Source organism: Lysinibacillus fusiformis (genome assembly GCF_003049525.1).
Lineage (GTDB): Bacteria > Bacillota > Bacilli > Bacillales_A > Planococcaceae > Lysinibacillus > Lysinibacillus fusiformis.
The window spans coordinates 1-57,671 of record NZ_PYWL01000004.1 but is presented as its reverse complement, the minus strand read 5'-3'; the positions used below and the strand labels follow the sequence as shown (position 1 = coordinate 57,671).

The following is a 57,671-nucleotide window of genomic DNA, read 5'->3' as shown; positions in this document are numbered from 1 at the left end:
GGAACCGTAATGAACAGCACTGTAAGTCCAAACATTGTGGCAATAATGTAAATGATGAAACCTAGCATTATACCTAATAATGATATGAATCCTGCCATCCGTCCTTGTGTAATAGAACGAGAAATGAGATACATCATATTCGGTCCTGGCGAGCAAACCATCCCAAGTGAAACAAGTGCAAAAGCTATCAAAGTACCAAAAGTTACCATACCTATTTTTCTACCTCTCTGATCTAGAAAAAACTTACTGAATGAATTAATTTTAATAACCCAATTTCTTTATCCATAAAATTATTGCCTAAAAGAACTAATGGTATTGTAACCTTTAAATCTACGAAATGAATAAGGAGAAATATCATGGACCGCTAAATTCTTTTCTCGATTGAAATAAGTTAACGAATTATTTTTGCTTTTCCTAAAAGGTACAGATTACTTTTCATTAATCTCTTTTCGCCATATACTTAAATCACTAAAAGGAGGTTAGAAAATGAATCATCGTCCTTTACACCAATGGCAAAAAGAACATCATCATCGAGTAAAAGATTTCCATAAAAATCACGCGTTAGCTTTAGAAAATGGCGAGAATGGAAATGGGCTGTTAGCTAAGTGGGAAAGATTTGTATACAAAAAAGGAAAGCACTTTTTAAATCTGCTAAATAATTTTACTAGTTACTAGCTGTTCTATTATAGGACAACTCATTTTTCATTTTTAATCTTCTCTTTCTTCAATTTCATCAAAAGGCAGAAACGTTCTTAACACCTCGTTTCTGCCTTTTGTTTTAGTCATTTCTGTTTTTCTTCATTGCCTCAGCTACTGCAGAAGCATATGGATCGTCTTCTTGATAAAGCTCTTTAATAATATTGGCGTAATCCGTACTATTCCGATTTTGACTTAATTTATAGGCAGCCTGAACCTCTTCTACTTTTATTTTAAATCCTTTTATTCCTTTTATTTCTTTTTGTAACATTTCAGGAGATAGCTTTTCCCACAGGACAGGGTTTTCTCGGAATTTCTCATATTTTTCTAGTAATTTTGATAAATCCTGTTCTAATTCCGTACCTTCCATAATACTTGCTTTCCCATAAATATGAACGGCTTGATAATTCCAAGTGGGTACATTTTCTTGTTCATACCAAGACGAAGAAATATAAGCATGTGGACCATTAAATATAGTTAATAGTTGATCCGTCTCCTCAAAAGTTTTCCATAACGGATTGCCGTAAGCTAAGTGACCTGTTAGGTAATAGTCATCCTGATCTTGATTAAGCAGTAATGGAATATGGGACGCTATGGGCCTCCCCTTACTTATCGCAACAATTGTCGCAAATGAATTCATTTTAATAAATTCTTGTATTTCTTTCATATCTGTTATTTTATAATACTTTGGAATAAACATATAAACCCCTCCTCTTTACAATCATTGTGAAATAAAAAATAACGATCTTCTTAATTTGTTTACAGTTTCCCTTTCACCATGTAATTTGATTATAAAAGGTTGATTGCACCTATTAAAAGAGCCAAATATGTAATTTTGGAAGGAGCCAGTGAAACGTATGATTGAAATTACCCCCCTATTAAACAATGAAGCGTGTCTAACTTTTAGGGGTCACTTCAAGGATGTTAATTATTCGTATTGCGTTTGAGTTGGTTTTCAATACCAGCTCGATCAATTTGTATCCAGTATTCTACTATTTTTTCATTTTCTATTCTATAAATCGCGCTAGCTATTTCAATAACCGGAAGATTAGTTGGCTGATATCCATCAACCTCTCCAACATGTGTACCAGCTTGTTTCCAACGTACATATACTTTCTGATCTTGTACTATGAATTCTTGTATTTCTAATGAAAAATCGCCATATGCGTCTATCATTTCTTTTACATGTTCAGCATAATCCTTTGGCGTTCTTACAACCGTTATTTCTTCTTCTGAAATAACTTGGTGTGCCAATACTTGGTCTGCCATTAATTCAGTTGCATAATCTGGATTTTTTCCTGAACGTACTTCTTCAAAAAATTTCTTAACAATATGCTCTGGTGTCATTTAAACCCTCCATTGTTATCCATGATGGCGAGGAAACCTACATCCCCCATACATTATCATAATGCAAGAATTACCGAATTGGAATATTATTCTACCAAGCCCACTCATAACCACACCAAACTCTCCACTCTCAATCTGTTGCATGTTGGCTGTTTGATGTCGTTATCAAAGCAAAAGAAAATGCCTCCACCCAAAGGTGAAAGCTTAAAAAATGGAGGTAACTTTATACCTCCTGTTTATTAAAAGATACTAGTAATGGACACAAATACTAAAAATAAAAATACCCCAATATAGAGCCAGCCATTAATTTTTCTCTCTTTTTGAAATTCTTTCAATCCTAAAATTAAAAGCAAAACTCCTAAGAACAATATCATTAAGAACTTTAACCGATAATCACCTGTGATAATTCCGTAAGTTGAAAATGAGACTACTAGGATTGAAAAAACAATTTGTAAGATTGTTAGCAAAATGACCATCACCTTTTAAATAGTGTACTTTTATTATACAATACAAAAGATGATATGGATATAATTACCACTTATAAACCCTTTAATATTAATTAAGACCTTTACCTCTTTGCAAGCTTCATTGAAAGCTTAAACTATCTCAAGTTTCAAGGTATTTCGATCGACTATGATATATTCACCTGTTGTTTTGTTCATCACTTGAGAGACTTCCTTGGTATGCGATATCTCTAACCAATCATTTTGTATATCCACCAATATTTTTATTTCCACATCACTTTTTCCACATTTCAAACCACTATAGGAAATTTTCGTCATCATACTCACCCCATTTCTATACATTTGACCACTGACTGCTGGTCTGCAGTTGTTCGTTATTGTAATATATATTGCTAGAAACTCGCCCATTATAAAATACTGATAAATCAATATTTAAAAGGGAGTTTAATTCGCTTGCGAACTGATCTCTCTTTAATTTTACTTTTTTACATTTCGCAATCAACAACAGAACCCGTTATTATAAAATACAGACAAGACAAGAAGGTTTGTTTGGAGAAAAACTTAATATTAGTAGACATTCTATCTCCAAATGGGAACGTGGAGAAAGGTACCCTAGTATTGAATTGTTAATTAAGTTAAGTGATATTTTTGATATTACGCTTGATGAATTAGTAAAGGAGGATCATTCTTAGAAAGAGAAACTCATCAAAGATAGCCAAAAATTAGTCTATCCAAGATGGAAGTTATTTTTTGATATTCTTTTAATCATTGGATTCTTATTCATACTAGCTAAGATATTCATTGTCATAGGAAATAAGTTATTTGATTTAAATATTGTGTTCCTAAAGGATTCTCTATTCTTTCAAATTGCACCATTTTTTATGACGATCATTGGAGCAATTGTTAGCGAATCTCTAGCTAAAAAATACAAATAACTATTTTAGTAATATCGTCATACACAAATCGTATAGGAGAGTCCCTTCAAACTATCTGAAGGGGCTTTATCCAGTATATATCCTCTTCAAATTTGCTCCAGTAGTTTCTGAAATGCTTTAACTATTATCATGATTAGTTATCACATTTATTAATAGTAAGGTAAAGCTAACCTGATCACACATACCCTAATTAAATCTAATGATCGCTCCTATTCCAAATGGCTTTTTTTATTGTCTCGTCTAACAAAAATATACTTTATGTAGCCCTATAATTGATAGGTTAACACCCCAATCCTTGTCTACCGCTAACATACTATGTATTGTAGAAAGGAGGGATATATTATGGGATACTGTGGAAATGTAGGCGGCATAGAAAATGGTGGCTATTATGGCGGCGGATCTAATAATGGCTCAACATTTGCCCTAATTGTTGTTCTATTTATTCTTTTGATCATTGTCGGCGCAACTTTCTTAAAAAGAGAAAAAGACTGTTAATACAACCAACGAGCTGTAGCGTGTGTACCGCTACAGCTCTTATTTCTAGAACGTCTATCTGAGTTGAACGCTTCTATCACAAAACTTTTGATACATAAATAACACTTAGAACATCCTATTCCCAGATACTAGGCTCTCCTAATTTTTTCTTTCATCTTGACCACTTCCTAAATTAGAAGGTGGTCCTGTAAATTTACAATACAATGGAGACCATATAATTTTTATTTAAAGACAATTAACTAAAAATCACAGAAAAAAAATCATATAAATAATAGTGTTAAGCCATATGGTTTAGCTTCGCGTATCCCATTTTGTACCCTTATTCTAATTGCCCATTATGAAATTTCTTATTATGGAAATGGCTCAATTTTTTAATTTACTTCCCTCCCAAAATCAATTGACCATATCTTGCAATGTGTAGGATGCTTCTATGGAATATTAGAAAATGAAGTTCAGTAGTTGTATCTTTTCACTATTAATATAAGAATAAAATGAAAATCACTCATTATTTTTCAAATGAGTGATTTTGTGTGTATTAATTCTTATCTTCTATCTATTTCATGGCATAAAATAAGAATGTTATCATGTGGGCAGTGGTTTACATGTATACTCAGAATACCCATCCGATTGTATTAGAACTAGTTCAACGTGATTGTAAACTCCGAGTTCGGTGCACCCGCAAATACAACCGTTCCGTTCTTCGGCAGCTTTACTTTGTTATTGCCGCTCACAACAGTAAAATTGACGTATAGTCCTTCCTCATCATACACTGCGAACGAACTTTTTGCTGGTAATGACACTGTCATCGTTTTCCCTGCTGCCGCTTGCGGGATCGTAAACCATTTTGCATGCCCACTTGCTTGTAACTTCACTTTGGATGTTTGATCTGCATCAAGTGATTTTACGTTGGACCCACTTACGTATAACAATCCGCCCATCTCCATATATTCATTACCACCTTCTGTATAGAAACGAGCTTCCGACGTATCACGACCTGCCGATACAGGGATCTGAAGCTGATGCGCAGCCGTGTTTGGACCTGTAATTTTTCTGCCATTCCAATAGCCATCTAGATCTTCATTACGATTAATTTGTGTTGTCAGCATCATTGGTAAGAGATATAGCGCAGAACTATATTTTTCGTTTACGAGATAATACTTAACCCCTTCCCTTTGTGCCCATGCGACAGTCGTTTCCTTCGATAGCATATTGTCTTCTAGTTTCTCGGCTAAATATTGAGTAACCGCTACTTGCCCTAAACCCGGTAACGAAATAAATGAGCTCTCCACTAAATATGTTCGGTCATTCTTTTCTTTAATGAAGTAGAGCTTGGAAGTGCCTGTCTCATGAATGAAGCTTCCATCTGCAGTATAGACATATTTTTCTTCTGAATTACCGGGTAAGAGTAGTTCTCCATTCTTCGTAATTTCTATGTTGAAATGACTGAAACTATTGCCGTAAAAACCCGCTTTCTTTGCTATATCTTCAGGCATCTTGGCCTTGACCGGCTTGCCAAAGGATTTGTTCGGCTTGATATCCTTTATTACGCCTTTTTCTTTAAGCGCAGCGAGCAGTATTTCTGTCGCCATCAGTTGATTTGTAGAGCTACTACCGCCAGATGACAACACAGCCACTGCCATCTTCTGCTCAGGAAGTACGACCAATGAAGCATGTTGTAGTCCTGTATCTCCACCTTTAGCCAAGCCCTTTATCCCGTATTCACTGAATGGATATAGTTTCACACTATCCCAGCCAAGACCATAGTTGATAATATTATCTCCATCTCCTGGCCACATTCCTTTTTTATATTCCTCTTGCTCCATTGCCTTGACTGCCTTATCAGAGAGAATTCCTTTTTCATGTCCCATAAATATTTGTGAAAAACGCACCATATCTTCTGCTGTGGATGAGATTCCTCCCGTTCCAATCACATTCACCGATTCAGCAGGAAGCTGCCCTTCGTATGTTGGAAAATAAAGTCCAGCAAACTTGTCATTTTTCCCTGTGTTCTGCGGTGTTTTCGTATGATTGAGCTTTAAGGGTTCCGTAAACTGCTGATGTATAAATTCGGTAAAGCTCATTCCACTTACTTTTTCCACCATAATCTCAGCCAGTGTAAAGCCGTCGTTGCAGTATACCGAGAATGCACCAGGGTCCGCTTTTAAGCTCTGGTTGGACAATTGTCGCAACAAATTATCATGGGCATACGTATCATTATCATCAAATAAAAAGCTATTACCGTACCCAGTACCTTGCAAGCCGGAGGAGTGGTTCAGCAGCATACGTGGCGTAATGCGTTTGTAACGCTCGTCTTTCATCTGAAAATCAGGAACATAATGAACGACTGGAACATCTAAATCAACTTTTCCTTCGTCGACCAATTTCATCACAGCCGCCGTTGTATAGATTTTACTAACTGAACCAATCCCGTAAAGGGTATTTTTAGTCAGCGGCTGTTTTCCTTCCATATCGTTCTTGCCTGCTTGACCCGACAAAATAACTTTACCATTATCAATTAGCGCATACTGCACACTAGTCGTCTCATAGGACTGCGTGAGTAGATTTGCCTTCTCTGCTGCAATTTTTTTCAGTTTATGGTTAGCAACTTCTTGGCTCACTACAACCGTAGTCTGATTGTCAGAAACTGCCATAGCCCCTGTTGGTAGGCTTATCGTTAACGCTAAAGTAGCAGCTAACACCCCGGATAATTTATTTTTCATGAAAAAAATTTCCTCCTTAGTGAAGTAATAGATTTTAAGAAAATATTTCTTAGAAAAAAGAAATATTTTCTATAAATAGAATATCGTAGTATACTATGTTCGTAAATACAATGATAGACTTATCCCCTTTCAGGCTTAAGACCTATAATTAACGACGTAACTTAAAATGACCAGCATGACTAAATTAGCTTTGCTGGTCATTTCTATTAAGCTATCTACAATATTTATGAGTTGCGCTATTTAAATTATTACTTTGTTTCACCCTCTACTAGCCAAGCTGCTGATTAGGTCGAAACCTTTAAACGTATAAGCTTTAGAAAAAAACGGATATAAATACACCTTCTGTACACACTAATTACAGGAGGTGATTTATAATGGCGAACAACAATCAAAACTTTAACTCAAAAACTCCAAATGCCATGAGCCAGGAATTTGGAAATGAAACTGATGTAAATCAAATTAAACAACAAATCCAACAAGCTGAAGCTAAGAAAATGCAAGCTTCTGGTTCAACGAATTCGATGAGCCAAGAATTCGGAAATGAGACGGATGTTAATGAAATCAGACAGCAAATTCAACAAGCTGAAACTAACAAAAAATTTGCGTCAGGTCGATTTTCAAACGAAAACAATACAAAGTAAATTTACTCATCATCCACAACCGGCAGCCTTTGCCGGTTGTATTTATATTCTTTTTTATAAAGTCCTCCCTCAAAGTTATTGTTCAGTAAGCTTTTTGAAGTATAAAATGAACTCCATATTGTTTTTCTCTACTAAAGAAGCTGAAGAGATTTAAAGTGGCTTTTGTTTTTTATTATGACAAGTTCATTTCTTCTTAATTCCTTTCTTTTAAAACATCTCATCCTAGCTAAAATGATTAAAAGTAATAAGTAACATTCCATTGCATACATTGATATTGGTGCCTCGCACGCACTTTTTATTAGCTGTGGCGTTTATTAAAAGCCGCAGCTTTTTTATCTTTGTAAGACGAAGAACTAGCTAATCCAAATATGCGAAGCAACAAGCAAAACCCGTTAATGGTACATATTAGTAATTATTTTTTATAGAATAAAAATAGGCAAATGTCCCAAGTTAAAGGGTGATCTTGCTCTGTTTGAAACGCTTGTTTTGGATTTACCAGATAAACGGAATTAACTTTTTTGTTTTCAATTTATATACTGTAAATTGTTCTCCATACTTGCTCTGTAAATAATCGTCGGATTTAGGAATATATCCAAATACAAATACTAAAATTAGACCAAGTGGTATAAGTAAACTATAAATATTGTTAGAGATGAGCGCTAAACCTAATACCCAGAGGCAATCCCCTAGATAATTAATATGAATTGCATATTTAAATAATCCTCCAGTATATAGCATTCCTTGATTATCAGGATTGTCTTTAAAAGGCTTTCTTAACAACTCTGAAACGGTGTTTAGCATACTTCCTCCTACAAATAATACCCAACCTAAAATAAGGACAACTACATTTGGATCTTGATTACTAGTAATCATTAAGATTGGGAAGCCTAAATAATAGATCCCAAAAGCCATACTGTTCATAATAGCTTCTTGCCATGCTATGCCTCTAGTCAACCAAATAAACATCATAGCCGTTAATCGTAAAGCTGTAATAATCAAAGCAATAAAAAGCCCTAGTGCAATGCCTGATTTGTCATAAGTAATGAAAAGTAAATAATATGCAATGACCAGATAGATCATTTCAGCAACTACAATCAAGATTTTTTCTTTTATCGTTGGCTGGTTAATGCCATACATTGTATTACACTCCTTCAACTTCTTATTGGATAGGAAAATATACTTCTACAATATTATTTTCCTCCGATGTACTATATGGATTCGTTTGATAAACTTCAAACGGCGCACCATTCAGATTATAGTGATTATCTTTAATCCACATATGTAGCTTTGTATGAATAGACGGTAATTCATCATAAGAGCCAGTAAGCGTTGCCATTGCGCAAAGACCGGGGTTAAACACTTTTGTTTCATGTGTGGCCTCTGCCAAGGGAATTGCTATTTCTACATCATATTTTTCTGGTACATATTCTGCGCTATGAAAAATGGCAAGTGGTTTCGCAATAGGTGCTAAATTTGCAAACAAAGCTCTACTCAATAATTCATTAAAGTGTAATAGAAAATCAGCGGTATTCATTTGTTTTCGTTGAGATAATATATGAAAGGTCAAGTGATTCATAAGTTTAATCTCTATTTTATCTAAGTAACCCATGATATGTTCCGCTTTATTTAAGCGTTGAATATCAAGCTCTAATTTCTTTAATAGCGAACAATAATCAGTTATATGTTTTGTTAATTTTTCTTGCTTGGTTTGCATTTTAGCGTTTAAAAAGTCCGTATCTTCCAAATTTGCTAAAATATCTTTGATTGCTTCAAGCGAAAATAAATAGTTTTTTAATCGCGTAATCAATAGAGCCGTTTTTAATTGGGAAAGATGATAGTAGCGATAGTTATTTTGACTGTCTATGGAAGCAGGCTTTAAAAGCTCAATTTCATCATAGTATCGAAGTGTCTTCAACGTAAGATGTGATATTTTCGAGAATTCACCAATTGAAAGCATAATCATCACCTCCTTTAATCAATTACTTTAAATATAATGTTTCCTGTAAGGGGAAGGTCAATAAAAATAGCTATATTTTATTACTTTCGTAGCTAGCCTTCGATTGTTTTTTTACTGGCTGCTGCGTGAGCTTCAAAAAAATAACCAGGTACTCCATTGAGTGACTGGTTACTTTTGTTTAGAATTTTTGTATAAATAAGCTTCCATCAGATTGAATCTCAGCATAAAATACTTCATCTATCTCTTTTATATGGGCCCTGCTTAATTCATTTTTTAACCAATCTCTACTTTTACCAACTTCTAATAAATTTTTAGGTAATAATTTTCCATCCGTAATTATTTCAATCGGTAAATAAGTGGGTGGCGAAGGATATATGTTTAAGTCACTTTTTTGTGTCCCTTGATATTCAGGCTTTTTGAGAATACTAAGTCTACCATCGGGTTCTAGTATGGCGAAATCAATTTCTGTTATTGAAAAGATTTGATTTTGCCTAATCAGCATCGTTAGGTCATCGATATTCACACCTGTTCTTTTTAATGCTTTTCTGTCTATCTTTCCATGTTTTATAATAATTGTAGGTTGACCATCAAGGATTACTCTAATTTTCCCTGACTTAAGACTTATATAACTAATAATTATAGTAAGTAAACACCAAATTACTAGGCTAAGTAAATCCTTTGTGTAATCTTTTGTACTAAGAATAACCATATTTGCAGCCATGGACCCTATTGTTATTCCTGTTACATAATTAAAAAAAGTTAAATGACTTAATTGTTTTTTTCCTAAAAGACGTGTAAGAGCCAGAAGGACAAAAAAAGTTATAATTGTTTCAATAGCTATTTGTAAGTAGCCTATATCGTTCATTGTTTCACTCCTATCCATAATAGAATGGTCAACTTTTTAAGAAAATACACAAATAGCCCAGGCTCAAAATTAATGCAGTGCCTGGGCTTTAATAATTTTCTACTTGTGCTTGAAGAGCAATATTAACATAGCGTAGTACCACGTCATTTTCTGCTGTAGATAAAAATCTTGATACGCCTTTGTAACACTGCGTCGTCATTAGCCATGTCCATCCTTTTTAGATAGGTGAATTGTTTTATAATGGAACTTATACTCTTTGTAAGCGTATTTAAGTAAATAGATGTAAAATGGAAAATCCCGCTTCCGAAGTTAAAAGAAGGCTTATCTTTCAACCATCGGTGCAGAATAGTTCAACAATCGTATTAATGGTGTGTTTGTTTATGAAGGAGGGCGTCATATGGATAGGTTTTTCATAATACTTATGGTCTTGTTTATCATTATTGCGAATATGATTGCGTTTATAGCGTACAGAAAAAAGAATAATCTTTATGTTTCCGCGTTCATACTATTACTACTAGCAGTCTTCTTTGGTGCAATTGGTGGGACTTTAGCGATAATGGTTATTCGCGATCCTTTTGCGTTGTTTTATGGCATGCAAATAGGGTACTTTTTATTGATCAATAGTGTCATCGTTTTGATGCTCGCCATTTTAGCAACTGTCATTAAAAAATTTAATAGCAATAAAATGTGATTTTACGCTTATTGGACTGTACATTTAAAAAGCCCATTACCAATTGATAACAGGCTTTAGCATCTTTATCGCCATTAGAAACACTCGTGGATGATATCATAACTTCGAATTCAAAGATTGATCTTTATTAAGAATTTAATTAGAGAGTTTGGTTCATTTTCTATCAATGTTGTTCAACAACCTCGCCCGTTTGTTGAAGACTGGGAAGGAGGATTCTTCTGTCGGAAAATGATAAACACAAGTAGCCTCGAATACTTTAAAAGCATTCGAGACTTTAGACTTTACTTTAATTTGATATTTTAAAGGGCAGTAGTAAATCTTCATCTGTATAAGTAGTGAGGTATTCCCCTCCCATGTGCATCTTCGAACAAGTAGCATCCTCACATGTAAAAATAAATGTTTTTTTAGTGGTTTTAACCTCAATCTCCATATTGAATGGAAAATGTCCACCTGTACTTTTGTTTATATAAGGTGCAAGGGCAATGACGTTCGAATATTTCGCTATATGTTGGTAATCCTCGCTCTCAACTGTTAACTGAGCCATTTGATTTAAAAAAATTTGTTCTTCCTCAGTTGGCTCGTACCATAGATCCAAAAAAAGCCATTTCCCGAACATATAAAAATTTACCGATAAACTAACAACAAATATACCTAAAACAATCGTCTTCTTCATCATCCCACTCCATTTATCTTATGTTTTATTGTAAATATACATAAGTTGTATTAAAGTGTAATTTTACACTTTTGATATACTTTGTAAAGTGAGTTTTTAAAAAAGCTCGTTCTTATAGGTAATAGAAGTAATCTATACGAATAGTTTAATGCTGCATTTAATGACTTTAGACTGCGTTCCTCCACAATTTGGCACTAAAAAAACGCGTTCCTAAATAAACGCACCCGATTGTTGAATAAGCTATATATGAACTCGAAATGTATAGTAAATATTTGAATGACACAGTTAAAGATATCTAATTTTAGAAGGAGTATAATTTTAATAGCTCATGGTTTGGAAAACTAGTACTAGCGTCTATTTTAACAAAATATGGTGATTGCCATTTTTCCCTTTGAATTAACGTTTTTAAGGATCTTTTGTTTTAAAAGAACTTCTTTTGGAAAAACAAATTGGCCAAAATCACCACTATTATTAAAAGTGTTTATTACTAGTAAATCAGTGGCATTATCATATGAGAATGCTTGGTTTTTATTAGCTTCATCCTTTTCCCAAAAGGAAACAAATTGGCCTACCTTGGTAGGTGTTATTTTTGCCACTCTAAATCTAACAGATTTAAAATTCAACTGAAATATCCCAGCCCCGTACTCAGAATTTTGAGTTTCCTCTCGGATGTTTTTTTATAATTAATTGATTAGGTTCATAAAGTAATTCATTTACATATGTTAATATTTCATTAAATTCATTCATAGTTTTACTCCTTATCTAATACTACGAATACCAATTTATCACCTGCCTACTTGTTACCGCTATTGCAAAGCTTTATATTAGTCTCTCCATTTTGATTCACTGCACAATTAGTTTCAAGTAAGTAAACCATATCACTACTTATATCTTTCTCTACATTACCAACGCATAAGAGTTATGTCTATTTCTATCAAGATAACGGCTGAGGAAGTCATACTTAAATCCGTTAAAGGAACTGCAGAGATTTCACTTGCTGTGACTTTTTTGATAAAGTAACCGCCTATCATAGTCAGCTTTGGATACATAATATAAATCTAGGTATTGTTGCTCCTAACATTTACTTAATTACTTGATCACTTTCTGTATAGAAGTTGGTCCTTTTTAGTTCATTTTATTACCTCAAACCCTTAAATATTTTATTAAAAATTGAATGGTAATTATTATTTCATCCATACTAACCTTGCTTTTAATGGCGAAAAACAAGAAAAGGAAGTGTTATTATGGGTATTCTTGGTGGAAATCCAAAAGATGAACCATTGCATTATGGTGAAGTATTTAGTGTCTGGTTAAGTTTAATTGCAGACTATGGTATGATTTCGGGCTATCAAACGTTTTATAATCACGCTGGGGATGAAGATCTTAAAAAAATTATTGAAGATATCATCGAAACATGTAGGGATGAAGTAAAACAATTAGAAAAAATTCTAAAAACGAATGGTGTTGCTTTACCACCTGCTTCACCTGAACGACCTGTAGCAAGAATGGAAGATATCCCTCCTGGTGCTAAATTTAATGATCCAGAAATTAGTGCTGCACTGTCAGTAGACCTAGCTGCTGGATTAGTTGCATGTAGTCAGGCAATGGGCACTTCCACTCGAGAGGATATTGCTTTAATGTATGGCCAATTCCATACTGCAAAAGCTCTTATCGGTGCTAAACTACTGCGTCTCAACAAAAATAAAGGTTGGCTTGTACCACCACCATTGCATGTAGATTACCCTGAAAAATAAAGCCAATTTCCCCGAATCGAGGAATTAAAATGTATGATTACAAAGAAGAATTAATTAACATTATTAAACCTGACATACCAGATCCACAAGCAGCACGTGTCATGCAAGAAATACTAGGTGGTCATTATGGGAAATGAGAACCATGATGCAATACTTTTTCCAAAGCTCTAATTTTAGAGGCAAAGAAACGCATTAGCTCCAACTCGTATCGGTGAAATATTCCAAGGACAAACTCCAAGTAGAAATGGTGGAGATCTAAATGTGACTCCTCCACCTGAAGGATTCCCAGTACCAGTTATGCCAGAGATGCCAAATGAACACAGCATAGGCCTTAAAGATATGAATAATTAACATCTATATCTAAGCTGTAACGTGCGAGGACGTTGCAGCTTTTTCTCATTTCCGAACATTACTTTGGATCAAATGCAGTTTTAGATATCCATACATAAACATTATCTAATATTTAAAATGCGAAAAATCTTAACCCTTTTATAAATTAGTTTTATCCTTGCAACCAATCCTTTTAAATAAAACATCAATAATGACGATTAAATTTAGTCGATTGTTAGCCTACTCTGCCCTTCACTCTATTTATCACACGAATAAAATACTGCCAATGAAGGTGAAAAACAAAGGCAGTCACAATGTCTTATTTAAAACCCTCAAGCACAATTTTCCCAATAGTTTTTCCATTCTCAAGAATAGCGTGAGCTTTTCTTAAATTATCTGCATTAATTGGATATAGAATTTCAGATATTGTGGTTTTTAAAATATTACTATCAACTAAAATAGCTATTCTATTTAATAATTTATGTTGTTCATTCATATCTTCAGTCTGATACATAGATCGTGTAAACATAAACTCCCACACAAATGTTACGCTTTTATTTTTAAGTAATGTCAAATTAATTGGCTCATCTGTTTCTACAATAGAACAAATTGTTCCTTGTGGAGCGATAGCCTCGGCCATATTGGCCCAATATTCTTGTGTCGAATTCAAACATAGAATATAATCAACTGCTTCAAAACCTATTATTTTAAGCTGCGGAATAAATTCCTCATAGTGATTTATGATATAGTCTGCACCTAGGTCAGTAGCCCAAACACGTGACTCTTGTCTAGAAGCTGTACCTATAACCGTTAGCCCAGCCCATTTAGCTAGTTGGATTGCAATAGAACCTACCCCACCAGCTGCACCAATAATTAAAATTGTTTTATTTTTATTTTCATTTGATAAACTACTAACTTTCATTCTATCAAATATGGCCTCATACGCAGTAATTGAAGTCAATGGTAATGCGGCAGATTCTGCAAAATTTAATGACTTTGGCTTATGACCTACAATCCTCTCATCGACAAGATGAAATTCACTATTACAACCTTGACGTGTTATATCGCCTGCATAATATACCTCATCACCTGGTTTAAACAATGTACATAATGGACCAGACTCTACAACAATGCCTGCCACATCCCACCCTAAAATTTTAGGAGTGTCCTCAAACTTTTCTTTCGGAGTTCTTACTTTATAATCTACTGGATTCACTGAAACTGCCTTTACTTTAATTAATAAATCTCTATCTTTAACACTTGGCTTTGCAATTTGTAAATCTAATAAACTCTCTGGTTGATCAACAGGTAAGTATTGATGTAAACCTACAGCTTTCATTTTTTCCATAATTAAAATTGCTCCTTTTTCCTTCATTTTTTATTTCCTTATGTCAGCTATAATAATACGATGATATATTTAATGTAAGTACGCACATTTTTGTTGTATAGTATCAATTTTTATACTAATTAATCTGGAGGTATTTTAATGACAGATAGTAATCAAATCAACCCTTATTCAGCTTGTCCTGATGCCTATGGATGTCCTGTTGAAGCAACACTTGCGGTAATTGGTGGTAAATGGAAAGGTGTTATTTTATATCACCTTATGTCAGGAACGAAGCGTTTCAATGAATTTAGACGTTTGATGCCCGATATTACTCAAAGAATGTTAACGTTACAACTCCGTGAATTAGAGAAGGATGGTATAATCCATAGAGAAATCTTTAAAGAAGTACCACCCAAAGTAGAATATTCGCTAACTGAATTCGGTCGTACACTTGAACCAATAATAAAACTTATGAGAGATTGGGGAGAGCAGTATAATTTGAAAAAATAATATTTTCTTTGAGTAAAATAAATATGTAAATATATAAAACAACCAGGTCACATCAGACCTGGTTGTTTTATATATTATTATTTAACGTATTGTGTTTTTTTAATAACCGAAATTAGTGCTACCCCTACTACACATATAAATCCAATAAATAACAATAAAAATCCTATTGGAATAAGAAAGAATGGTTCTTCTAATGTACCATCAGGTGCTACATTACTCCCTTTCATCATAAAGATTAAAAAACTAAGTACTCCTAATATAATTGGTGTTGATGCAAAAATATATTTTTTCATAACTTATTTCCTCCATTCTAAATATTTTAATGTAAAAAGTTTTGATTCTTCCACTGCTTCTTCCTACAACTTGCTGTAACAATTATAAACCCGAAATATATTCTAAATCAATCTTTTTTTATTGATAAACAATAAATTTTTATTTCTATTCAACTTATTTTAAATTGACATTTTAATATTCTACCTATAAAATGACCATAACCTCATTGTTAATTTGGAAGGGTGATTATTATGTACTATGAAGATTTAATGCAATGGAAAGGTTATTTGTTTTTAGATAATATAGTAGAGCCAGGGACAAACTCTTTAAGAATTTCTATTCATAGAGCTTCCATTAGTTCAAAAGGCGAGGATGTAAGTTTTGATGAAAATACATTTAATGATGTCCATCCTATTGAAATTGATAAGACCTTGCCGGTCATACATTTAGAATTCGATACATATGTAGCCTACTCTGTTTTTGACGAATCTTTTCATTTTGTAAATCAAGAAGATGATTTCTTGGGTAACTCAGTACGTCTTTTTACAAAATCAACTTATTTAGATTTCATAAGTAAAGGGACTATAGCTCTCGATATATATTCCTACAAGGAGCTATTCCATTATCAGATTGTGTGTTTAGACCATATAATTGATATTGTTTCATTTGATAAACCTACTATTTTAAGCAGCTAAAGTTTTTAAAACAGTCAACGAGTTTTGTTGACTGCTTTTTTATTTCTATCAAAAAATAAATACATAATTCTATTAAACTCTTCCTCTCTTCATTAAATCTAGTATAAACTCACTATCTATTGCATATTCTATTAAATAGAAAACTAAAGGAGGACATTGTAGTGAGCAATTCAGAAATCGATAATCTCTTAAAAAATAAAACCATTACGTCACTTTCTACATCTCTCCCGAAAAATATCAAAACTATTAAAAACTCAATCGGTAACAGCAATGATATTATTATCCGTGAATTTTTGATTGGTAAACCTATAGAAGTACCAATAGCTATTATTTATACAGATGGTCTTGCTGATAATACCTCGATTACTGACTTTATATTAGAATCTATTATCTCTGATTTTGAGGTAACATCAGATACTCCTTTACAAGAAATTGTAGATCGATTAAAAACTTATTGCTTAACTGTAGGGAGTATAAAAAATGTTTCAGATTTCCCTTCATTGTTTAACGCTATTTTAAGTGGAGAAACTGTTTTATTATTAGAGGGACTTGCTATAGGCATCTCTACAAGTACAAAAAGCTCTAAAGATAGATCTATCACAGAACCGGTAACAGAAGCTGTTATTAGAGGGCCCAGAGAGTCATTTACCGAGACATTACGAACCAATACAGCTTTAATTAGACGCAAAATAAAAAGTCCTAATCTTTGGATAAAAACAAGAGTTATTGGTGAAGTTACCCAAACGGAAATAGCCATTATGTATATAAATGGTATTGCAAATGAAAAAATAGTGAAGGAAGTGCTCAAAAGATTAGATAGAATTGACATAGATGGCATTCTGGAGAGTGGTTATATTGAACAATTAATTCAAGATTCAAAGTTTACTATATTTCCTACTGTTTATAATTCCGAGCGTCCAGATGTTATAGCTGGAGAATTGCTTGAAGGTAAAATTGCTATTTTAGTAGATGGTACACCTTTTGTTTTAATCGTACCTGCTTTATTCACTTCTTTTTTACAATCAGCAGAAGATTATTATCAAAGCGCTTTTGTCAGTTCATTTATTCGACTTATTCGGTTTTTAGGTATCAGCCTTGCCTTGGTTGCCCCTTCTCTCTATATTTCTCTAACGACTTTTCATCAAGAAATGATTCCAACACGCCTACTTATCAGTATATATGCACAGCGAGAAGGTGTTCCTTTCCCTGCATTTGTAGAGGCTTTAATTATGGAAATTGCATTTGAAGTGTTAAGGGAAGCAGGATTAAGGATGCCTAGAATGATTGGATCCGCAATCTCTATAGTCGGAACACTAATCATTGGCCAAGCAGCCGTTGAGGCAGGTATTGTATCAGCAGCAATGGTTATTATTGTTGCTTTGACAGCCATTTGTAGTTTTCTTTTCCCAGCCTATGGTCTATCCAATTCTATCCGTATTTTACGTTTCCCATTAATGGTGTTAGCAGCTATGTTTGGACTGTTTGGAGTTTTTGTAGGAATTATGCTTTTGATTATCCATCTATGTAGTTTGCGTTCTTTTGGTGTTCCATACATGAGCCCATTTGCACCTTTAATACCAAAAGATCAAAAAGATGCGCTCATTATTTTTCCACGACGTTCCTTACTCACACGTCCACGATTGATCAGTCAAATTAATAATGTTAGAGGGCGTAAAAATTAGTAATAATTAACTGTTAAATGAGGTTACATTATGAAGAAAAACTTAATCGTTCTTTCATTGATTTTTCTAATTTTAATTCTTAGTGGTTGTTGGAGTAAACGTGAATTAAATGATTTAGCTCTTGTCGCTGCGCTAGGTATAGACTTTATTGATGGTGAATATGCCATTTCGGTACAAGTAATTGATCCTAGTCAAGTCTCTTTAAAATCGGCTAATGGACAAGCACCAGTAGTTACTTATCATGCCGAAGGAAAAACTGTATTTGAAGCAGTTAGAAAAATATTAGCTTTATCTCCAAGAAAATTATATTTTGCCCATTTACAGCTAGTTGTTGTTGGAGAAGAATTAGCAGACAAAGGTATACGAGATTCTGTTGATTTTCTAGCAAGAGATCAGGAGATTCGAAATGACTTTACTATAATTGTCTCTCAGCAAGCAACTGCAAAGGATGTCTTAAATGTATTAACTCCCATAGAAAAAATACCTGCAAGTAGGATGTTAAATTCTCTTAAAATCACGCAAGATGCATGGGGCTCTACTTTAGAAGTCGATGTTGAAGATTTAGTGACAGATTTAGGAGTAAATGATCAGTATTTTGTTTTATCAGCAATTGAAGTTCTAGGGGATAAAACTTTAGGAATTGACCAAACAAATGTTGAAAGAATTGAAACGCCAGTAAAACTTAAGTTTACGGGCCTCGCCATTTTTAAAGAGGATAAATTATTAGGCTACATCGATGAATATAACAGTAAAAGTTTTAGTTATTTAAACGACAATATTAAATCAACAATTGAAATTATCTCCTGTCCTTCAGATGGAGAGCTAACAACCGAAATTACTCAATCTAAAACGAAAACAAAAGGAATTTTTAAGGACGGCAAACCGACTATAAACATTAACATTGATATTGTTCAAAATGTTGCTGAGGTGAAATGTGATATTGATTTAACAGACATAAAAACGATCGATTGGATTAATAATCAAACTGAAAAACACATTAAAAAAAATATTAATCAAGTGCTGAATATATTTCAAGAAAATTATCAGGCAGATGTACTTGGCTTTGGAGAAGCGATTCATCGTGCTAATCCTACAGAATGGAGAAAAATTAAAGACGACTGGCAAACCATTTATCCTGAGGTAGAAGTAAATGTTAAGGTTAATGTCTATACACGGGGGTTAGGAACTTTGCAAAACTCAAAATTAAAGGAGTAAAATTGACTATGTTTATCACCTTAGGCATATTAATAATTTCAATTGTTATTGTTGTTATTGAACTTCCAAAATTAAAAAAAGGTGGCACTAAATTAATTTGGACATTCTCTATTTTGTTATTCATGGGGACATTCTTAAATATTGCTGTAGTTTTTAATGCTCTAATTATCAGCCCATTGGAGCCTATCATGTATATTTTCCAACCAATCAGTAACTTGCTAAAAGAAACATTGTTAAATAAAAATAACTTATAAGAGGCATTTATATGGAAAAACAGTTGATAAGTTCACGTCAATTCACAATACTTGTTATTTTCTTCACAGTTGGGACAGGAATATTAATTATTCCCGCAAGCCTAGCGCTGGAAGTAAAGCAGGATGCTTGGATTGTAGCCACCATAGGTACAATATTAAGCTTACTTTTAATAAAGCTTTATATCACTTTATCCAATAAAATGATGAATCTTTCTCTTACAGAAGTAACTGAAAAATTTTTGGGGAGCTTTATAGGAAAAATTATATCTTTAGCATTCGTGCTGTTAACACTTCTGTCATCAGGTGAGCTACTATACTTTATTGGTAATTTTTTACAAACAGAAGTGATGCCGGAAACGCCGCCGGTTGTATTTTCTATACTTTTTAGTTTTATTATTCTATTTGCAGCATATCAAGGTATAGAAGTTTTTGCGCGTACTTTAGAAATACTGTTTCCGATTTTCTTGTTTGTTTTTATTATTTTCCTGTTCTTTGTTTCTCCCCAAATAGATATTAAAAATGTACAACCAGTTTTTGAAGTATCCATTCCGCCATTAATATATAGTGTGTTACATTTCATGGGCTTGTTTTCATTTCCATTAATTGTTCTATTAATGATTTTTCCTTCTGCTATTAATAATCTTGAATCTGGGAAAAAGGGCTTTTACATTGGAATAATAGTTGGAGGATTTATTATAACTGCTTTTATAGCTTTATCTATATTAGTATTAGGTGTAACTAATACTACTTTAAGAACATTTCCGAGTTATACATTAGCGCAAAGAGTTTCTGTAGGAAACTTTTTACAACGCGTTGAAATTATTATGGCTTTTATCTGGATGGTTACAATATTTGTAAGAGCTTTTATGTATTTTTATGCTTCTTTAATTGGATTAAGTCACATACTTAAACTAAAGGAGCATAGACCGTTAATTCTTCCACTTGGAATGATTTCCATAGCTCTTTCTCAAATTGTTCATGCGAATATCATTCATTCTGATCGATACAACCAGCAGACTTGGCCACTAGCTATAGCCGTTTTTGCTATTTTATTACCATTATTACTGCTATTCGTAGCTAAGTTCAGAAGATTAAAAAACAAAGACGTAGATAGCGATATTAAAAACGTTTAATAACATGATATAGACGATAAGGTAAAATGCATAAAAAAAACCTCTATACAATTGGAGGCTTTTAATAATGATTTTATTTATAGTAATTAATATATCATACTTAAAATGAATCATAATAATGTCCCATCCACTGTCTTTTCTTATAGGAAAATCAGTGGATGGTCAATATCATAAGAGGTTAGCCCCTTCTTGTTATTAAACTACTCATAATTTCATTTATTTTTTAACATAAGTTTTAAAATATTTTTTGCAAACTCTTCAAATGAAGTATTCTTTCCACGCTGGTTATACCACTTTCGAATCGTTTCTACTAACCAAAACGGCACAGAATTTCCATCTATTAAATGATAGTATTGCTCATATCCTTTTTTTAAATGCTCCCATCGATGATCATTACCTTGTAGTGTGTATTCAGAGACATCAATTATTTTTGCCCTTCCATTTTGTAGTAAAATATTTTTCAAATGAATATCACGAGGGTTAAGTCCCTTCTTCCGAACATATTCTCTTGCTTCCTCCACTTCATTTATAACCTGTTTTGGAATGTGAATACCCTGAAGAATGCAGTCAAAGAGCGTTTTTCCTTCTTCGTAGCTTAAAACCAGGTATTCGTTGTATGCAGCAAAACATGTTGAAAAGTAAGGTGATTCTTCTAATACTTGATAAACCGTTGCTTCAACTTTTACTTTGTGTACTTTGTCTTTGGCATATATTTTAAATGCATAAGCCGGCACAGAAAGAGACTGAAAAACAGCTGCATCTGTACCAACACCTATACACTTCAAATCATTAGCTTCACCACATATGGTTACTGGCTCGTTATTCGGATTTGAAAAAACTTTTATTTTAGAAAGAGAACCTATAGCTTTGTCCCAGTCGTTTTCCATATCATTTCTCCCATCATTTGCATTGAAGAAAACTACGCTATCTAATTACTCAATACCGCTTTTAACAATATTCAGTCTACACATTGATCTTTAACTAACACCAGTTAAAGATTAGGTGGTACTATCTTCCTACTTTTTCACCACATTCTAAATATCACACTTAAAACCCAAGTTTCCTACACTTTCTCTTTAATTTTAAAACGTTGGGAACTAATATAAGTTCCCATATACATTTCTCCTCATGGAAGTATACTGCTTCGTTAGCTGCAGAAGAACCAGTTCTACCCTCTTAGCCCTCCATCAGTAACATTTACCCTAAACCACCTTGATTAAAAACTTTCAAAGTGATTTGATGTGGCTCTATTGTTAGCCTTATTTATTAATATTATCATCAATGTCGGTCTGTCTTTTCCTAATATTTAGGTTTTTATAAATACCAAGAGAGGAAAACCTTATCGCACCATCTTGCCTCCCATTTTACAAGATAAATTTTTGAGTACCTAATCTATAACGAATGTAACATCTATTACTTTTGTAAGAATTATATTGTAGTTATTAATACTATAATGTTTGTGCATCAGCAAACTGATATTAAAAATACTAAATGAATTTTCAAAAACCCCCATTTATTAACTATAAAGGTTATAATAAAGTATAAAAAATGCTAAATTAAACCTATTTCAAATTTAACTAAAGTGTTTGACTTAAAATATTTTGTAATTAAGGAGAATTATTAATGCAAATTCAAGCCAGTAATACATTAAATTATTTGAAAACAGAGGTAAATAAAAATATAAAAAATGAAAGTCTCTTAGATTTATTTGGAATTAAAAATATACATAAAGACAAAGACGAAAACGAGAAAAATATCAAACCTAAATTTGAAACCAGATATGAAGATGGTTATATACGGACATATCTTGTGAAATCGAATGGACAAAAATTAGTTAGATTACTTGTTAAGGAGGTTAAACAAACCTCAGAAAACATGAAAGAGTCCATAGATTTAGAGGATATGTTGATACAAGAGCTTGAAAAGTTATCTAATCCCAAAAAATATGAACATAATACTTCTATTTTTGAAAAAGAAAAAAATATTTATAAATATAAAACAGGTATTTGAGGACGAACAGTAAAAACCCTGATTAGAATTGATTATTAATTTGCGAGGTTTAAAAATCCTTATTTATTGCTTATTGCCACAATCCAAAGATTGTGGCAATAAATTCATATAAGGCACGAAGCCTCTGCATCACTCCATCATCTGTTTTACAATGTTATCCTTAATACGCTTATTGCTAGTTGCTGATAAAGCGTAAGCCTGAAATACAAAAATTAGCGCACCTTCTTGGTACGCACGACGTATAGCCAGCTATCTGAGTTTTTTTCAGATAGCTGGGCTATTTTAAACATGTGGGTTAGATATTTTTCCACCAAGGCATGTAATCTTGTAAGGTCTCTGGCTGTTGTTGAATCGATAAATTTGGTAGCTCCGTTAATAGCTTCACAAGGTACCGATAGAAATCAATGCCGTTTGTTTTGGCTGTTTCTGCTTAACTCAAACAGATGGCATTTGCTTTAGCACCGGCTTCACTAACAGAAAAAAGCCAGTTCTTGCGACGAATCGCATTTTCGGCTTGATTATTATTCATCTCAATTCGACCATCGAACAGATGATTTTAGGGTACAATTTGGGGTACGTACTATTCCCTAACACCCCTCTCACCCTTTCATATTACTTATTACTTAACGAACCACAACAAACATTGATATATCAACGTTTCCCTACAAAAAAACACTCGCTATATAAACGAGTGTTTTACGTTTTTTATGACAACCACTTCGGTGGTGTGTTTTTTTCCCAGTAAATTAGTGATGTTGCACACTACGACATTAAAGAAGTGATGAAGATTGATATATCAAAGTTTAATTGGGTTTTATGAATTTTACTAGTCCGCAAAATAATGAATAAAAAGGTATTAACTTGGGGCTGATTGGGGCTAAAAGTGAGGCTGATGAATTTTAAATGGCGTTTCGGTTAAAGTGTACGGCTAGATAATGGCGAGCGTGTGTACAGTAATATGTAAGTGGAAGTGGGGCTGTTGTAGACCTGCTTTTTATGGTCCTGTATTAAATCAGTGCTGATATTTAGAATAAAAAGTTGGTGGGTTAAATTAATTCATTTCATTTATAAACTTGAGAAATATTAAAATTATATAAAAAGCTGTATATGATAATTGAGAAAAGCCTTGTAAAATTAACTATACATCATTTTTAAAGAAGAAAAAATTAGGGCATATTATTGTTTAAACCCTCATAAACGTAGATAAATCAATACTTTTATCATAGGTTTAATGTTACACGGACTAATTTTTTTATTTTGTAATATGTACCCTACAAAGCCCTCAAAAGCCTGTTATATGCAGTCTTTTGGGGTTTTTCAATTTTCTCACAATGCATATTAATGCACACAGTTGGGGCTCGCTTTGGGACTATGTTGGGGCTAATATAATATTAATAATTCTTGGCGGCGTATAAGCAAAATTTCAAATTTAGTAATAAGTATTAACTCAATTTTTAAAAAATTTTCTAATCTAAAATACTATGATGAGAAATATAAAGAATGGAACTTAGCGCTTAGTCCCTACCAGCCTCCAGTAAGGAGGGAAGCAGAGTGAGTAAAAAGATGCCACCCGAATTTTATATCCTACTCTAAGAAATATAAGCCATCGATTTTGTCATTGCTGAATTAAATCTATACTTGGATACTCATCCCAATGATTATGATGCAATTCAGCAATTTAATGAAAATACTGAAAAAATTATGATACTTAAAGTTAATTTTGAGCAAAAATTTTGTCATTAATGAATTTTGGAATAAGTTATTCAAGCTATTCGGACTATCCTTTCAAATGGGTTGATACGCCTTAGCCATGGCTGGTCCAAAATATGAGTTTAGGAGAAATAATTTTTGAGGTACTATGAAAAGAAACTCCAATATCCGGTTAAGGTTAGTACATGTATCAAAAAAGAATTAATTCTATAAGTGAAAAGTTAATATTTTGAATGATTTCTTCTAAAGAAATGAAAGTTTTTTAGGGCACTCTTTAAATTATAATCATATAGTCCAAAACCCATCCACACTATTACATGATATACTGTGAAAACGATGCATAGTATAACAACAGCTAGGATGGAAATCCCATAACATCAACCTTTTACAGGTTTTTTCGTATTTTTGAACTGTGCAAGATATAGCATATTAATGCTTTGTTCTGGGACGATTTGGGGCTGAATTGGGGCTAAAAATATTGTCTATTGCTTGGCAGCGTATAAATGGGAATAGATAATGTAAACTTGAAATAATGTATCTTTGAATTATGCTACTCAATTTAGAGTAGTTTTTTGTTTATAAAAACTGTTCATTCCCCCATACCCCAATTTCCCCTACTTCCCTCTTTCTCTATTATGTTAAAAAAATAATAATTTAATGATCTACCACAACCATTCTTATATCAATGGTTTCGCAAAAAAACACTCGCTAGCTAAACGAGTGTTTCGGCACTTTTATGACAACCACTTACAAAAGGTTCCTTTTAAAGATACTTTAAGGTTAGTTGCAGTTTCCATTCCTATACATTAAAATAAAAAAAACGCCAACCCCTCTACTACCAAGGGTTTTAGACGTTTTATAAACAGGGACTAAGTATAGTTAGATTGTATTATGCGAATATCTAAAAGGAACAACATTCTTCTTGTTCTTGCTAAATTTCAGATGAACATTTGTAGGTTGTACTTGGTTTAAAGCAGCTCCTCTATATCTATAACCATTAATTAGCTTTGTTTACAGTATATAGTCAAACACTTTAGACATGAATGTCCAGACTTATTCTATAGGATTGTATATTTTACGGCTTTTCGAATGTCCGTAAATTCTTACCCACGTATATCTGGACAGTTTTAATTTTGAAATAATTATTTTATTAACTTTAAATATACCAAGTCTTAATCTAATTTATCCATTTTTCTCTTGTAACAACTATTCGCAATATATCCCGAATTAATTGATACATTGATAACGTACCAATTAAGGCTTTTGGGTTACGTATAAAGAAAAAACAGCCATCATACAAATATGTCTTTTTACAAAAATGAAGCATTAACAAAAAGGTAAACTAATTGACTCTTGAGAATTCTGAAATCAAGCCACACATTGTTTTTTTATTATATTTCTACTATCTACGGGTATCTGGATGGTGTTGCACATTTTATGCTTATTTGAATACGGACTTAGCTATTATAAATATAGAAACTTAATTCTAAATAGTGCAACCTACCTCATAATTTCAACACTATATAATTATAGGAATTATTTTATAGACTTGATCAGTATTTGATGAACATCTTCCCCTATTTTGCCCTATCTAAACTTAAACATATTTGTTTTTTCATGTAAGTCTTCCGCCATTTTAGAAAGCTCTGTAGTAGATGCAGTAATTTCCTGCATAGAGGCTAATTGTTCTTCAGTAGCAGCTGAGATATTTTGAGTTCCGCTTGCATTGTTTTGAGAAATTTCATTAATTTGTTCCATAGTTTTGGACATTTGATCTGCACCAACTACCATCTGCTCTACAGAACTAGACACTTCATGAATTTGAACAGATACCTCATTAATAGCATGTTGAATCTTTTCAAATGAGTCACCCGCTGTATTCACATTATGAATGCCTGTTTTCACTTCATTCGTTGTGAACTGCATGGAGTCTACCAATTTGTTAGTTTCACTTTGAATCCTTTTAATTAGCTCAGAAATTCTCAGGGCCGAAGTAGATGATTCTTCTGCCAATTTTCGTACTTCTTCCGAAACGATCGCAAAGCCTTTTCCGTGCTCTCCTGCTCTTGCAGCTTCTATCGCTGCATTTAATGCTAGTAAATTAGTTTGGGTAGCAATACTTGTAATTACTTCAACGATGTCTCCAATCTCAGATGAACGTTCACCTAAACCACTAATAATAACACTTAAACTACCAATAGTTGTCTCAATCGTATTCATTTGTACAACTGCATTTTGAATAATATTATTTCCATCTAAAGATAGTTTTTTTGCTTGTGTAGCAGCCTCTGTCACGTTAGTAGAATTTCTAGCTATTATTCCGACATTTTGCACCATATGATTTACAATATCTGATGTTTCTGTAATAGTTCTGACTTGTTCGTCTGAGCCACTTGCTACCTCTAACGTAACCGTTGCTATGTGCTCACTTGCCTCACTTGTTTGTTCAGCACTTGACGATAGCTCAAGCGAAAATGCTGCCAACTGCTCAGATGAATGTTTCATTTGACCAATAAGATTTCGTAATTGAGCGGTCATTTGGCTAAATGAAGATGTTAGTACTCCTATTTCATCTTTTGAATTATAATCTACATTAAAATCTAATTCTCCAGCTTCGGCTCGTTGGACAGCAAATATTAATTTATTTATAGGAGCAATTAAATATTTCCTTACAATTATTAAGCCAATTACCACATATAGAATACCTAATACAATTGAAATAATTAGAGAAAACGTTATACCTTTACTTGCAGCAACTTCACTTTCAATATGCAATTTATTTGCATATTTCTTATTCAAATCTATCAACTCTACCCCTTTTGATAAAATAGTGTCGTAAATAGGCTTGGCATTTGAATTAAAGAAGCTAATAGCTTCCTCATTCTTGTTGGCAAGACTTAGTTGGAATACTTTTTCCATATTTTCTTTGAAGCTTGGAAGTTGCTCAATTAATTCGCTTAATATTTTATCCTCATCCGGGTACAAATAAGTATCCTTTAGTATTTGAAGGTTCTTTTCATTATCTTCAAATGCATTCTGCACTTCATCATTAATTTGCTTAATTGTTGCTTCATCTGTAAATAGGAAAGAACGATACATATCTGAAACAATAATTTGATTGTTAAGACTATAATCACCTAGAATTATACTTGGTTCTAGCCGATCTTTAAAAATACTTTCTGTAATATTCTCCAGAGATTTCATTGTGTTATATCCAATCATTAGAATAATACCAACAGTTATAATTGCTATAGACATTAATAGAACTAACTTTTTAAATATGGATAGATTACGAACCAAGGTTAATACCCTCCGTTTTGATTTAAATTAGTTGTGCACTAAATAAAAAGAATATTCAAAATTTTTTTAAATTTCTAACATTATTAAACAGAGTTCACCCACCTCCTATAAATATGTGAACAACATCTACAAAATATAGTGTAGCTATTGAAATTGCTACATCTATATATGCAGAGAAACTAGAGAATTATACTTGCCTGAAGAGTCTTAAAAATGTTGCAATAGAATATCAGGTAAAAAAATATGTGAAATTCAGAATTACACTTAAATAAGTTTTTTCATAATTAGACTATGAAGTATTAATTTAATTTTCAATAGCTAAACATTGTAATTCTATAGCATATATTGTTCCCATAGATGTACTAGCAACTTTAGCTAAAGTTTTTTTGTACTAATTTTCTTCTTTTTCTATACATATATTCTCCTTTTGAGTTTATTTTTTATATAAAAAAGAATAGTTCTTCTCACACGTTTTAGCAAATATAGTATAAATGTAGCCAAATTCATACTAAAATACATATATATTAATGTATAATTTTATATATACTTTAATAAGTACGTAATATTAATGGCATTATACTATTTTGTTTGCTTTTAAGAGCTTAATAAACTTATAATATGGCAAAAAAATTAATATAAAAAATACCGAAAATATCTAAATAGCACAAGGACTTTTGTTTGTCACTTTTATCAGACTGAACGTTTGCATTAAGTGATTCAATTTTATAAATCGTATATTTCACTAACACTAACAGTTCTTTTTAACTCACGTCTTCTTTTGAAATGCTGGATAAGAGATTTTTGCAGCTTCAGGGAAAGCGATCATTTAACAGAATCTTTCGTGATTCTCTTTTAAAATCTTTCCTAGTTATCGTTTTTGAATGGTCTAATGTTTCATCTAGATATTGCACGCATATGAATCAGGTTTAGTATGGGGTCCTTGAGATCGTATCTAAAAATTTTAAGGTCGTAGTTCCTTTTCATGTAGATTTTAATTGGAACTAGTTTTAATATTTTCCCATTGATTGCTTATACACCAATCTAAATTGTTCCATACAATATTGGAACAAGGAGGTGGGAGAATCCCTCCTTGCGGAGTTCCTTTGGTTGGGATACCAATACTAGCTTACACTGAACACCCTTCTATCACAGATTCCTATATTGTACTTTTGTTTTAGCAGTTTTGACTGATTGAAATTATCAAAGTAACCTTGAATATCTATGTCTACTACATGGTGATATGGTGATTTATTGAAATATTATCAAGAAATTAACATCTTCCCATTGCATGATAAGTTGACCTATTTGGTCTAAACCGTGGGCTTATTTGGCACGGAAATACAAGGAGCCACAACAAAATTCGCCTTCAATCTGAAACGAATATTGAAACTTCTAAGTGGAAAAACAAAAAACAAGGTACATTCTGTTCGATTCGAACAAAGTGTCCATTGCTTTTTTGTATTGGTAGTGCTATATGATCTATATTCTTCTAAGCTTTCAGCTTCTTTATAGTCTCTTTCATCTTTAAAATGACCAAATAATTACTCTATTGGTAAATTATCTAGGCAGTTTTCTCGGCTAGACATTGACTGAAGTAATCCCATTTCTTTAACCTATTTTTGAAATGCTGGGTTTGTATAATGGAAAAATGATCTGAATGAATCATAGCTTCTGGATGTACATTGTCATTAAAATGCTCTTCTAATTCTTTATCATACAATTAACAAACTATATGCGTAAACTTGTCGATACTTCGTGTTGCAACATCCTTAATACACAATAGATACGCTGTTTAAACACTTAGCCTGGCTCTATTTGATGAAAATTAGGGTTTAGATGATTAGGATTTGACGATGTATTTCTGTATCTTTAAAGAGATTTTCGATAAGAATTTGCATGTCTTACTTTCGAATATAAATTGAATTTACGCATTAATTGTAGAATTTTTTATGATTCATCGGGAGCTCAAGTAGTTATTCTAGTGCCATGTAAAGTCCTCTATACCCCACTTTCCCTTTTCATAAATCGCTTTTAATAGTACGTATTCGCTTCTTCACGTATCGCTTGTTCTTTACTATTTTGGAGCCATTTATAATAACCACTGGGACTTACATTTGTAAATAACATAAATAACGTGTCATATTTTTCAACTGATACAACCGAAAAGTATCTTTAATAGTTTGATACTTTTAACTTGTTAATTAGTTGTTTCTTCGCCTTCCTTTTCATCTCGTATAGCCTTTAAAAATGGAAATTGTAAATTCAGCTTCTAGTAAATAAGTACGTGCCTCCTTTTCTGTGACAATTAAAAAATCTTATGACCTCTTTGAAGTGAATAAATTAGTATATTGTCAAAAATTCGAAGGTGTAATGGGTAGTAAACTAGAAGTAGATATTTTAGATGTTACAAATCCAGCAAACCCCATGTTAGTGGAAACAAGAAGTTATTAACTGAATCAATTTCATAAATTATATTTTTCAAAAAGCTAGACTACTCCTATTAAGCAAACTTATGTTTATAAAATTATGTTGCAAAACCTAATTGGTGACCTAATGTACATGGCATAAATTGGTCCTTAATAGGCGTTGTGGAATTTTAAGTATTTCAAATGTTGAATGATAAAATGTATTGGCTGCTTACTGAATCTGAACTGCACCCTGTCAAGTAGACAGTGGAAATAATAAAAAATGTATTAAGCGGCTTGAGTCCTGAATTCTAACAGACTCAAGCCGCTTAATCATTTCTGATAACGATAGTAATTGTGAAAATGAATATAATCATCAATCGCTAGTTTTAACTCTTCATATGAATTGTATTTATGTAAATAATACTTCTCACACTTCAATGTTCCCCAAAATGATTCAATTGGTCCGTTATCAATACATAGACAAACACGGGACATACTTTGTGTCATATTGGCTTTTTCTACAATTCGCTTAAATTCCTTCGATGTATATTGAATACCTCGGTCACTATGTATTAATGGCTGATTGTAATGATTAAATAGCTGATTTGGTTGTTTTGAAAACAAGGGAATTATTATTCGAATGACCGAACACATAACTCACAATTGAACCATCATATAAATCGATAATTGCTCTTAAATAAGCTTTTTTCCCGTGTCCATAATTAAGTTTTATGACGTCTGTACACCATTTTTCATTAGGTTTTTCCGATGTAAATGCTCGATTCAATACGTTCTCCGCCACATGACGTGCTGGGGATTTTCGATAAAGCTTGCGCTTTCTACGAATAACAGACTTCAATTCACTAATTTGCATTAAATGATATATACGCTTTTCGTTAACCTTCGCTTGATTATTTTCTTTTCGCCGACGATTGATGGTCTACGTTGTACGATGATAGCCGTAAATACCATCTACTTGTTGGTAAAGGAGATGAATGTCCTTTAACAAATTGCTTCATTTTCACCTTCTCTGTTAGACTTACAACTTAGCCACTTATAGTAAGCTTCAAGCATAACACCAGCTATTTCACATAGTAAAAGAATCAAAAGTTTTTCCTCTCGATGTAATTCATGAATCGCTGAATAGCGTTTTTAAAATAAATTTTCTTCACGTAAACGTTCATTTTCACATTCAATATGTTGAAATTCTAATTTCAATTACTCCTCAACGGCTAATTCGACTTCATCTTTTTTTGTGCGACCACGGCGATCCCATAATCCCTCTTCACCGTTAGTTTCAAATTTCTTCTTCCATTGAAACACCTGTTGATACGAAACACCGTAGGTGTGCGCTGACAACTGATAATTTTTCTGGTTCTTCATACAGTACTTAACAATCTCAATACGATCACGTTCAATTGCCTCATATTTCATTTTTCTAGCTATGTAAAGTTTGGGGATATATTTAAATAATCACCATAAGGATATGTAATTTTAACTAGATTGGATGTTTACTTCGCCTCAAAAAAAGCTCCCAATTAGATAAACAGATTTTTTAATCTGTCTACCTAATTGGGAGCATATCATTCTAGTTAGCAGCTTTTTTGTTGTTTATATAAAAAAACAAACAACTGTAATATACAATCCTCAAAGGCTGCTATAATTTCTTCTAGGGATATCCTGCTTCAAGTAATTTGAGTTGTTTGTTCTAATTTATTTTGTTTTCTCATTTATATTTTGTATCCTTTTTATGCTTGGATTACCTTGGGTGTAACTGCTAGAAACCTCACAATTTACACATTAGTCAAACAGAGGCACAGATAAGTGCCTTGGTATGTTTAATCCCTATATCCCTTTAGCATAACAGTTATTTTTATAGTAATATGCATTCCTCATACTTTTAAGGTTAGACTTTCATCCAGCACGCATTTTTCCCTTTTGAAACAAGTTTAATTTCACCTACTAATTGTAAATCATTTAAAGCTTTACTAATTGTACTTTCGCCTATATCAGGATACATACTTCGAATGTATTCTTTTGTAAAAGGTTGTTCGTGATTAAGAACAAAATTCTGAATTCTCTCTGTCTTAGTCTGTCTACTTATAGAATCCTTTACTCTATTATGTAGATTTTTATAAGTATCTAAAATAATAGTCAGGAATATTTTTAACCAAAAGCTAATATTGTGCTCATTACAGTACCAATTTGCCGATGATTTATAGATTGCTTCATAGTATTCTGTCTCTCTTTTCTTTATATGTTCATCTAAACAAACATATTTTACAAATGTATGGCCGCTTTTTATTAGTAATAATTGCATTAACATTATAGTTACCCTTCCATTACCTTGACTAAATGGAATTATGCAATAAAGATTGAATATAAAATGAGCTATCAGTAGAATAGTAGGCAATTCTTTTTTACAGTTTATTAAATTATACTGGTTGCATAAATGTTCTACAGCCATTTGAATTTTTTCAGGTGGAAGAGGACGATAAACTTTCGTGTACATCCCTTTCTCCAGTATTCCGGGGATAGAGAATGGTTTTTGGCGCCATTTTGCACCATCAGAGGTAATAAAATGTATTAATTGAAAATGTAATTCTTGTATAGTATCTGGGCTAATATCTAAAACATTAGATTTTTTATGCACAAGCGTTAGAGTTTCATAATAACAGAATATCGCATCTTCTGAGATCGATTGGGGTATTATATCTTCTAAAATAAGTTCTTTTAATCGTTTATTGGAAACTTTTATATCCTCATAAATTGAAACATAGTTTTTTATGTATTGTATTGGCATAGCATTTTCTAGGTTAGTAAACATATCAGATCTTTGCTCTTGATAAGCAGTTAACTTTCCTTTATATTCACTAATTTCACTTACTAAGTTTATTATTTGATTCACACCATTATATTTATACTGATCTTCGAAAAAATTTCTCATTTTCCCCTCCTACTTTCCTTTGTTACAAACATACATATTATTATTGTCAAATGAAAATCTTCACAAGGTTACTTAAATACAAGTAATACCCTCCCCTATACTGTCTTTTGATTTAAGAATATTTACTTCTCTAGCACAATTATAGCCTGGTAGAATAAGTAAACAAGCCATTCACTTATTCGCTCTTATATTTTTCAAAAAAAGTATTTGTAACGATACTTCTAAATAAATAGCAAGTTACAATACCCACTTTTATATATCAGGTAGTGAACAAAGAAACATTATCCAATCAGTTGTCGTTATTGAAATCGGCGACTGGTTAATAGTGTAGTAAGAACTGTACAGGCTTTAAAACTTTTTCGGAATGTACAAATATTAAAATTTGACTACAAAAATCTGTGCTAATAGATAGGTTATTCATAAGCGGAAAATCTTATTTCCCTGTTATTTAAATTCCTAATTTTTAATTGTCTAGAAAAGGAGATAATTAAAAATTAGGAGGAAAAAAGATGCTCTTTACCCTGTCAGGTCCATACTAATTGCTACCGGAAAAGAAATAATAAATACGGTGAAGCTATTTAGTCGTATTAATTTAGATTTACTGAAGATGACAGAGCAGGGATGTATTTGATGAGCTCAATACATTTTTAATGTCGACGGACCGTTATAAACGCTTATGACCAAACTTCACAAAGCGAGTATTTTTATTTCTACCAAATACCGCCTTTTTGATATTTCTAGCGAGTTTTAATATTTTTAAAGTCTAGAGATGAAACAAAATATAAATAAGGAAAATAGATAAATAAATTAGAACAAACAACTCAAATTACTTGAAGCAGGATATCACTAGAAGAAATTAAAGCAGCCATTGAAAGTAATTGAGATGACTAAAGATACTAAGACAGATAACTAATCACAGTTGTCTGATTTTTATATAAACACTAAAAGCCTCAAACTAAATTCATCAGCAGCTTCTACACCAAAACACTCAAAATAATCAAAAAATTAACTTAATGAATGTCCAAGTATTTGTCTCTAATATCAATTAATTAGTTTTAGCATCCATTTTCAGACTACGCCTATTGAGGGCCAAATTTATGCAAAAGACTTCGTTGTCGGATTTCGACATACAACTGTTCTCCCTGTCTTTAACCATATACATTAGGTTTACCAATTGGGTTTTGCAACATAATTTTATAAACATAAGTTTACTTAATAGGGGTAGTCTAGGCTCTTGAAAAATATGATTTATAATTGATTCAGATATTAAAAAATAAATTTTAAAAACTTCTTGTTTCCACTAACATGGGGCTTGCTGGATTTGTAACATCTAAAATATCTACTTCTAGTTTACTACCCATTACACCTTCGAATTTAGCAGTCCCTTGTGCTTTTACTCTAACTCCTCCAGTACTTGGATAGTAAATAAATTCGATTCCATTTAAATCATTTTTCTGAGCATTAGTTAGTTCATTCCAAAATTGGGCCGTATATTTTCTCCAAGTGTGATCTTCCCAATAACTACCATTTGGCGCAGTATATATTGCCCTCCCTTTTATTGTAGTCATCGGATTGATTCCTTCACCAGTAAACGAAACATCACCCCAAAAATTTAATTGTTTTAAAACGGCAACTGCTCTATATTTTTTACCCGATGGCACTCTTATATTTTGGGAAGGTGACGTTAATGTTCTTGTCACGCTTTTTGCTGTTGTGCTTGTAGTAGAAGAATTAAATTCTGCATTAATTTTTAAACCTTCTACTAATAGTGGAACTCCAAATAATAGGTCACCGGACCCTCCAACTTTAAAACCATTTTGTGTCGCTGTCGATGTTGTTTCTTGTACACTCTCACTGTAACTCACTGTTGTAAGCGTTTGTTCTAAAGGAGTTTTTGTGTTATCAAGTTCGCCTACTGTTACGTAACTAATTGTTGTAGTATCATAGTTCAGATTATTCAAAGTATTACTCGTTATACTAAAGTTAAGCTCTGTCACAACACTTTCTGGATTGGGTTTAAAAGTTAGTGGAAGCCCTTTTGAAAAGTATTTTGTTCCAGCAATTTCATTAGCATAATAGTGTTTTCCTATTTTATCTAATTCCGATTTAACATCTGTAATACCAACTGCGTTTGCTTGTTCAATAATACTAGTGGGCGTATTTTCTGCTAGAACACCTTGTTCTCCAGAAGTACTAATTTGATTTGCACTAACTAAACTTGGAGATCCTAAAGCAAGTGTTGTTCCCATTGATGCAATTGCAGCTATAGTTAAAGTTTTTTGTACTAAGTATTTTCTCTTTTTCATAGATATCTTCTCCTTTTTGAGTATATTCTGCCACACTAAAAACAATAGTCCGCTTCACAAAAATGAGCAAATACTATGTAATTGCAGCGAAATTCATACACAAAAGCGTATTTTGTTAACGCGTATTTTGAATTCTAATGATATAAGTACGTAATTCCAACTGCATTATACTATTTTTTTACTTTTAATAGACCATAAGACTTTTTAATTGTCACAAAAAAAGTTAATAAAAATATAAAATTAAAAATAACATACTCTAAAAAGACTAAGAGCTCATTGAATACCTAGCACTTGTATCTTGTATCTTGTATCTTGTATCTTGTATCTTGTATCTTGTATCTTGTATCTTGTATCTTGTATCTTGTATCTTGTATCTTGTATCTTGTATCTTGTATCTTTAAGTTTAACGCATGATCTTTGTTTTCCACAATAAATCAGAAAAGCTTTTTCATTTTCTTCCTCATCGAAAACAGAAAACTTGCATTCTTTACATAATAAGAAGATTAAATCTAGTTTCAGTCCGATTTACTTCATCAAACCCTTGCCAATAAATTTATGGAATTGGTGCAAAAAATTAGGCACCGATATTAGTTAGCAAACGACCTTCATCAGATGTGCGTAAACGTGAAGTAGATTTACGTGTTGAAACATCAATTATAAGTACAGGTACATTGAAATAAAACTTAATACTTTCTTCAGTCCGGTATTTTGAATTTAGGGTAATGTATCCTAATATTTATTATTTATGGGAAAGAGAGTGAGATATCAGCAAGAAATAGTTAAAGACAGTTGAGATGAAATTACAAGATATTCCTACAGAGGTGATATTAGAAGAATTAAATATTCGTAATGACACGCAAATTGAGACATGGACACGTTGGTATAATAATGGTGAAATGCATTGTTTCAAAACAACCTACGGGAAGCAATATACTTTTTAGAAAGGTCCAGATGGCCTTTCAGCTATCGAATAGCAATGTCGTGTGAAAGTTAAAAAACGTAAACCAACAGGACAACTACATTACGTGGCTAATAATAGATAATTCATGAATTTGCATCACAAAAGCGCTTAGAGAAACTCGTTACAGATATTACCTACTTACCTTTTGGCGGGAAAACGTTATATCTATCAAGTGTACACGATTTATTTAATGGTGAAATTATTGCTTATACCATTTTTAATACTCAAAATGAAATCCTTGTATTAGAAAAATTACAGCCATTATCCGTTTTACAAGGGTGTTTTACTGAGCGACCGGAGGGTCGGTTTATACTTTGTCGGCATTCCAACAAGCAATCCGAGCAAAAGGCATTATCATGAGCATGTCCCGTAAAGGAATGCCCGCTGATAATGCCACAATTGAATCGTTTCATGCGACACACAAAGCAGAAACGTTTATTTCGACTGATTACCTTATTCTCCGCTTATTAATTCTAGCTTCTCTCAAAAGTTCAGCCAAGAACTACCTTAAAATAATAAATCACCCCCCTTATACTTTAAACATATTTATTTTTTCTTGTAAGTCTTCTGCCATTTTAGAAAGTGCCGAAGTAGATGCAGTAATTTCCTGCATAGAGGCTAATTGTTCTTCAGTAGCCGCTGAAATATTTTGTGTCCCTTCTGCAGAGCTTTGGGCAATTTCATTAATTTGTTCCATGGATTTGGTCATTTGATCAGCTCCTGCTACCATCTGTTGTACAGAAAAAGATACTTCTTGAATTTGAACAGAAACCTCGTTAATGGCATGTTGAATTTTTTCAAAAGATTCACCTGCGATATTCACATTGTCAATACCTGTCTTAACTTCATTTGTAGTGAACTCCATGGAATCTACCGCTTTATTTGTTTCCGCTTGAATCCTTGTAATTAAATTAGAGATTTTCTGTGCTGACGCAGATGATTCTTCTGCTAATTTTCGAACTTCTTCCGAAACGACTGCAAAGCCTTTTCCATGTTCGCCTGCTCTTGCCGCTTCAATCGCTGCATTTAACGCAAGCAGGTTGGTTTGTGCAGCAATACTTGTAATGACTTCAACGATTTGTCCAATCTCATTCGAACGCTCACCTAATCCACTAATAACATCACTTAGACCGCCAATAGATGTTTGAATCGAGTTCATTTGTAGAACTGCAGTTTGAATAATATCATTTCCATCTATAGCAAGTTGGTTTGCTTGTGTAGTAGCCTCTGACACGTTAGTAGAACTTTTAGCTATTGTTTGGACATTCTGTACCATATGATTCACAACATTAGAAGTTTCTATAATCGTACTAACCTGGTCATCTGAACCGCTTGCTACCTCTAACGTAACAGAAGCAATATGTTCACTTGCCTCATTCGTTTGTTCCGCACTTGCCGAAAGCTCAACTGAAAATGCAGCCATCTGTTCGGATGATTGTTGCACATGACCAATAAGTTCCCGTAAGTGAGTAATCATATGGCTAAAAGTGGACATTAAGACACCTAGTTCATCCTTAGAATCATAGTCTACACTAAAATTTAATTCCCCAGCTTCTGCTCGTTGAACAGCATATTTTAATTTCTCAATTGGTGAAATTAGATATTTTCGTACACCGATAAAACCGATTACTATAAACAGAATTCCTAATACAATTGATATTATTAGAGAATTTGTGATTCTTTCAGTCGCTTCAGCTTTACTTTCCATTACCAAAGTACTTGCATTTTTTTTATTCAATTCTGTTAGTTCCAAACCTTTTGACGTAATTTTTTCAAGAACAGGCTCGGCACTTGAATCAAAGAGTTTAATTGCTTCTTCATTCTTATTAGCAAGACTTAGCTGAAAAACTTGCTCCATGCTTTCTTTAAAAATTGGATATAGCTGAACCAATTCACTTATTATTTGTTTCTCATCCGAGTGCATATTGGTTGATTCAAGTAATTTAAGATTCTTTTCATTATCTTTAAACACATAAGTTACTTCATTTTTAATTTGGGTAATAGCTTTTTCATCGTTAAAAAGTAAAGAACGGTAAATATCTGAAACAATCATCTGATTATTAAGTCTATAGTCTGATAAAATAATACTTGGTTCTAGACGATTTTTTAAAATATTCTCTGCATTTTTCTCCAATTTTTTCATAGTAGTATATCCACTTACTTGGATAAGAGCAACCATTAAAATTGCTATAGACATTAATAAGACTAACTTTTTAAATATGGATAAATTACGAACCACGGGTATTCTCTCCTTTTTGAATTCGTTTTTGTGACTTTAATTGAAAGGCTGTAATCTCTACCTAATTAGAGGTACGAAAATCTTTAATTGTAATAACAGCCCCTTCACAATCTCATGTTACTTTTTATGTACAATTCCCTACCATCTCCTACTTTCTTTATGTAAATTTTTTGATTCATTTAATGTTTATCGGCTTCTCTTTAAAAACTTTAAATGATAACAGAACTAAAGTTACTTGAAATTAAATAAAAATCTTTTTTATGCAATTTTTTATCCTTCTTTATAAAATTATTAATATAATCATATAATTTTATATTACATCATAAAACTAGAGGCTAGGCACTTCCAAACTAAATTAATAACCATATAAGGTTGATTATTGTTTTGTTATTAACAATATCATGAGAAAAATCGTAGTTGAGAGTAAGTGAAATAACTTAGGTATATAGTAATTATTATTTTTAGCTAAGTAATTAATGAGAAATTATTATATTAAAACAACGTTAAATATTTTGCTTTAGATTTGTGCAAAATATATGATTTAAATTTATGAACAATGGAATCTATTTGAATAATCTCTTAAAGATGGGTTTATGTACAAATGTAAAATCAATTTAAGGTTATATGACTAATCAACTGCTCCCACTAACCTTTCAATTGTATAATTTCTCCTTGTTCAATGCTTATTTTTGTATTTCTGTTGCGATGGGAAGATTTTTAATCTAACTTTTTTCTAATGGCTTAAAACCATCGCAACTTTATTTCAAACCTACAATTATGCCCATCTTGATCTAGTTAAATAAACTTATGTTTCCCTTTTTTATTATGTTGGTAATCAGACCATAATCGTATAATATGTCGTTTGTATTGTAAAAAGTTACTTTTATTCTCAAAGAATTGTTTTGAAATGAAATAAACGCATTACCTCCCCTATCTACCACTCGAATAAAAATTGTTCTTTTATCTCTAACAATGGATATTTCTATATAGTTCGTTATCAAAAATAGTAAAAAAGTATAAGGTAATGTTGAAACGTTCAGAAAAATGTAATATTATACGCCTCAAAACCAGGCATAACGGTGACTTATAATACCATGCATCTGCGCACTATTCTTGTGAAATATCAAACTCTAGAATTTCACCACACCTCAGCTTTTTGAACTGCAATATTTCTAACAACCAAAAATAAATCCATGTTATCATGGGTACACATGTTATAAAAAAACTACTCTTAAAAGGTTTAATTTTCAGAATATTTTTTATTGTTGTAATTGATAGATTATTAAGATAACTAATTTTAACAATTGACCTATTTAACATTTTGCTGTATAAAAATTTCAATGGAGTGAATCCTACATTTGGTGGTAGGATTATTGATCCCAATAAGATACTAACTTCGTAAAGTTGATATATGTCCTCTTATAACAGCAGGAGGTTTCTCTTTATTATTTATATTGTAATTTTAGTTTTGTGAACTTTAATAATGACATAACTATTAGAAAAGAAGGTGTAGTATGAAGAAATCATTTGCAGTATTTGGCTTAGGTCGTTTCGGGGGAACAATTGTAAAAGAATTCCACAACATGGGTATTGAGGTGATAGCTATAGATAAGGATGAGGTAAAGGTGAATGAATATATGAACTATGCAACACAAACTTTTTGCGCAAATGCAATTGATGAAACAACCCTTATTCAACTTGGGATTCGTAATGTTGACCACGCATTTGTTTCATTTGGTAGGGATATAGAATCAAGTATATTAATTACGTTGTTATTAAAAGAAATAGGTGTAAAAAAAGTATGGGCAAAGGCTCAAAATGAGTATCATTCAAAGGCTCTTAAAAAGATTGGTGTGGACAAAGTAATCCATCCAGAACGTGATGTAGCAAGAAGGATTGCACGTCATATTGTGTCAGATAAAATGATTGATTTTATTGAACTTTCCAAAGATTATAGCATCGTAGAGATTGTTGTGAAAAAGAAGCTTATTTACAAAAGTTTAGGCGAACTAAATGTACGCGCAAAATTTGGTTGTACCATTGTTGGGATTCAACGTCAAGGGACGTTTATAGTTTCACCAACTGCAGAAGAAGTCATAAATAAAGAAGATGTATTAATAATAATAGGACACAATAGTGATATTGCAAGATTTGAAGAAGGAGTTTAATATAATGAATTTTAAGTATATTAAATCAAATCCCTTTCAACTACTTGTATTTGTATTTGTATTTTTTATCACTTTGGGAACGATACTGTTAAAAATACCTTTTGCAACAACAAATTCTATAAGTTGGATTGACTCCCTTTTTACTGCAACATCTGCTATGACCGTAACAGGTCTTGTTGTAGTTGATACAGGAACTGCCTTCACTACTTTCGGTCAATACATCATTCTTGTTCTTATACAAGTTGGTGGATTAGGAATTATGTCATTTGCAGTACTTATTTTTATGATGTTGGGCAAAAAAATCGGGTTTAAAGAGAGGTTAATTGTACAAAGTGCTTTAAATCAGAATTCTCTAGGTGGAGTTATAAGACTAACCAAAAGTATATTTATATACGCTTTTACTATTGAAATCATTGCAACGCTGATTTTAGCTTTAAAATGGGTTCCAGAGTTTGGATGGGGAGAAGGAGTATATTACAGTTTCTTTCATGCAATATCAGCTTTTAATAATGCGGGATTTTCTATTTGGTCAGAAAGTTTAATGGGATATGTAGGTGATCCAATAGTAAATTTTGTTATCACATTTCTTTTCATAGTTGGTGGGATAGGTTTTACAGTTTTATCAGATATATGGTATAAACGCAGCTTTAAAAAGTTAAATTTACATTCAAAGGTAATGATAGTTGGAACTTTAGTTATCAACATATTAGCAATGATTATTATTTTTTCTATAGAATATAGTAATCCAAACACATTAGGGCAATTGTCATCGTTAGGCGAAAAACTTTGGGGTTCTTATTTTCAAGCAGTGACACCCCGTACAGCAGGATTCAATACACTTGATATAGGAAGTTTAAATGAAGCAACGATTGTTTTTATGTTACTTTTAATGTTTATAGGAGCTGGGAGTACATCGACAGGTGGAGGAATTAAGCTTACAACATTTTTGGTTATTGTATTATCAATAATAACATTTTTGAGACAAAAAAATCAGATTACTATAGCAAATAGAGCAATTAAAGATAGGGTTATAATTAGGTCCCTTGTCATTTTGGCAATAAGTGTATTGTTAATCTTTTTCGCGGTATTTATTTTAAATATCACTGAGTCAGAGTCATTTTTAAAAATATTATTTGAAGTAATTTCAGCATTTGGTACAGTAGGTTTGTCAATGGGCATAACTGGTGATTTATCAGATGTGGGTAAGATAATTATTATTTTTATTATGTTAGTGGGTAAACTAGGACCATTAACGTGGGCCTTTGCACTTGCAAAACCAAAACAAGAAAAAGTACGATATCCAAGCGAAGACATACTAACTGGATAAGTCTTGACTTCTAATCGATGTAAAATGTTTTTTTATAGATTTTAGCAAAAAAATAATATGATACATTTTATCAATTACTTGATGTACAAATCAACACAAAATTTATATAATTGCAAACTAAATAATAATTGTTTATTTCTCTTGAAAAACGGGTTTGATCCAAACCCGTTTCTTAAATATATATAATTTTCTTTAACTAATGATCTAGAAAATTGTTTGTAGCAAGCTGAACCGAATTAAATAGTTAAAAACAAAGCATTTATTCTTTAATTGTTTCTTCAAATGTTTTTCTACCAGCATTTATCTTAACGTAAATATTTATTTTATTGATTGATTCTTTTTTTAAAGGTATTTTTCCATCCTTCTCTATCATTTGCCATACCTTTACGTTGCTGCGATAAAGGTACTCAGATAGACGATATATGTCAGCATCCAATTTTAATCCTTCTTCATAAGTTTCCATTACTTCTTTTTTTATTTGCTCTTTAATATGTTTTTTTATATGCTTGTCCTTAATGGCTCCCTTAAATCCATTTACGGTAGCCTTTACATGGATATCAATATCAAATACTACTGTTTCTGATTCTTTCTTTTTTATAATCGGTTTAACATCAACGTTTAACTTATCTATATCAACTGTCAAATAATCCCTTTCTCTCCCACTTAATTTAAATGTAATTCTTCCCCGATTAGTTTTATCTTGCATCCATTGGCTACCTCTGGATAAGGAATCCTTAATGAATCCTTTAAATTCATCTTTTGATAGTATACCTATACCTGCAAATGAAGTTTCTTCCGTTTCTCCAGCTTCTGTTTCCCAATTTTTCATAATAGTTACAAAAGGGATGGTGACTTCATGGCTAGGTTCATTTAGACCAATAACTAATTCTCTTAAATTTTTGGGATCAATAAATGATTCCTGTTCAATCGTCTTAAGGGGGCTACTTAACTTTGAAGATGTTATAGAGCTTCTTAGGATGGGAGCTATAAGCATCACATCTTTAATAGAATCTGTAGTGCAGAACACCCAGATTTGATATCTCGTCTCCCTAAACCGAATAAAAGTATCAATCACAGGAATAGTATTTTGTTCAGTTTTCATAGCACGTTCTGAGAAAAGCAGATACCTCATATGCCCCCAAAATATTTCTTGGTCAGAAGAACGGTATAGTTTATAAATTGCTTCTTCAATTGTTTTCCCCTCGGCATATCCAACTTCTACAGATGTGGCATTACCAGTATTGTTATCTACATTTGCTATATCAGCTAAATTAATAATTTGAAGATAAACCTTATATTTATTGTCCTCATAGTCAACACCAACAGCGTTAACATAATACATACGCTGAGGCTCTGTTGCATCCCAACAACCTGACATACATATAGCGACACTTACAACTATAATGGAGCATAATATTCGTTTTCTAACCATTAATTTCGCCTACTCTAAAAGTTATTAGTTCCAGTATTGTCATTGTTAATTTATTCTAAACAAAAAAAGATATTTCAAATAAACAGTGATAAAAAAATAAAGTGAATTCGTTCTCAAGAACATAATTTAGATAAGCTGCCCACTCTAATAATAAAGACAATGGATACCGAAAACACAGGAGCAAAATGGTTATAAGGCTCAGATACATGGTAAATCATTTCGCTCTTTGAATCATATAAACCGACTATATGTAGCCTAAATATTGCTTCAATCAGTCCAAAAATTACATCATCTATAATGAGAATGGACTAAGAAAAAATAAAAGGCGAGGATGCAAATCAATAGATTCCTATATATACATCAATGATTTTACGTTTGCTTTTATAATGGGTAATCCCATAAATAAGAAACATAAATTTACCCAAGTTTTTGAAATGAAAAATCAGCTTTGAACTGCACCCTTTAATTAATTGGATACACCTGTAACATGACCTGTTAAAGCATAAAGATAAAGGTAATGCTATCGCTCTCATCACTTTCAGCATAGATCTTGCCACCTAACTTCTCTATAATATTTTTTGCTATAGAAAGTCCCAATCCATGACTGCCGGTTTCATACGTACGTGCTGTGTCTTTGCGATAAAACCTGTCAAATAGTTTTGATAAATCTTGCTTAGACAAACCTATACATCTGTTTTTCACAGAAAAGATGATTCGCTTTTTTATCTTTTTCAAACGTATTTCAATATGACTATTTTGTTCAGTATATTTGATTGCATTATCCATTAAAATGGTAATTACCTGTTTTATTTTATCCACATCGCTTTTTATCGTTATATCAGGTTCTATATGGTGAATAATCGTTACCCCCTTTTCAAAAGCTACAGCTTCTATTGACAAGGTAACATAATTCACAGTTTGGCTTATATCAAATGAAGAGTACTGCAGCTCTATTTCCGCCTCATCATTATTAGCCAAATATAAAAGTTCATTTACAAGCTTGGTCATTCGTGTTGTTTCATTCTGAATATACTCCAGCCACTTTTCCTGGCTTTTAATTGTTTTGTCCTTGTTTGTCATCAATGCGTCATAATTTGCTGAAATAATTGCCAAGGGTGTTTTTAATTCATGTGAGGCATCCCCTATAAATTGCTTCTGTTTATCCCATGAAACAGAAATAGGTTTAATTGCTCTATTTGCAAAATACATACTGATGATGAAAATGACAAAAAGCATAACAATTCCCACTGAAAGAAACGTGATAAGCAGGCTTGTAAGTGTGTCGTTTTTATCCGTTACATCCAAAAATACAATTTGATAACTATTAGTCCTATGATAATTATCACTCACAGTCCATGTTTGACCACCGTCAGTGGAAAAATGCATTTCTCCATTTTCACCCATTCTTACCATAGTTGCCTGCTCCATTATTTTATACATCCACTTTTTTCCGTAAACATTGACAACTGAGTTATTCTTTTTCTCTTGCCACGCAAGTTCTGCAGCTTTTTTATAGGTTTCATCTGTCATGTCGATAAAAGAGTTAACCTTTTGTATCTTGCCTTGCTCATCAACCTGTATATAAAATGACATAGAGTAATTCAATGAAACAACAGCTTCACCCATTTTCGATAAAGAAACATCCACTTTCTGCGGACTGGCAGATAAAGTATTCAATTTTTTCACGTTTTCATTTTGAATGTTGTTATAAGTAATGAAATAAATGACACAAAAAGCCGTTATCATCAATGCCGATATGATAGACATATTCAGTATCAAGAATTTATTGCGTAATTGTTTAAACATAACCAAACACCTGCTTACATATCTATTTTGTGCTTTCCTAGGACTTTAAACAATACCCTACCCCTCGTATGGTTTGTATGGACACACACGATTTTAAACTGGCTAATTTCTTCCTTAAAAAAGATATATATACCTCCACATGATTGTCCTCGGCGTTGGTATCATATCCCCAGATCTTTTCAATAATGCTGTCTTTGGATATAATGCCGTTCTGTCTTAGAATCAACAATTCTAGTAATTGGCATTCCTTAAGGGTTAATTTAAAACTGTTTTTTCTGCAACAAATGTAAAGCGTATGAGGGTTTAACTCAATATCGCCGTATTTTAAAACGTTATCATATATTATTTCGCTTTTCCTGCGTCCCAAGGCTCTTAATCGTGCCAATAATTCCTCGGTTGGAAAAGGCTTGGGAAGATAATCATCGGCACCACTGTCAAGACCGATTACTTTGTCTGAAGTATCTCCTTTGGCGGTTAACAGGATAACAGGGGTAGCAATACCATTCTTACGCAATTCTTTCAGCACGGTTATTCCATTCATTTTAGGTAGCATAATATCGAGAATGATGATATCGTATATGCCGGCAAGTCCACAATCCAAACCGTCTTCACCATTAAAAGCTAAATCAACACTGTAATGATTTTTTTTTAAAACCTGCTCAATTGCTTCCGCCATATGCATTTCATCTTCCACCATTAAGATTCTCATAATATCACCCCTAACAATATAGTAATAAAATTGTAACAAAAAGAGAACTGGATATAATCTCTCTAGGGTACAGAGTTTAACGTTGCAGGTAAGTAACGATTTTCTACTTAAAAGTTTTTATAATGATTAATGTGTCAATAAAACAACCATAACACTCGTCAAGTGTTATGGTTGCTTTATTAATAGATAGATGCAAATTAGTTTTTATTAGGCGCTTTTTCGCTCCAGGTTTTCCCTTTGTCTGTGGAATATAGCGCAACCCCATTTTCCTGTTTTATCATGATTTGTATCGAACTGTCAGCTTTCTTCAAATCTGCTTCATTAACAGCTTCGATTTGAGCGATGCCATCTTTCATGCTTACGATTTTGACAGCCTGGTCCGTTGAAGTCGGTGTATACTCATTCCAGTTTTTTCCACCATCTATAGAGTAAAGATTAACTCCGTTTTCCTGTTTTATCATGATTTGCATAGAGCTGTAAGCTTTCTTCAAATCTGCTTCATCAATAGCTTCGATTTGAGCGATGCCATCTTTTATATTTACGATTTTGACAGCCTGGTCCGTTGAAGTCGGTGTACTCTTATTCCAACTATTTCCACCATCTGTGGAATAAAGATTAACCCCGTTTTCCTGTTTTATCTGAGCAGTGATTTCTTCCCCACTTTGTGGCATGCTCGTCGCAAAAGCTGGTGGTGGTGTAACTAGCATCAGGGCACCAAGGCTTGAAAGTGCCATACCTACCGATTTCTTTTTTACTAAGTTTACAAATTTGTTCATTTTCATGACCTCCTTTTTTTTGTAAGCCGTTAACTTACAAATTCATTGTAGCCTCGTAACCTTAATTGAACCTTAAACTAGCACATGTTGTCATGCCTGAATTATTTATGGTTTTTGGTTCTATTTAAGTTAAAAATTATAATAAAAAGAAAGCTTGATAGGTTTTTAATTTTTCTGGATAGATAAGTAGTAGACCTGCTCCAATTGAAATAATGCGTTCAAACCACAGCATTTTACGATACCAATAACCGATTACTCCCGCACCTATGGCTTCCATTCCTGTAATAGCCGTGAATACTACCCATATAATTTCCGGTATAGTTGTGTCAATCATTAGTAACGCTGGTGAAAATACAATCATATATGGAATAATAAACGCTGCAATCGAAAGCTTCGCTGAGTTTAAACCTGTTTTACTCGGATCTCCATCAGAGATTCCAGAAGCCGCAAAAGCAGCAAGTGCAACAGGTGGTGTTATATCTGCAATAATACCAAAGTAGAATACAAAGAAATGTGCTGGTAATAACACTACTATTGGCACTAATTCCTGTGGGGTATTCGGTGATAATAATGCCACTATTGCAGGTGCAGCAATTGTCGATGTAATTACATAGTTTGCTGTTGTAGGAGCACCCATCCCCAGAATTAGGGAAGCAATCATAACAAAAATCAGCGTTAAAATAATACTACCGCCCGCTAATTCTACTAAACTATTAGCTAAACTTAAGCCTAGGCCTGTTTTTACAACTACACCTATAATAATACCTGCACAAGCGGTTGCGGCTACTACACCAAGTGCTGTGCGTGCACCTTCAACTAATGCATCAATAATATCTTTTGGTTCTAAACGTGTTTCCTTATTAAACATCGTAACCCCAATACAAATAATAATACCGTAAAGTGCTGCATGCATTACCGGTGTACCCGTTAACATTAAAATGATAATTGTGACGATCGGTAATAGAAGGTAAATTTTCTTAAATACTTCACGACGATTAGGCATTTGATCATCACCTAAGCCTTTTAAGCCTACACGTTTCGCTTCGAAGTGAGTCATAACCCAAATGCCTGTAAAATAAAGCAGTGCAGGTATCGCTGCCGCCTTCGCAATATCCCAATACGTAATTCCGCGGCCGATAAACTCAACCATTAAAAATGCTGCCGCACCCATAATCGGAGGCATCAGTTACCCACCTGTAGATGCCGCCGCCTCAACTGCACCCGCAAATTCTTTACGGTATCCTAGCTTTTTCATCATAGGAATCGTATATGATCCAGATGTTACAACATTCGCTACAGAGCTTCCTGAAATCGTGCATTGAAGCGCACTAGAAAATACCGCTACTTTTGCAGGACCACCAATTAATTTGCCCGCAAGAGATACAGCTAAATCATTAGAGTATTGACCAACACCTGTCTTGACAAGGAATGCTCCAAAAAGTAAAAACACAAAAATAAATGTGGCAGAAACACTAATGGGTGTTCCAAAAATACCATCTGTTGTAAAATACATGAGATTAACAATACTTTCAAAATCTTGCCCTCTATGCGCCATAAAATCGGGAAAATACGGTCCGAAATATGCATAAATCAAGAAACATATAGCAATGATGGTAATCGGTAAACCTACTGCACGGCTGCTTCAAGTACCAACAAGACAGCTATGAGACCTACAATAAAATCTGTTTGCGTAATGGTACCATTGCTATTAACAAGCTCTGTATAATTCATTGTCCAATATGAACCTACTACAATGGATAATACCGCTAATATATAATCGAACCATGCTATTTTATTCTTCGCTGCTTTTTTTTCGAACAGGGAAGAGTAAGAAAATTAGAGTCAAACCAAAACCTAAGTGTACGGTACGCTGAATTTGCGCTGGAAGTTGGCCAAAAATTGCTGTGTAAAGCTGAAACAATAATAATGCTAGTAGTCCAAAGAAAATGACATGCTTCATTACGCCTGATATCGTTCGGACATTGGATTCAATATCATATTTCTCTAGTATTGCTTGTTGCTCTTCAAATGATATTTGTTCGAATTCTTCTTTTTTTACTTCGTCGTTTGATTTATGCTGAGTTGTCATTTCATCCTTACCCCTTTCCATTGTCCATAAAGCGATAAACGCTTCACCTCAAATAAATAAGATTCCCCTTTTGTAAGTCTTTTTTCAAATCGTATTCATAATTGTCATAATCAAATACAAGGTCTAAATCTAAATTGCCTATATAGATTGTAAAATTCTCAATGACTTCATTGTCAAACTGCAAATAATATTTCCCACTTCTTTTTGTTAATGTTTGATTTTTTTCTGCATAGCTTGGCATGCCGATTGCTAAACTTTCATACTCCATCCCTAACATTTGAATATTAGTTCCGCCTACACATTTATAATGTTCGAGTACATCCGTTTTATAGATGGAGTGAGTGTATCTAATTTCAAATGTATCCTCAGTTGACAGTGGTAGGTATTGCACTACCGGATCATTTATACGCGTTTCTGTAAATGCGAATACCTTCTGAAGAGGAAGAAAAATAACCATACTAAAGCAAATACATAAAAAAGCTAAAACAATTATTATTGTTTTCTTTCTCACTACATCTGTCCCCCTACATCAATTACGCCTTGGGATAACTATTTCCGGAATCGGCATTGTGCTTAGGTGTGCATAATGGTTTTGTCTGTTCAGTTTTATCTGCGCTAAAGCAAAGCGACAGCGGCAACACAGCACGAAGTAGGTCACTCAAATGCAGGTAATTCGTTAATGTGAGGTTTTTGAATGTAGAATGCCCATCGGTTTATTTATTGGAATAAAAGATAATAAACCTACTTAAAAAAATTGCTACTAAGACATTTCCTTGGTCGTTGTTGATATAGTATTCTTCTGATGATACTTCATCAAAACTTGTTTGCTTTTGGAAGAACTCTCGTAATAACCCATTTCTATTTTCTTCACTTCTGCGTTGCAAGAAGAGTAGGCATGAGCAAAACAAACATCAAGTTTCTAGTCTTTTTCAGATTCTTTAGGATCAATCATTTTTATTGTCTATAACATGTTTTATTACGACTTTTTTTATACTTTACAATTAGGTGATTCTTAGGCACACTCTGATGATTGTAATAATATATCTTCTACTTGCTCATTAACAGCAGCAAATTTCCTTGTCAAATTTGTGTCAATTTTCTCACTTTACACTATTTTTCCAATTGTAAATATAGTGTTTTTCTTTGGGTTATATACCATTTAAAGTAAATAAGAGAAATTTTTGATTGATAAATTTAATTATAAAAGTGAATATAAGTTACTTAATATGAAAATTGAGGGAATTTGTGAAGAAGGTTATCATATCTATATATCATTTATTTAAATGGCGCGCATTTTAAATGGTATATAACATAATAGAAAAAGGGGATTAAAATTATGAAGAAGAAACAAAGACTGTTAGTAACAGCAGCAATGGTAGCCACATTAGCTTCAAGTGCATTGCCTACTACATTGGCTTCCGCTGCAGAAACAAATGCTCCAATCCAACAACAAGAATCACAAATGGGAATTCAACCGTTCTCACAGAGTAATTTGGAAATAGCTGTGAATGCTGCTTTATATGGTCCTGAAGTGAAAAAAATTAAAGTTTTTGAACATGAATTCAATGTAAAACCAATTGAGGTAGTAAATTTAGGCGGCGGAAAACAATATGTTAAGGGTCAAATCTCTCATCATTTAACTCTTCGTCCAGATGATCAATTTTACTATGAATTTACAGTAAAAGACGGAAAAGTAACTGATACGCCTAAATTTTATATTGATAGAGGTGGCTTTACACCGTTTGCAGCACCACTTTTATCTATTATTGCTGCATATAATGGGATTCCTGTTAATCCCAATGATTTAAACACACTTGGTCAACAAATTGGGAGAGTGATAGATGGTAGTTGGGAACATGCAGCACAATCTATTGCTACTATCGTTAGTTTAACCTTTAACGAGGAATAGGCCTTACTAGGAATGTAACTGAAATAAATTATGAAACGAATGCATCACATTTTTAACATGTTCACGAATCCGTAAAAAATTCGTAAACTACTTTACCATTGTATGTTGCAAATAGGAGTCTTGTTTAAGACTCCTGTTTTGTTTGTAAAAAAATAAATTAAACTGATTTTCTCATCATTTTGGTGAAAATATGTATAATTACACGTTTATTATATGAGATTATTTAGTTTAAAAAAGGAGAGATAGCATGAGGAGCGTCTTAAACTTTAGTATTCTTACTTGTTTAATATTGGCAAATTTATGTACAACTTCTACTGTATTTGCGGATAGTCACCCTGGTTATTCGTATGAATCAAATATAGGATATCATAATTCAACATGGATGTCTGAAATAGAGGGTTCAAAAAAAATAAGCGAACTATCTATTCCAGGAACTCATGGTTCTATGGCTTTACATGGAATTAGTGTTTTTGATGAAGATCTGACTAGGAATCAAACAATGAACCTTTCACAGCAATTAAATTCGGGTATTCGTTATGTAGACATGCGAGTGAAACGTGTTAAGGATTCATTCGCAATGCATCATGGAATTGTTTATCAAAAAGCAATGTTTGAGGATGTATTACAAGAGATCATACAATTTTTAAAAGATCATCCGAAAGAAACAATTTTAATGCGTTTAAAAGAAGACACTGATCCCGAAACCGGCTCACAATCATTCGAACAAATATTTAAAAATTATAAAGAGCGTAATTCTCCTTATTTTTGGGACCCGAATTCTGTTGCATCTTCAGAAAGAAATAATCCCAAACTAGAAGATGTCCGAGGTAAAATTGTAATATTACAAAATTTCACAGCCTCTCAAACCTTTGGTATTAATTATGATTCTTTGTATATTCAAGATAAGTTTGAAGTCGGTATCGGACCAAACGGAATATATGATAAATGGAATTCAGTGAAAGCTCATCTTCTACAGGCAAATAATAACTCGGAAAGTGGAAAAATCTATTTGAACCATTTTAGTGGGACAGGAGGCGGATTAGCATTATTGACTAATTTCTATCCTTGGTTTGTTGCAAGTGGGAAAGAAAGTCGAAATACAAATAGCAATCAAAAGCTGATTCAAAAAATTGCAACAAATGAATGGACGGATTTCCCTCGTGGTTTGAATGGCCAAGTATTTTACGGTGGAATGAATACAATGGGAACTGAATTCATACAAAAAAGTGGGATTAATCATGTAGGGATTATCGCTGCTGATTTTCCAGGCTCCGGTTTAATAGATAGTATTATTCAATTGAATGGGATAAATTAAAATGAAAAAAAGAATTATTTCCTGAAAAAAGAACTATAATGGTCAATAAGAATTATTGGAAGCTTACAGTCATTACAACTATATCTAAATACGGTCGTCAGAAGAACAAGACTTTATTGCTTTGGCAATCTAGTAATGGGAATAAACTTATATTTTCCTAGATTATAATCCACAAAAAGGAGTAGCATCCGTTACTCCTTTACTCTTTTTCATTCAGTTTAACAAATTCTCTTCTCAACAGATTGTGTTTACAAAATATATACAGCATATATGCTTAAAAATTGCTTTCAATCTAAATTTAATTTGAGTTATCATTTTTCAAAGTGTTGAGAATGATCGACGGCTGCTGGTAGCTTGTAGCTCTTTATTTAGGAGATTTTCAATTAGTAGCTGCATCTCAATATAATAAGAGAAACTGGTTGGATTGATTGAAAAATTGCAAGATGATGTTGAAGAATTGAAAAAGATACCCTGAAATCTCGTTGGGGGTTTTTGGTGCGCTAATATACAGTATAGCAGATAAGTAAAAAAATGCAGTTAGTCAAGGTTTCACTACTTGAATTTTTCACGCATCAAAGCTCTATTTAATACATAGAGTATGCTTTTACAAATTTCTAACTTTACCGTATCGTCAGAATAACTAAATTGAACGTAAAAAAAGCCATTCCCTAGTGACTAACATCGAGTGCCAAATCTTTTTGAATCGCTTTACCGTATCCAATACATACAATGCAGCTTATCGTACTTCTTCTAAATCCTTTTTAGAAAATACACCATACCATAATAAACAGCGACAAGTATATATTTCTTCATTCGTTCTTTTATAAAGATAACCTATGATCAAAAGTCTCAGCCAAAAAAATTATTGTAACAAATCCATCTGTGCATGTTATTTTGTATGCTTTAACACTCAAACTATCTTTAACATGTTTTACTTTCGGCCATTGGAGTTATCCGCCATCTATGCGTTTATAGAATAGGGCATCCCCATCAAAATACAAATTTTTGTATCGATCTTTACTTCAGGCCACAAACGGAAATACACGTGCATTATCAGAGAAGCTAAGGTAGAGAAAATAGAATTAAGAAAAAAAGAGAAATCGATGCAAGTACGATTTCTCTTTTTTAGAATATCAGCAAATTATGTCCCAGCCTCTTGTCTTGAGATATACAGGCATAAGGCATCATCTTTATTTGTAATTTTCTATTATTCTACTACTTTAGTCTTTTCAGAAATAGTTTCAATTTTCACAGGAATAGTTATTGTTTCTATTATAACTGGTTCTTGAGAATTTGTAATGTCAGTTGTTCTAATATATAGTGAAGTGCCAAATTCAGTTCTAAATTGTCCTACACCTGTACCTCTGATGCCAAATCTATCATTCCCCACTGCAGAATCTCTAATTACCTGTTCAAAACCCTGTGTATCAGTGGCAAATCTAAGAGCTGAATATAAAAGTTGTGGAGACATTGGTTGATTATTAAAATAATATACAGCATCTCCAAATAAATCTGCATTTATTCTATTTCTTCCTGAAACAGTTTGTTTTTCAAATCTATACTCAACTAAATATTTTCTCCCAGCTGGCACAGGAATTAATACTGAAGGAACTGAAAATCTTCTTGTTTCTGATTTTTCTACAGTGTTAGCAGTTGACATATTATAATCAACACTAAAACTGTGACCACCACTTACCATAGGAATAGAAATTTCTACATTATAATTATAGCCAAATGTCCAACCTGTTGAGTTCGTTGTACTAGTTGTTTCCGTAAATTCGTGTTCGTAACCACTAGTTGGCAATTCTATCTCATGGTCAAAATTATTTTCTAACGTATTTCTGGACACCGTCAGAGTTTCAGAGTTTTCAATCAAAGTACCTTCTACATCACCACCATTTAATTCAGCATGAATAATATTATGGTACCTATATTCCGTACCAGGGGCCGCCGCACTTATTAGCATTCTTTTTACTCGCTCATCCAGATCTTGATAAACATTATTCTTACCATGTTCAGAGGCTTTAACCTCTGCAGGTACTGCTCCAAATATCAATCCCACAATCATAAAAGTTGCTAAAGTTGCTAGTGTTAATTTCTTCATAAAATATTCCCTCATTTCTATTTTATATTTTTTCCTTATTAGATTAGAAAACTACCTTCCTTTCTATGGTCTTGAAAATAGAGGAAGCATCCTTTATTTTCAGAGGTATAATCCTAATAATATTAATTGACACAATATTTAGCAAATCAACAAGAAAACCACACCTTTAATGTTTATTTTGTTTTATTTAAAAATATACTTACAGATATTTATCTAGAAAACATGATAAAAAAGAGATAAATCAACTAAAAACCCCTCACAAAAAGTTAATTTTTATTTAAAAAATACACAATTTTAAAACAAAACCATTTTTTAGGGTTTGATACTATATCCTTTAAGTAGATAATCAAAAAACTACAGTCGCAGTAGATAACCGTATTCGAATGATTATAACTACAAGTTGTTCGATTCTTTTAGTTAGAGTCAAGGAAATGGATGCAGAAATTACGCCAATGGAAAGATTCGAAAGTTTCACAAGTGAAAGCATGGGGGGAAAAATTTAAAGAAGTCGGAATCATTGAAGCTTTTAAATGGTTGCCTTCTGTCTGCTCAGAGGCAGAGATAAAGGAATTTGGGTATTATTTAACTCTATATACTATATACAAATAAATTTTGGAAGGTATTATCGGATCTGCTATCGCTTGGGGGGTAAGCGTGGAATCTATTCCAACGAGGCTGGTCAAGGAACAGGTGCACACCCAGCAGCAGCAGAAGTTTCACACCCTGTAAAACATGGTATAGTACAAGCTGCATCTGTGTATATTGATACACTATTAATCTGTTCCGCAACTGCTTTTATGATTTTATTTATAGGTATGTATAACGTCGAAGATAAATACGTCACAGAAGGTAATAATGCATTTATTTATGTTGGTGATTTAGCCAAAATGGCCTATCTTGGGATGAACAAGCTAAATTTGCAAGAAGTATTAAAGAAGGTGCAACATATACACAATATGCAGTTGAAAGTTCACTTCCTGGTTTTGGTGCCCCTTTTTTTGCAATTGCCTTATTCTTTTTTGCTTTAACTGTCTTATTACTATATTGAAACAAATTTAGCTTATTTATTTTCAGGTCGCTCTCTAAAATTTATACATATGGTTAGCGAAAATTGCTATTTTGGCTGCAACCTTCTACGGTACAGTTCGAACATCTGACCTTGCTTGGGCTATGGGTGATGTTGGTTTAGGTTTAATGGTATGGATAAATGTTATAGGTATTCTATTAACAATGAAGCCTCCAATTTTAGGATGAAAAGAATATGAAAATCAAAAAAATGCGGTAAAGATCCAATTTTTGACCCTCGTTCCCTGGGCATTAAAAGAGAAGAATTCTGGATAGAATACTGTGATAGAAAGAACATTAAATAATGATTATATCATTATTATAATATTTTTATTTCTCCTCAAAAAAATATATACACATATAATCACACTTAACCTTTAAAGGAGCGTGTTGTATTGCCACACCAACATCAATCTTTTACCTTTACATTTAAAATTAAAATGGTCTCACAATATAATAACGGAAGGTCGCTTGAAGATATCTGCCTTGAATATCACTTAAAACCCTTACTCTATAGAGATGGATTAATAACTATAATAAATCAGATTCTTCCATAAATGAGGATGAAAGAACTCATCAATTTACGTAATGAAAATCAGCGTTTACGCGACGAGAACTGTATTTTAATACAAGTTGCACTAATAATGGGACATAAAAAAAATAAAATATGCAACAATGTTTAAAATTCGTATATGCAAAGCCTCTATTATAATGAGTTAAAGTATGAATCGGTTACACTAGGTTAGTAGTTTAATTGTAATGTCCATCTTAGTGTAGCCGATTCATACTTCACTTTCAAAATTTTTTAGAAACTTTACAGGAACTAAATACACAGAATATTAAGACAAAATTGAGATTGAAATGTTTCACAAGTGAAAACTTGGGTGATAAAGAATTTGGGTCTATTGAAACTTTTAATCGGTTGCCTTCTGTCGGTTCAGGGGCAAAGGGTATGAAGAATTTTTCTTTGCCTTCCATTTCAAGACGATTTCCCCTACGTGTAAAGCAACTCGAAAATGTGAAAATTTTGGTATTGAATTGATATTAAGCTGGAGGATTTTCTTTAATAATTGCAGTAATGACAATTACTCCTTTTTTAATCCCTGTCTTATATATATTAGTCCTTTTATTTTACATGAATAATAGTTAGCTAAGCTTCTGATCTAAATAGATTTCTTTATTCATCTAATTGATTAGTTCATCAAATACAATTTAATAAATCTATTCTCTAATAAACCTTCGTATGCGGGTTTCTTATCATTCTTTCCCAACATTTATTTTCCTTTGCCTTTGTTGATGAAATCCAGATAAATCTTCGTTTTTGGCAATTTTAGATTCTATACCATCTCTTAAAGCTTTTAACATAGGTTGGATTAATTTTGAGTCTTCTTTCCCTACTTTAATAATAGTTCAGATGTAATAAATTCATTTCCTATTTTAATTGCTCTGCTTTGAACTATAAAAAATGATTAATGGCAATATCGACTTAATTTCTTGGCTTTCATTAATCTTAGTTCTTCGTAACTCATCTGTTAGAGGGTTAAATGATTTCGTCCACTGATAATACCACATCTCTTCAATTAACATGTTTCATACAGACCGAGGAAAAGAGTTTGATAATAAGCTCATTTCAAAAGCCCTAGAAACATTCGGAATCCAGCGATCCCTGAGCATGAAGGGATGCCCTTATGATAACGCCGTGGCTGAGGCGATGTTTAAGGTATTTAAAACCGAATTCGCTAACGGAGCACATTTCTCTACTCTTGAACAGCTCGCTCTTGAACTTGATGATTATGTTCATTGGTTCAATAACATTCGAATTCACGGAACACTAGGCTATTTAACTCCAGTGGAATTCAAGCAACAAACCTTAAAATTTTTGTCCAGTTTAGTGTTGACATACCATAGTTAACATGTACAAACGAACGACGTTTGTGTGAGTCAATATTAATAAACTAAAACAAGCCTACTTAGACTAAATGACATCAAACATGGGAAGTATTGTTAAGGAGGAGGTTTAAGAAAAAATGAACAAAGTTTTACAGCCAATCCATGTATATTGTTTGTTATTCTTATCAGTTAGTTTTTTAGCACACTTTGTTTTAATTCCCTCAATTTTTACAGTGGTGGAACGTGAAGCTTGGATAAGTGCCTTGCTCAGTTTAATCCCCATATTCCTTTTAGCATTATTTATTTCTAGAATAACTTCTTCATTAAATAATAGTTCACTCCTTGAATTAAAAACTGTCCAAAATAATAAAACACTGTACGTATTCATCATTTATATATATATAGTTTATTTAATGTCATCAACGTTCGTCTCACTCAAATTTACAATTATTTGGGCAGAAGAAAGTTTTAACTCTGATTATCCATATTTTATTACAGTTATTTTATTTATATTATTATGCTTTTATGGTTCCCTAAAAGGGA

46 protein-coding genes and 10 pseudogenes (1 of these 56 running past the window's edge) are annotated in these 57,671 nt (G+C 32.7%); 25 read left to right on the top strand and 31 right to left on the bottom strand.

Features of this window, described 5'->3' with window-relative positions; translation table 11 throughout:
• A protein-coding gene (locus C9J29_RS11470) for a LysE family translocator (RefSeq protein WP_043989889.1) crosses the window boundary here: on the bottom strand, window positions 1–209 show its start. 421 nt of this gene lie to the left of the window's left edge; the window shows 209 of its 630 coding nt (coding positions 1–209); its start codon is at window positions 207–209; its stop codon lies beyond the left edge, outside the window.
• A gap of 277 nt (window positions 210–486) precedes the next feature.
• On the opposite strand from C9J29_RS11470, the gene C9J29_RS11465 reads away from it, so the two are divergent.
• On the top strand, window positions 487–675 hold the full coding sequence (locus C9J29_RS11465; RefSeq protein WP_008174930.1) for a hypothetical protein: 189 nt from the start codon (window positions 487–489) through the stop codon (window positions 673–675).
• Window positions 676–778: 103 nt separating this feature from the next.
• On the opposite strand, the gene C9J29_RS11460 is transcribed toward C9J29_RS11465, so the two are convergent.
• The 4 genes from C9J29_RS11460 to C9J29_RS11445 form a co-directional block, all read right to left on the bottom strand.
• Window positions 779–1,396 carry an FMN-binding negative transcriptional regulator gene (locus C9J29_RS11460; RefSeq protein ID WP_008174932.1) on the bottom strand — a complete coding sequence of 206 codons (618 nt, stop codon included), beginning with the start codon at window positions 1,394–1,396 and terminating at the stop codon, window positions 779–781.
• Between the two features lie 224 nt (window positions 1,397–1,620).
• Window positions 1,621–2,043 (bottom strand): ester cyclase, encoded by a 423-nt coding sequence (locus C9J29_RS11455; RefSeq protein WP_008174933.1) that lies wholly within the window; start codon window positions 2,041–2,043, stop codon window positions 1,621–1,623.
• Between the two features lie 239 nt (window positions 2,044–2,282).
• Entirely contained in the window at window positions 2,283–2,519 is a 237-nt protein-coding gene (locus C9J29_RS11450) for a DUF3953 domain-containing protein (RefSeq protein WP_089984604.1), read from the bottom strand.
• 120 nt (window positions 2,520–2,639) lie between these two features.
• A complete protein-coding gene (locus C9J29_RS11445; protein ID WP_090001636.1) occupies window positions 2,640–2,825 on the bottom strand; it encodes a hypothetical protein in 186 nt (61 codons plus the stop codon).
• A 227-nt stretch (window positions 2,826–3,052) separates the two neighbouring features.
• On the opposite strand from C9J29_RS11445, the gene C9J29_RS24675 reads away from it, so the two are divergent.
• Entirely contained in the window at window positions 3,053–3,199 is a 147-nt protein-coding gene (locus C9J29_RS24675) for a helix-turn-helix domain-containing protein (RefSeq protein WP_237068816.1), read from the top strand.
• 585 nt (window positions 3,200–3,784) lie between these two features.
• Window positions 3,785–3,937 carry a YjcZ family sporulation protein gene (locus tag C9J29_RS11435; protein WP_008174939.1) on the top strand — a complete coding sequence of 51 codons (153 nt, stop codon included), beginning with the start codon at window positions 3,785–3,787 and terminating at the stop codon, window positions 3,935–3,937.
• A gap of 638 nt (window positions 3,938–4,575) precedes the next feature.
• Here the strand turns inward: C9J29_RS11435 and C9J29_RS11430 are convergent.
• Window positions 4,576–6,657, bottom strand: a complete 2,082-nt coding sequence (locus C9J29_RS11430; RefSeq protein ID WP_090001638.1) for a serine hydrolase domain-containing protein — start codon at window positions 6,655–6,657, stop codon at window positions 4,576–4,578.
• A 374-nt stretch (window positions 6,658–7,031) separates the two neighbouring features.
• On the opposite strand from C9J29_RS11430, the gene C9J29_RS11425 reads away from it, so the two are divergent.
• Window positions 7,032–7,298 (top strand): gamma-type small acid-soluble spore protein, encoded by a 267-nt coding sequence (locus C9J29_RS11425; RefSeq protein WP_008174944.1) that lies wholly within the window; start codon window positions 7,032–7,034, stop codon window positions 7,296–7,298.
• A gap of 492 nt (window positions 7,299–7,790) precedes the next feature.
• Here the strand turns inward: C9J29_RS11425 and C9J29_RS11420 are convergent, their stop codons facing one another.
• The 3 genes from C9J29_RS11420 to C9J29_RS11410 form a co-directional block, all read right to left on the bottom strand.
• The gene (locus C9J29_RS11420; protein WP_089984610.1) at window positions 7,791–8,435 is read right to left on the bottom strand and encodes a DUF1295 domain-containing protein; all 645 of its coding nucleotides are present in this window, start codon (window positions 8,433–8,435) and stop codon (window positions 7,791–7,793) included.
• A gap of 22 nt (window positions 8,436–8,457) precedes the next feature.
• A complete protein-coding gene (locus C9J29_RS11415; RefSeq protein ID WP_090001640.1) occupies window positions 8,458–9,255 on the bottom strand; it encodes a MerR family transcriptional regulator in 798 nt (265 codons plus the stop codon).
• 178 nt (window positions 9,256–9,433) lie between these two features.
• Window positions 9,434–10,120, bottom strand: coding sequence for a DUF421 domain-containing protein (locus tag C9J29_RS11410; RefSeq protein ID WP_090001642.1), 687 nt, complete (start codon window positions 10,118–10,120; stop codon window positions 9,434–9,436).
• A gap of 397 nt (window positions 10,121–10,517) precedes the next feature.
• On the opposite strand from C9J29_RS11410, the gene C9J29_RS11405 reads away from it, so the two are divergent.
• Complete coding sequence (locus C9J29_RS11405; protein WP_043989851.1) at window positions 10,518–10,811, top strand: hypothetical protein; 294 nt, start codon at window positions 10,518–10,520, stop codon at window positions 10,809–10,811.
• Window positions 10,812–11,097: 286 nt separating this feature from the next.
• Here C9J29_RS11405 and C9J29_RS11400 read toward each other — a convergent pair whose 3' ends face one another.
• A complete protein-coding gene (locus tag C9J29_RS11400; protein ID WP_052301725.1) occupies window positions 11,098–11,484 on the bottom strand; it encodes a hypothetical protein in 387 nt (128 codons plus the stop codon).
• Between the two features lie 359 nt (window positions 11,485–11,843).
• Window positions 11,844–12,107: a MepB family protein gene (locus tag C9J29_RS25150; protein WP_371861931.1), complete on the bottom strand. Its 264-nt coding sequence runs from the start codon at window positions 12,105–12,107 to the stop codon at window positions 11,844–11,846.
• Window positions 12,108–12,728: 621 nt separating this feature from the next.
• Here C9J29_RS25150 and C9J29_RS11390 point away from each other — a divergent pair.
• Window positions 12,729–13,238, top strand: a complete 510-nt coding sequence (locus tag C9J29_RS11390) for a DUF3231 family protein (RefSeq protein WP_008174960.1) — start codon at window positions 12,729–12,731, stop codon at window positions 13,236–13,238.
• Window positions 13,239–13,267: 29 nt separating this feature from the next.
• Window positions 13,268–13,425 (top strand): annotated as a pseudogene (locus tag C9J29_RS25145) (manganese catalase family protein); the annotation flags it as partial.
• 462 nt (window positions 13,426–13,887) lie between these two features.
• On the opposite strand, the gene C9J29_RS11380 reads toward C9J29_RS25145, so the two are convergent.
• Window positions 13,888–14,943, bottom strand: a complete 1,056-nt coding sequence (locus C9J29_RS11380) for a zinc-binding alcohol dehydrogenase family protein (protein ID WP_089984621.1) — start codon at window positions 14,941–14,943, stop codon at window positions 13,888–13,890.
• Window positions 14,944–15,054: 111 nt separating this feature from the next.
• On the opposite strand from C9J29_RS11380, the gene C9J29_RS11375 reads away from it, so the two are divergent.
• Window positions 15,055–15,405: a winged helix-turn-helix transcriptional regulator gene (locus tag C9J29_RS11375; protein WP_008174966.1), complete on the top strand. Its 351-nt coding sequence runs from the start codon at window positions 15,055–15,057 to the stop codon at window positions 15,403–15,405.
• A 77-nt stretch (window positions 15,406–15,482) separates the two neighbouring features.
• On the opposite strand, the gene C9J29_RS11370 is transcribed toward C9J29_RS11375, so the two are convergent.
• Complete coding sequence (locus tag C9J29_RS11370; RefSeq protein WP_008174967.1) at window positions 15,483–15,698, bottom strand: DUF3955 domain-containing protein; 216 nt, start codon at window positions 15,696–15,698, stop codon at window positions 15,483–15,485.
• 231 nt (window positions 15,699–15,929) lie between these two features.
• Here C9J29_RS11370 and C9J29_RS11365 point away from each other — a divergent pair, with 231 nt between their 5' ends.
• The 5 genes from C9J29_RS11365 (at window position 15,930) to C9J29_RS11345 (ending at window position 20,657) form a co-directional block, all read left to right on the top strand.
• Complete coding sequence (locus C9J29_RS11365) at window positions 15,930–16,373, top strand: hypothetical protein (protein WP_089984623.1); 444 nt, start codon at window positions 15,930–15,932, stop codon at window positions 16,371–16,373.
• Window positions 16,374–16,534: 161 nt separating this feature from the next.
• A complete protein-coding gene (locus C9J29_RS11360) occupies window positions 16,535–18,055 on the top strand; it encodes a spore germination protein (RefSeq protein ID WP_107922196.1) in 1,521 nt (506 codons plus the stop codon).
• 30 nt (window positions 18,056–18,085) lie between these two features.
• A complete protein-coding gene (locus C9J29_RS11355) occupies window positions 18,086–19,270 on the top strand; it encodes a Ger(x)C family spore germination protein (RefSeq protein ID WP_107922195.1) in 1,185 nt (394 codons plus the stop codon).
• Window positions 19,271–19,278: 8 nt separating this feature from the next.
• On the top strand, window positions 19,279–19,524 hold the full coding sequence (locus C9J29_RS11350; protein ID WP_089984630.1) for a hypothetical protein: 246 nt from the start codon (window positions 19,279–19,281) through the stop codon (window positions 19,522–19,524).
• An 11-nt stretch (window positions 19,525–19,535) separates the two neighbouring features.
• Window positions 19,536–20,657 carry a GerAB/ArcD/ProY family transporter gene (locus tag C9J29_RS11345; protein ID WP_107922194.1) on the top strand — a complete coding sequence of 374 codons (1,122 nt, stop codon included), beginning with the start codon at window positions 19,536–19,538 and terminating at the stop codon, window positions 20,655–20,657.
• Between the two features lie 212 nt (window positions 20,658–20,869).
• On the opposite strand, the gene C9J29_RS11340 is transcribed toward C9J29_RS11345, so the two are convergent.
• Window positions 20,870–21,544, bottom strand: coding sequence for a serine/threonine protein kinase (locus C9J29_RS11340; protein ID WP_008175015.1), 675 nt, complete (start codon window positions 21,542–21,544; stop codon window positions 20,870–20,872).
• Between the two features lie 736 nt (window positions 21,545–22,280).
• Between C9J29_RS11340 and C9J29_RS11335 the strand changes: the two genes are divergently transcribed.
• Window positions 22,281–22,667 (top strand): hypothetical protein, encoded by a 387-nt coding sequence (locus tag C9J29_RS11335; RefSeq protein ID WP_107922193.1) that lies wholly within the window; start codon window positions 22,281–22,283, stop codon window positions 22,665–22,667.
• 295 nt (window positions 22,668–22,962) lie between these two features.
• On the opposite strand, the pseudogene C9J29_RS25230 reads toward C9J29_RS11335, so the two are convergent.
• Window positions 22,963–23,217 (bottom strand): annotated as a pseudogene (locus tag C9J29_RS25230) (transposase domain-containing protein); the annotation flags it as partial.
• A gap of 1,046 nt (window positions 23,218–24,263) precedes the next feature.
• Here C9J29_RS25230 and C9J29_RS11325 point away from each other — a divergent pair.
• Window positions 24,264–24,475 (top strand): annotated as a pseudogene (locus tag C9J29_RS11325) (spore coat protein CotJB).
• 1,489 nt (window positions 24,476–25,964) lie between these two features.
• Here C9J29_RS11325 and C9J29_RS11320 read toward each other — a convergent pair.
• From C9J29_RS11320 to C9J29_RS11290, 8 genes and pseudogenes are all read right to left on the bottom strand, one after another.
• Window positions 25,965–27,677 (bottom strand): methyl-accepting chemotaxis protein, encoded by a 1,713-nt coding sequence (locus C9J29_RS11320; RefSeq protein ID WP_107922192.1) that lies wholly within the window; start codon window positions 27,675–27,677, stop codon window positions 25,965–25,967.
• A gap of 1,006 nt (window positions 27,678–28,683) precedes the next feature.
• Window positions 28,684–28,992: pseudogene (locus C9J29_RS24670) on the bottom strand (group II intron reverse transcriptase/maturase); the annotation flags it as partial.
• 124 nt (window positions 28,993–29,116) lie between these two features.
• Window positions 29,117–29,866: pseudogene (locus C9J29_RS24665) on the bottom strand (transposase family protein); the annotation flags it as partial.
• Window positions 29,867–30,415: 549 nt separating this feature from the next.
• Window positions 30,416–30,709, bottom strand: coding sequence for an IS3 family transposase (locus C9J29_RS11305; protein ID WP_164908707.1), 294 nt, complete (start codon window positions 30,707–30,709; stop codon window positions 30,416–30,418).
• Window positions 30,678–30,959, bottom strand: a complete 282-nt coding sequence (locus C9J29_RS24325; RefSeq protein ID WP_128472288.1) for a DDE-type integrase/transposase/recombinase — start codon at window positions 30,957–30,959, stop codon at window positions 30,678–30,680. The genes C9J29_RS11305 and C9J29_RS24325 overlap by 32 nt, the downstream gene beginning before the upstream one ends.
• Window positions 30,960–31,303: 344 nt before the next feature.
• On the bottom strand, window positions 31,304–31,519 hold the full coding sequence (locus C9J29_RS11300; RefSeq protein WP_107922189.1) for a helix-turn-helix domain-containing protein: 216 nt from the start codon (window positions 31,517–31,519) through the stop codon (window positions 31,304–31,306).
• A gap of 472 nt (window positions 31,520–31,991) precedes the next feature.
• Window positions 31,992–33,032: a Fic family protein gene (locus C9J29_RS11295; protein WP_107922188.1), complete on the bottom strand. Its 1,041-nt coding sequence runs from the start codon at window positions 33,030–33,032 to the stop codon at window positions 31,992–31,994.
• Between the two features lie 1,280 nt (window positions 33,033–34,312).
• Window positions 34,313–35,338, bottom strand: a complete 1,026-nt coding sequence (locus C9J29_RS11290; protein ID WP_107922187.1) for an ETX/MTX2 family pore-forming toxin — start codon at window positions 35,336–35,338, stop codon at window positions 34,313–34,315.
• Between the two features lie 794 nt (window positions 35,339–36,132).
• On the opposite strand from C9J29_RS11290, the gene C9J29_RS24320 reads away from it, so the two are divergent.
• Window positions 36,133–36,279 (top strand): hypothetical protein, encoded by a 147-nt coding sequence (locus C9J29_RS24320; RefSeq protein ID WP_164908706.1) that lies wholly within the window; start codon window positions 36,133–36,135, stop codon window positions 36,277–36,279.
• 549 nt (window positions 36,280–36,828) lie between these two features.
• Here the strand turns inward: C9J29_RS24320 and C9J29_RS11285 are convergent.
• Window positions 36,829–38,538, bottom strand: a complete 1,710-nt coding sequence (locus C9J29_RS11285; protein WP_107922186.1) for a methyl-accepting chemotaxis protein — start codon at window positions 38,536–38,538, stop codon at window positions 36,829–36,831.
• 1,514 nt (window positions 38,539–40,052) lie between these two features.
• Between C9J29_RS11285 and C9J29_RS11275 the strand changes: the two genes are divergently transcribed.
• Together C9J29_RS11275 and C9J29_RS11270 are read left to right on the top strand one after the other, a co-directional pair.
• Complete coding sequence (locus C9J29_RS11275; protein ID WP_107922184.1) at window positions 40,053–40,706, top strand: potassium channel family protein; 654 nt, start codon at window positions 40,053–40,055, stop codon at window positions 40,704–40,706.
• A 4-nt stretch (window positions 40,707–40,710) separates the two neighbouring features.
• Window positions 40,711–42,033, top strand: a complete 1,323-nt coding sequence (locus C9J29_RS11270; protein WP_107922183.1) for a TrkH family potassium uptake protein — start codon at window positions 40,711–40,713, stop codon at window positions 42,031–42,033.
• 259 nt (window positions 42,034–42,292) lie between these two features.
• On the opposite strand, the gene C9J29_RS11265 is transcribed toward C9J29_RS11270, so the two are convergent.
• The 6 genes and pseudogenes from C9J29_RS11265 to C9J29_RS11240 form a co-directional block, all read right to left on the bottom strand.
• Entirely contained in the window at window positions 42,293–43,465 is a 1,173-nt protein-coding gene (locus tag C9J29_RS11265) for a Ger(x)C family spore germination protein (protein WP_107922182.1), read from the bottom strand.
• A 495-nt stretch (window positions 43,466–43,960) separates the two neighbouring features.
• Window positions 43,961–45,271 carry a sensor histidine kinase gene (locus tag C9J29_RS11260; RefSeq protein WP_107922181.1) on the bottom strand — a complete coding sequence of 437 codons (1,311 nt, stop codon included), beginning with the start codon at window positions 45,269–45,271 and terminating at the stop codon, window positions 43,961–43,963.
• A gap of 37 nt (window positions 45,272–45,308) precedes the next feature.
• Entirely contained in the window at window positions 45,309–45,980 is a 672-nt protein-coding gene (locus C9J29_RS11255) for a response regulator transcription factor (protein ID WP_107922180.1), read from the bottom strand.
• A 197-nt stretch (window positions 45,981–46,177) separates the two neighbouring features.
• Window positions 46,178–46,756 (bottom strand): WD40/YVTN/BNR-like repeat-containing protein, encoded by a 579-nt coding sequence (locus tag C9J29_RS11250; protein ID WP_107922179.1) that lies wholly within the window; start codon window positions 46,754–46,756, stop codon window positions 46,178–46,180.
• Window positions 46,757–46,928: 172 nt separating this feature from the next.
• Window positions 46,929–48,845, bottom strand: a pseudogene (locus C9J29_RS11245) (TRAP transporter permease); the annotation flags it as partial.
• Window positions 48,846–48,888: 43 nt separating this feature from the next.
• Complete coding sequence (locus C9J29_RS11240; RefSeq protein WP_237068815.1) at window positions 48,889–49,356, bottom strand: DUF1850 domain-containing protein; 468 nt, start codon at window positions 49,354–49,356, stop codon at window positions 48,889–48,891.
• Between the two features lie 825 nt (window positions 49,357–50,181).
• On the opposite strand from C9J29_RS11240, the gene C9J29_RS11235 reads away from it, so the two are divergent.
• Entirely contained in the window at window positions 50,182–50,754 is a 573-nt protein-coding gene (locus C9J29_RS11235; RefSeq protein ID WP_107922178.1) for a methyltransferase, read from the top strand.
• 247 nt (window positions 50,755–51,001) lie between these two features.
• Window positions 51,002–52,066 (top strand): annotated as a pseudogene (locus C9J29_RS11230) (phosphatidylinositol-specific phospholipase C); the annotation flags it as partial.
• A 1,210-nt stretch (window positions 52,067–53,276) separates the two neighbouring features.
• Here the strand turns inward: C9J29_RS11230 and C9J29_RS11225 are convergent.
• On the bottom strand, window positions 53,277–54,173 hold the full coding sequence (locus tag C9J29_RS11225) for an ETX/MTX2 family pore-forming toxin (protein WP_107922176.1): 897 nt from the start codon (window positions 54,171–54,173) through the stop codon (window positions 53,277–53,279).
• A 530-nt stretch (window positions 54,174–54,703) separates the two neighbouring features.
• Between C9J29_RS11225 and C9J29_RS25130 the strand changes: the two are divergent.
• The 5 genes and pseudogenes from C9J29_RS25130 to C9J29_RS24645 all read left to right on the top strand — a co-directional run.
• Window positions 54,704–54,952: pseudogene (locus C9J29_RS25130) on the top strand (alanine:cation symporter family protein); the annotation flags it as partial.
• A 149-nt stretch (window positions 54,953–55,101) separates the two neighbouring features.
• On the top strand, window positions 55,102–55,221 hold the full coding sequence (locus C9J29_RS25125) for an alanine:cation symporter family protein (protein WP_237068835.1): 120 nt from the start codon (window positions 55,102–55,104) through the stop codon (window positions 55,219–55,221).
• 71 nt (window positions 55,222–55,292) lie between these two features.
• Entirely contained in the window at window positions 55,293–55,427 is a 135-nt protein-coding gene (locus tag C9J29_RS24650; protein WP_237068814.1) for an alanine:cation symporter family protein, read from the top strand.
• A gap of 1,381 nt (window positions 55,428–56,808) precedes the next feature.
• A pseudogene (locus C9J29_RS11215) lies at window positions 56,809–57,150 on the top strand (transposase); the annotation flags it as partial.
• Between the two features lie 115 nt (window positions 57,151–57,265).
• Window positions 57,266–57,671 (top strand): annotated as a pseudogene (locus tag C9J29_RS24645) (GerAB/ArcD/ProY family transporter); the annotation flags it as partial.

Excerpts from the sequence above, each read along its gene's own strand:
- C9J29_RS11365 (WP_089984623.1), top strand. The coding sequence starts at position 15,930 with ATGTACTATGAAGATTTAATGCAATGGAAAGGTTATTTGTTTTTAGAT.
- C9J29_RS11340 (WP_008175015.1), bottom strand. The coding sequence starts at position 21,544 with ATGGAAAACGACTGGGACAAAGCTATAGGTTCTCTTTCTAAAATAAAA.
- C9J29_RS24320 (WP_164908706.1), top strand. The coding sequence starts at position 36,133 with ATGAAATTACAAGATATTCCTACAGAGGTGATATTAGAAGAATTAAAT.
- C9J29_RS11250 (WP_107922179.1), bottom strand. The coding sequence starts at position 46,756 with ATGAACAAATTTGTAAACTTAGTAAAAAAGAAATCGGTAGGTATGGCA.
- C9J29_RS11430 (WP_090001638.1), bottom strand. The coding sequence starts at position 6,657 with ATGAAAAATAAATTATCCGGGGTGTTAGCTGCTACTTTAGCGTTAACG.
- C9J29_RS11415 (WP_090001640.1), bottom strand. The coding sequence starts at position 9,255 with ATGCTTTCAATTGGTGAATTCTCGAAAATATCACATCTTACGTTGAAG.
- C9J29_RS11345 (WP_107922194.1), top strand. The coding sequence starts at position 19,536 with ATGGAAAAACAGTTGATAAGTTCACGTCAATTCACAATACTTGTTATT.
- C9J29_RS11380 (WP_089984621.1), bottom strand. The coding sequence starts at position 14,943 with ATGAAGGAAAAAGGAGCAATTTTAATTATGGAAAAAATGAAAGCTGTA.
- C9J29_RS11225 (WP_107922176.1), bottom strand. The coding sequence starts at position 54,173 with ATGAAGAAATTAACACTAGCAACTTTAGCAACTTTTATGATTGTGGGA.
- C9J29_RS11445 (WP_090001636.1), bottom strand. The coding sequence starts at position 2,825 with ATGACGAAAATTTCCTATAGTGGTTTGAAATGTGGAAAAAGTGATGTG.
- C9J29_RS11300 (WP_107922189.1), bottom strand. The coding sequence starts at position 31,519 with ATGAAATATGAGGCAATTGAACGTGATCGTATTGAGATTGTTAAGTAC.
- C9J29_RS11270 (WP_107922183.1), top strand. The coding sequence starts at position 40,711 with ATGAATTTTAAGTATATTAAATCAAATCCCTTTCAACTACTTGTATTT.
- C9J29_RS11390 (WP_008174960.1), top strand. The coding sequence starts at position 12,729 with ATGGGTATTCTTGGTGGAAATCCAAAAGATGAACCATTGCATTATGGT.
- C9J29_RS11410 (WP_090001642.1), bottom strand. The coding sequence starts at position 10,120 with ATGAACGATATAGGCTACTTACAAATAGCTATTGAAACAATTATAACT.
- C9J29_RS11275 (WP_107922184.1), top strand. The coding sequence starts at position 40,053 with ATGAAGAAATCATTTGCAGTATTTGGCTTAGGTCGTTTCGGGGGAACA.
- C9J29_RS11425 (WP_008174944.1), top strand. The coding sequence starts at position 7,032 with ATGGCGAACAACAATCAAAACTTTAACTCAAAAACTCCAAATGCCATG.
- C9J29_RS11355 (WP_107922195.1), top strand. The coding sequence starts at position 18,086 with ATGAAGAAAAACTTAATCGTTCTTTCATTGATTTTTCTAATTTTAATT.
- C9J29_RS11295 (WP_107922188.1), bottom strand. The coding sequence starts at position 33,032 with ATGAGAAATTTTTTCGAAGATCAGTATAAATATAATGGTGTGAATCAA.
- C9J29_RS11290 (WP_107922187.1), bottom strand. The coding sequence starts at position 35,338 with ATGAAAAAGAGAAAATACTTAGTACAAAAAACTTTAACTATAGCTGCA.
- C9J29_RS11265 (WP_107922182.1), bottom strand. The coding sequence starts at position 43,465 with ATGGTTAGAAAACGAATATTATGCTCCATTATAGTTGTAAGTGTCGCT.
- C9J29_RS11465 (WP_008174930.1), top strand. The coding sequence starts at position 487 with ATGAATCATCGTCCTTTACACCAATGGCAAAAAGAACATCATCATCGA.
- C9J29_RS11235 (WP_107922178.1), top strand. The coding sequence starts at position 50,182 with ATGAAGAAGAAACAAAGACTGTTAGTAACAGCAGCAATGGTAGCCACA.
- C9J29_RS11450 (WP_089984604.1), bottom strand. The coding sequence starts at position 2,519 with ATGGTCATTTTGCTAACAATCTTACAAATTGTTTTTTCAATCCTAGTA.
- C9J29_RS11255 (WP_107922180.1), bottom strand. The coding sequence starts at position 45,980 with ATGAGAATCTTAATGGTGGAAGATGAAATGCATATGGCGGAAGCAATT.
- C9J29_RS11455 (WP_008174933.1), bottom strand. The coding sequence starts at position 2,043 with ATGACACCAGAGCATATTGTTAAGAAATTTTTTGAAGAAGTACGTTCA.
- C9J29_RS11460 (WP_008174932.1), bottom strand. The coding sequence starts at position 1,396 with ATGTTTATTCCAAAGTATTATAAAATAACAGATATGAAAGAAATACAA.
- C9J29_RS11420 (WP_089984610.1), bottom strand. The coding sequence starts at position 8,435 with ATGTATGGCATTAACCAGCCAACGATAAAAGAAAAAATCTTGATTGTA.
- C9J29_RS11435 (WP_008174939.1), top strand. The coding sequence starts at position 3,785 with ATGGGATACTGTGGAAATGTAGGCGGCATAGAAAATGGTGGCTATTAT.
- C9J29_RS11405 (WP_043989851.1), top strand. The coding sequence starts at position 10,518 with ATGGATAGGTTTTTCATAATACTTATGGTCTTGTTTATCATTATTGCG.
- C9J29_RS24325 (WP_128472288.1), bottom strand. The coding sequence starts at position 30,959 with ATGCAAATTAGTGAATTGAAGTCTGTTATTCGTAGAAAGCGCAAGCTT.
- C9J29_RS11260 (WP_107922181.1), bottom strand. The coding sequence starts at position 45,271 with ATGTTTAAACAATTACGCAATAAATTCTTGATACTGAATATGTCTATC.
- C9J29_RS11400 (WP_052301725.1), bottom strand. The coding sequence starts at position 11,484 with ATGAAGAAGACGATTGTTTTAGGTATATTTGTTGTTAGTTTATCGGTA.
- C9J29_RS11335 (WP_107922193.1), top strand. The coding sequence starts at position 22,281 with ATGCAAATTCAAGCCAGTAATACATTAAATTATTTGAAAACAGAGGTA.
- C9J29_RS11350 (WP_089984630.1), top strand. The coding sequence starts at position 19,279 with ATGTTTATCACCTTAGGCATATTAATAATTTCAATTGTTATTGTTGTT.
- C9J29_RS11370 (WP_008174967.1), bottom strand. The coding sequence starts at position 15,698 with ATGAAAAAATATATTTTTGCATCAACACCAATTATATTAGGAGTACTT.
- C9J29_RS11375 (WP_008174966.1), top strand. The coding sequence starts at position 15,055 with ATGACAGATAGTAATCAAATCAACCCTTATTCAGCTTGTCCTGATGCC.